This window comes from Marinifilum sp. JC120, assembly GCA_004923195.1.
Classification (GTDB): Bacteria; Desulfobacterota; Desulfovibrionia; order Desulfovibrionales; family Desulfovibrionaceae; genus Maridesulfovibrio.
In genome coordinates this window covers 1-56,631 of sequence record RDSB01000023.1, presented here as the reverse complement: position 1 = coordinate 56,631, position 56,631 = coordinate 1, and the positions used below count along the sequence as shown (strand labels likewise).

Annotated in this window: 45 protein-coding genes, 1 tRNA gene, 1 rRNA gene and 1 pseudogene; 27 read left to right on the top strand and 21 right to left on the bottom strand. The window is 45.5% G+C overall.

Annotated elements, in window-relative coordinates; all coding sequences use genetic code 11:
• Positions 1-21: 21 nt before the first annotated feature.
• Both rrf and D0S45_18135 read left to right on the top strand, forming a co-directional pair.
• Positions 22-136, top strand: a 5S ribosomal RNA gene (rrf, locus tag D0S45_18140).
• A gap of 202 nt (positions 137-338) precedes the next feature.
• A complete protein-coding gene (locus D0S45_18135) occupies positions 339-917 on the top strand; it encodes a pentapeptide repeat-containing protein (protein ID TIH12477.1) in 579 nt (192 codons plus the stop codon).
• 2 nt (positions 918-919) lie between these two features.
• On the opposite strand, the gene D0S45_18130 is transcribed toward D0S45_18135, so the two are convergent.
• Entirely contained in the window at positions 920-1,504 is a 585-nt protein-coding gene (locus D0S45_18130) for a hypothetical protein (GenBank protein TIH12476.1), read from the bottom strand.
• 133 nt (positions 1,505-1,637) lie between these two features.
• On the opposite strand from D0S45_18130, the gene D0S45_18125 reads away from it, so the two are divergent.
• Positions 1,638-2,603 carry an AEC family transporter gene (locus tag D0S45_18125; GenBank protein ID TIH12475.1) on the top strand — a complete coding sequence of 322 codons (966 nt, stop codon included), beginning with the start codon at positions 1,638-1,640 and terminating at the stop codon, positions 2,601-2,603.
• Positions 2,604-2,657: 54 nt separating this feature from the next.
• On the opposite strand, the gene D0S45_18120 is transcribed toward D0S45_18125, so the two are convergent.
• Positions 2,658-3,725 carry an HD domain-containing protein gene (locus D0S45_18120; GenBank protein ID TIH12474.1) on the bottom strand — a complete coding sequence of 356 codons (1,068 nt, stop codon included), beginning with the start codon at positions 3,723-3,725 and terminating at the stop codon, positions 2,658-2,660.
• A gap of 206 nt (positions 3,726-3,931) precedes the next feature.
• On the opposite strand from D0S45_18120, the gene D0S45_18115 reads away from it, so the two are divergent.
• Positions 3,932-4,111: a hypothetical protein gene (locus tag D0S45_18115; protein TIH12473.1), complete on the top strand. Its 180-nt coding sequence runs from the start codon at positions 3,932-3,934 to the stop codon at positions 4,109-4,111.
• 11 nt (positions 4,112-4,122) lie between these two features.
• Here the strand turns inward: D0S45_18115 and D0S45_18110 are convergent, their stop codons facing one another.
• Both D0S45_18110 and D0S45_18105 read right to left on the bottom strand, forming a co-directional pair.
• Entirely contained in the window at positions 4,123-5,871 is a 1,749-nt protein-coding gene (locus tag D0S45_18110) for a CBS domain-containing protein (GenBank protein ID TIH12472.1), read from the bottom strand.
• A gap of 21 nt (positions 5,872-5,892) precedes the next feature.
• Positions 5,893-7,140 carry a nucleoside:proton symporter gene (locus D0S45_18105; protein ID TIH12471.1) on the bottom strand — a complete coding sequence of 416 codons (1,248 nt, stop codon included), beginning with the start codon at positions 7,138-7,140 and terminating at the stop codon, positions 5,893-5,895.
• Between the two features lie 222 nt (positions 7,141-7,362).
• On the opposite strand from D0S45_18105, the gene D0S45_18100 reads away from it, so the two are divergent.
• Together D0S45_18100 and D0S45_18095 are read left to right on the top strand one after the other, a co-directional pair.
• Entirely contained in the window at positions 7,363-7,821 is a 459-nt protein-coding gene (locus tag D0S45_18100) for a chemotaxis protein CheX (protein TIH12470.1), read from the top strand.
• Between the two features lie 35 nt (positions 7,822-7,856).
• Entirely contained in the window at positions 7,857-9,446 is a 1,590-nt protein-coding gene (locus D0S45_18095; protein ID TIH12469.1) for a response regulator, read from the top strand.
• Between the two features lie 52 nt (positions 9,447-9,498).
• Here the strand turns inward: D0S45_18095 and D0S45_18090 are convergent, their stop codons facing one another.
• A complete protein-coding gene (locus D0S45_18090; protein ID TIH12468.1) occupies positions 9,499-10,320 on the bottom strand; it encodes an alpha/beta fold hydrolase in 822 nt (273 codons plus the stop codon).
• 104 nt (positions 10,321-10,424) lie between these two features.
• Between D0S45_18090 and D0S45_18085 the strand changes: the two genes are divergently transcribed.
• Both D0S45_18085 and D0S45_18080 read left to right on the top strand, forming a co-directional pair.
• Positions 10,425-11,462, top strand: a complete 1,038-nt coding sequence (locus D0S45_18085; GenBank protein ID TIH12467.1) for a hypothetical protein — start codon at positions 10,425-10,427, stop codon at positions 11,460-11,462.
• Between the two features lie 132 nt (positions 11,463-11,594).
• Positions 11,595-13,754 carry a PAS domain-containing sensor histidine kinase gene (locus D0S45_18080; GenBank protein TIH12466.1) on the top strand — a complete coding sequence of 720 codons (2,160 nt, stop codon included), beginning with the start codon at positions 11,595-11,597 and terminating at the stop codon, positions 13,752-13,754.
• A gap of 51 nt (positions 13,755-13,805) precedes the next feature.
• Here the strand turns inward: D0S45_18080 and D0S45_18075 are convergent, their stop codons facing one another.
• The 4 genes from D0S45_18075 to D0S45_18060 form a co-directional block, all read right to left on the bottom strand.
• Positions 13,806-14,225 carry a hypothetical protein gene (locus D0S45_18075; protein TIH12465.1) on the bottom strand — a complete coding sequence of 140 codons (420 nt, stop codon included), beginning with the start codon at positions 14,223-14,225 and terminating at the stop codon, positions 13,806-13,808.
• A gap of 147 nt (positions 14,226-14,372) precedes the next feature.
• Positions 14,373-14,867 carry a hypothetical protein gene (locus D0S45_18070; GenBank protein ID TIH12464.1) on the bottom strand — a complete coding sequence of 165 codons (495 nt, stop codon included), beginning with the start codon at positions 14,865-14,867 and terminating at the stop codon, positions 14,373-14,375.
• The gene (locus D0S45_18065; GenBank protein TIH12463.1) at positions 14,867-18,997 is read right to left on the bottom strand and encodes a response regulator; all 4,131 of its coding nucleotides are present in this window, start codon (positions 18,995-18,997) and stop codon (positions 14,867-14,869) included. The genes D0S45_18070 and D0S45_18065 overlap by 1 nt, the downstream gene beginning before the upstream one ends.
• A gap of 54 nt (positions 18,998-19,051) precedes the next feature.
• Positions 19,052-20,251 carry an ornithine--oxo-acid transaminase gene (locus D0S45_18060; protein ID TIH12462.1) on the bottom strand — a complete coding sequence of 400 codons (1,200 nt, stop codon included), beginning with the start codon at positions 20,249-20,251 and terminating at the stop codon, positions 19,052-19,054.
• A 185-nt stretch (positions 20,252-20,436) separates the two neighbouring features.
• On the opposite strand from D0S45_18060, the gene D0S45_18055 reads away from it, so the two are divergent.
• Both D0S45_18055 and D0S45_18050 read left to right on the top strand, forming a co-directional pair.
• Entirely contained in the window at positions 20,437-21,630 is a 1,194-nt protein-coding gene (locus tag D0S45_18055; protein TIH12461.1) for a response regulator, read from the top strand.
• A 23-nt stretch (positions 21,631-21,653) separates the two neighbouring features.
• Positions 21,654-22,949, top strand: coding sequence for an HD-GYP domain-containing protein (locus D0S45_18050; GenBank protein ID TIH12460.1), 1,296 nt, complete (start codon positions 21,654-21,656; stop codon positions 22,947-22,949).
• A 37-nt stretch (positions 22,950-22,986) separates the two neighbouring features.
• Here D0S45_18050 and D0S45_18045 read toward each other — a convergent pair whose 3' ends face one another.
• The 4 genes from D0S45_18045 to D0S45_18030 form a co-directional block, all read right to left on the bottom strand.
• Complete coding sequence (locus D0S45_18045) at positions 22,987-23,586, bottom strand: TIGR00730 family Rossman fold protein (GenBank protein ID TIH12459.1); 600 nt, start codon at positions 23,584-23,586, stop codon at positions 22,987-22,989.
• Complete coding sequence (locus D0S45_18040) at positions 23,586-24,440, bottom strand: hypothetical protein (protein TIH12458.1); 855 nt, start codon at positions 24,438-24,440, stop codon at positions 23,586-23,588. Before D0S45_18040 ends, D0S45_18045 begins: the two co-directional genes overlap by 1 nt.
• On the bottom strand, positions 24,437-26,635 hold the full coding sequence (locus tag D0S45_18035) for a HAMP domain-containing protein (GenBank protein ID TIH12457.1): 2,199 nt from the start codon (positions 26,633-26,635) through the stop codon (positions 24,437-24,439). The genes D0S45_18040 and D0S45_18035 overlap by 4 nt, the downstream gene beginning before the upstream one ends.
• 72 nt (positions 26,636-26,707) lie before the next feature.
• Complete coding sequence (locus D0S45_18030) at positions 26,708-27,391, bottom strand: DUF554 domain-containing protein (GenBank protein ID TIH12456.1); 684 nt, start codon at positions 27,389-27,391, stop codon at positions 26,708-26,710.
• A 197-nt stretch (positions 27,392-27,588) separates the two neighbouring features.
• Between D0S45_18030 and D0S45_18025 the strand changes: the two genes are divergently transcribed.
• The 9 genes and pseudogenes from D0S45_18025 (at position 27,589) to D0S45_17985 (ending at position 36,832) form a co-directional block, all read left to right on the top strand.
• A tRNA-Leu gene (locus D0S45_18025) sits at positions 27,589-27,675 on the top strand.
• 247 nt (positions 27,676-27,922) lie between these two features.
• A complete protein-coding gene (locus tag D0S45_18020; protein ID TIH12455.1) occupies positions 27,923-28,897 on the top strand; it encodes a hypothetical protein in 975 nt (324 codons plus the stop codon).
• 364 nt (positions 28,898-29,261) lie between these two features.
• Complete coding sequence (locus tag D0S45_18015; protein TIH12454.1) at positions 29,262-29,471, top strand: DNA-binding protein; 210 nt, start codon at positions 29,262-29,264, stop codon at positions 29,469-29,471.
• Positions 29,468-31,102: a DUF3987 domain-containing protein gene (locus D0S45_18010; protein ID TIH12453.1), complete on the top strand. Its 1,635-nt coding sequence runs from the start codon at positions 29,468-29,470 to the stop codon at positions 31,100-31,102. The genes D0S45_18015 and D0S45_18010 overlap by 4 nt, the downstream gene beginning before the upstream one ends.
• Positions 31,099-31,395: a plasmid mobilization relaxosome protein MobC gene (gene mobC / locus D0S45_18005; protein TIH12452.1), complete on the top strand. Its 297-nt coding sequence runs from the start codon at positions 31,099-31,101 to the stop codon at positions 31,393-31,395. The genes D0S45_18010 and mobC overlap by 4 nt, the downstream gene beginning before the upstream one ends.
• Positions 31,386-32,840: a hypothetical protein gene (locus tag D0S45_18000; protein ID TIH12451.1), complete on the top strand. Its 1,455-nt coding sequence runs from the start codon at positions 31,386-31,388 to the stop codon at positions 32,838-32,840. The genes mobC and D0S45_18000 overlap by 10 nt, the downstream gene beginning before the upstream one ends.
• 138 nt (positions 32,841-32,978) lie before the next feature.
• Positions 32,979-33,971, top strand: coding sequence for an AAA family ATPase (locus D0S45_17995; GenBank protein TIH12450.1), 993 nt, complete (start codon positions 32,979-32,981; stop codon positions 33,969-33,971).
• 113 nt (positions 33,972-34,084) lie between these two features.
• Positions 34,085-36,667 carry a hypothetical protein gene (locus D0S45_17990; GenBank protein TIH12449.1) on the top strand — a complete coding sequence of 861 codons (2,583 nt, stop codon included), beginning with the start codon at positions 34,085-34,087 and terminating at the stop codon, positions 36,665-36,667.
• Between the two features lie 24 nt (positions 36,668-36,691).
• A pseudogene (locus D0S45_17985) lies at positions 36,692-36,832 on the top strand (cell filamentation protein Fic).
• Here D0S45_17985 and D0S45_17980 read toward each other — a convergent pair.
• A complete protein-coding gene (locus D0S45_17980; protein ID TIH12448.1) occupies positions 36,829-37,524 on the bottom strand; it encodes a hypothetical protein in 696 nt (231 codons plus the stop codon). The pseudogene D0S45_17985 and the gene D0S45_17980 sit on opposite strands and share 4 nt — an antisense overlap.
• Positions 37,525-37,643: 119 nt before the next feature.
• Positions 37,644-38,801 carry a site-specific integrase gene (locus D0S45_17975; protein TIH12447.1) on the bottom strand — a complete coding sequence of 386 codons (1,158 nt, stop codon included), beginning with the start codon at positions 38,799-38,801 and terminating at the stop codon, positions 37,644-37,646.
• A 510-nt stretch (positions 38,802-39,311) separates the two neighbouring features.
• Here D0S45_17975 and D0S45_17970 point away from each other — a divergent pair.
• The 5 genes from D0S45_17970 to D0S45_17950 all read left to right on the top strand — a co-directional run bounded on the left by D0S45_17970 (position 39,312) and on the right by D0S45_17950 (position 46,045).
• The gene (locus D0S45_17970; protein TIH12446.1) at positions 39,312-41,918 is read left to right on the top strand and encodes a chromosome segregation protein SMC; all 2,607 of its coding nucleotides are present in this window, start codon (positions 39,312-39,314) and stop codon (positions 41,916-41,918) included.
• Between the two features lie 184 nt (positions 41,919-42,102).
• On the top strand, positions 42,103-42,735 hold the full coding sequence (locus tag D0S45_17965; protein ID TIH12445.1) for a hypothetical protein: 633 nt from the start codon (positions 42,103-42,105) through the stop codon (positions 42,733-42,735).
• A 102-nt stretch (positions 42,736-42,837) separates the two neighbouring features.
• Positions 42,838-43,077: a hypothetical protein gene (locus tag D0S45_17960; protein TIH12444.1), complete on the top strand. Its 240-nt coding sequence runs from the start codon at positions 42,838-42,840 to the stop codon at positions 43,075-43,077.
• A 5-nt stretch (positions 43,078-43,082) separates the two neighbouring features.
• Positions 43,083-45,125, top strand: a complete 2,043-nt coding sequence (locus D0S45_17955; GenBank protein ID TIH12443.1) for a DUF3987 domain-containing protein — start codon at positions 43,083-43,085, stop codon at positions 45,123-45,125.
• 512 nt (positions 45,126-45,637) lie between these two features.
• Positions 45,638-46,045, top strand: a complete 408-nt coding sequence (locus D0S45_17950) for a hypothetical protein (GenBank protein ID TIH12442.1) — start codon at positions 45,638-45,640, stop codon at positions 46,043-46,045.
• Between the two features lie 562 nt (positions 46,046-46,607).
• Here the strand turns inward: D0S45_17950 and D0S45_17945 are convergent.
• Both D0S45_17945 and D0S45_17940 read right to left on the bottom strand, forming a co-directional pair.
• Positions 46,608-47,912 (bottom strand): response regulator, encoded by a 1,305-nt coding sequence (locus D0S45_17945; protein ID TIH12441.1) that lies wholly within the window; start codon positions 47,910-47,912, stop codon positions 46,608-46,610.
• Entirely contained in the window at positions 47,788-51,141 is a 3,354-nt protein-coding gene (locus D0S45_17940; GenBank protein ID TIH12440.1) for a hybrid sensor histidine kinase/response regulator, read from the bottom strand. The genes D0S45_17945 and D0S45_17940 overlap by 125 nt, the downstream gene beginning before the upstream one ends.
• A gap of 201 nt (positions 51,142-51,342) precedes the next feature.
• On the opposite strand from D0S45_17940, the gene D0S45_17935 reads away from it, so the two are divergent.
• Positions 51,343-52,368, top strand: coding sequence for a response regulator (locus D0S45_17935; protein TIH12439.1), 1,026 nt, complete (start codon positions 51,343-51,345; stop codon positions 52,366-52,368).
• 49 nt (positions 52,369-52,417) lie between these two features.
• Positions 52,418-53,554, top strand: coding sequence for a response regulator (locus tag D0S45_17930; protein ID TIH12438.1), 1,137 nt, complete (start codon positions 52,418-52,420; stop codon positions 53,552-53,554).
• Here the strand turns inward: D0S45_17930 and D0S45_17925 are convergent, their stop codons facing one another.
• Positions 53,555-53,806: a hypothetical protein gene (locus D0S45_17925; GenBank protein ID TIH12437.1), complete on the bottom strand. Its 252-nt coding sequence runs from the start codon at positions 53,804-53,806 to the stop codon at positions 53,555-53,557. It lies immediately after the preceding gene.
• Between the two features lie 124 nt (positions 53,807-53,930).
• Between D0S45_17925 and D0S45_17920 the strand changes: the two genes are divergently transcribed.
• Positions 53,931-54,203 carry a hypothetical protein gene (locus tag D0S45_17920; protein TIH12436.1) on the top strand — a complete coding sequence of 91 codons (273 nt, stop codon included), beginning with the start codon at positions 53,931-53,933 and terminating at the stop codon, positions 54,201-54,203.
• Between the two features lie 197 nt (positions 54,204-54,400).
• Here D0S45_17920 and higA read toward each other — a convergent pair whose 3' ends face one another.
• The 3 genes from higA to D0S45_17905 are packed head-to-tail and all read right to left on the bottom strand — an operon-like array spanning position 54,401 to position 56,227.
• Positions 54,401-54,700 carry an addiction module antidote protein, HigA family gene (higA, locus tag D0S45_17915; GenBank protein TIH12435.1) on the bottom strand — a complete coding sequence of 100 codons (300 nt, stop codon included), beginning with the start codon at positions 54,698-54,700 and terminating at the stop codon, positions 54,401-54,403.
• Positions 54,700-54,978, bottom strand: coding sequence for a Killer protein (locus D0S45_17910; protein ID TIH12434.1), 279 nt, complete (start codon positions 54,976-54,978; stop codon positions 54,700-54,702). The genes higA and D0S45_17910 overlap by 1 nt, the downstream gene beginning before the upstream one ends.
• A gap of 58 nt (positions 54,979-55,036) precedes the next feature.
• Positions 55,037-56,227, bottom strand: coding sequence for a site-specific integrase (locus tag D0S45_17905; protein ID TIH12433.1), 1,191 nt, complete (start codon positions 56,225-56,227; stop codon positions 55,037-55,039).
• Positions 56,228-56,631: the final 404 nt, after the last annotated feature.

Sequence of the window (56,631 nt, the reverse complement as noted above, 5' to 3'; positions counted from 1 at the left end):
CATCGAGAGCAAGCAAAATTTGCTTGCGACCACTGAGGAGAGGTCACACCCGATTCCATTCCGAACTCGGAAGTTAAGCTCTCCATCGCCGATGATACTGCTGGGTAGCCAGTGGGAAAGTAGGTCGTCGCAAGCTTTTATTTCAAAAAGCCCCCTTAAGAAATTAAGGGGGCTTTCTTGCGTTTATATGCATATTTTATATCCCCGCACTTCTTGCCAAGTGCGGGGAGTTTTGCGATTTTTTTTTTGGGGGATGCGTTTAGTTAAAGAACATATTGCAGTCCAATGATTTCAGGAGTACTAATTCTAAAATTGCGTCGCTCTTTAGGGGGAATATAATGCAAATAGCTGATTTCGAATCATACGAGAATGTCCAGTTTGAAAGTATGGACCTTGAGAATCAGGTCATACAGGAAACTACTTTTTACAGGTGCACATTTAAGGCTTCTTCTTTTCAGTATGTTGAATTTATCGATTGTGAATTTCAAGAATGTCGATTTGTGGGTTGCAATTTGGCACTTGCTGTCTTTGCAAATAGCAAAATCATAGACTGTAAATTCAGGGATTCCAAATTGCTTGGTATTAATTGGGGCAATCTAGGTCCGGTTATTGTTGCCAAATTTTCAAATTGTCTGATGGACAGATGTGCCTTCAGCAGTCAAAATCTGCTCAAGGCTAAATTCAATTCCTGCTCATTGCGGGAAGCATCATTTTCGGATTGTAAACTGGCCCGTGTTAAATTCGATGACTGCGATTTTTCTGGTTGTCAGTTCCATCAGACTGATCTGAGTTCTGCTGATTTTACTACCTCACAGAATTATTTCATGAATGCAGAGACCAATAAATTGAAAAAGACCAAGTTTTCTTTGCCTGAAGCGGTTTCATTGCTGGCAAATCTTGAGATTGAGTTGAAGTAGACCTACTCCCCGACGGCTTGTTCCCATCTCCTGCGCAGCATTTCGCATATTTCTTCCTGTGTATTTGCCGTCATCAGTTCCATATCGAGGGGAATGCGATTATCAAGATTCGATAATTGTTTTACGAATTTATCAATCTTTCGGGCTGAAAATTTAAAAACCTTGCTTTCAAAGAAAATTTTATCTGTATCGTGCAGCTCCAAATACATGACCGGATCAAGTCTGGGCTTCATGAACGGAGAATAGTCTTCCTCTGCTTTCAATTTTACTTCCTGTTCTTCAATGCCAATATCTTTAATGTTGTTCCACGGGATGTATTTGGTGATTGAACCACAGAGCCTAATACCATCGTCACTTGTTTCCAGAAAATTCTTTTGTCCATTGAGGGTTACTATTTTCCAGACAAAAGCCGCGATGCCTGCTGTAGCCAGAATACGGACCAGATAGATTTCGCCATCACTTTGCGTTGTGAAAGAGCCGAAAAAGCTGAATAGTAAAAATCCAATTGTACCGACCAGCCCGAAAAAACATAGTGCAATACCTACTGGACGCATGTCGTTTCTTAGAATAATTTCTTCTGGCAACATAGTCTCCGATTGGTCTTAATAATTACATCCTGTTATTATATAAATACTTTTTACTCAAAATGTCTATACGAATTCCAAATTTAGCCAACAGATCTTCCATACTTTGCCAAATCTTTAAATATTGAAATAAATTATGCTTACACTTGTTCTTTCTGCACTCATTCCCTTGTTCCTGATGGTTTTTGCCGGAGCAGTTTCGTACCGGCGGGAGATTTTGCCTGAGAATTCGGCCACTGTGCTGAATGGTTTTGTTTATTACTTCACCTTGCCCGCTTTACTTTTCGGATCACTGGCAACAACTCCGTTTGAGGAAATTGCGCAGGTTCGTTTTATCGGTGGTTATCTCGGCGCTATGATTGGGACATACTGGCTGATGTTTTTGTTCTCAAAATTTATTTTCAAAGGTCATTTTACTGAGGACGGAATCCGGGCCAGTTCTGGAAGTTTCCCAAATTCTGCTTATCTTGGCTTGCCGATTATGATGTATCTGTATGATGGCAGCAGGCAGGCTTTAATTGCCACTACGCTGGCCATTATTCTCCCCATTTTTATTGTGATTATGGTGGTGGCTACTTTTGAGTTGCACAGGGCGGATAAGTCAAAGTCAACACTGGGTGTCATCGGGCAGATTGCTTTGTCTATGCTTAAGACTCCGCTCATATGTGCTTCTTTTGGCGGAGCTTTTTTTTCTTTTATGCACTTCGAACTTCCTGAATTTCTCGCCACAGGGCTGCATAATTTCGGTATGGCTTCGGTACCTTGTGCTTTGTTTGCTATTGGAATCTTGATTGCCCGTCAGAAGATGGATTTGAAGTGGGGTAATATAGGGCTGGTGAATTTTTTTAAACTGATCCTGCATCCGCTGATTGCTGCGGCTTGCCTGATTCTATTCGGTGTAAAGGGACAGGAACTTCTTATGGGAGTGCTGCTTGCTGGAATGCCAACTGCGGCTCTTTGTTGTGTTCTGGCAGAATCCTACGCAACTTGTGAGACCGAAACATCAGCCACAGTGCTGGTATCAATGATTCTGTACATTCCTACCATGTTTCTAACCCTTGTGGTGGCAGAATCATGCGGTCTCCCATTGATTCGAGGATAGGATATTTATCAACAAGAGAAAGGCCGGGGTGATTTGATCATTCCGGCTTTGTTTTTATTGAGCTGCTTTTTGTAGGGCTATGGTTCTGAGTTGTTGCATTTTTGCTTTATCCTGAAGCAAGGCTTTCATATCCGGGTTGTTTGAGATGATGAATGAAATTAAGGAACTGGTCAGCTTTGTATCGTATTTGGTCTTGCTTTCCGTAAGGATAATGGCAGCTAAAATAGCGTTGAGTCCGGGTCTTTGATAACGGTCTGCAATCATACCGCAGAAGGCATCAGAGATGGCACAGACTCTTGCTTCAAGAGTAATGGCATCACCACGTCGTCCTCTAGGGTAGCCGCTGCCGTCCAGACGCTCATGGTGATCGAAGACACAGGCCTTGATTATCTCATCCCGAATTTCAAGGCGGTTGAGCATTTTTTCTGCAATATCTACATGCTCCTGCATGCGCATTCTCTCTTTATAGAGCAGTTTGGTTGGTTTGGTTAGTACTGCCGGTGGAATCTGGGTCATGCCCAGATCATGCAGGACCAGCCCCATAGCGAGAGGCTTCAGGTCCATTTTTTCTCCGGGCTTGTAGAGTACTTTCAAGTAGATGGATGTGCCGACAAAAAGGGTGTTCACCGCATGACAACTGATATCTTTTTCCCGCTTCAGGGTGTTGAAAAAATGGGTCCACCTGCTGGGGTCTACCCAGACATACTCGCAGAAAATAGCAAGAACAGTGCTAAGCTCGGTCAACGTTTCCCCGATGGGATTTGAATAAAAAGAGCGTACTTTTTCCAGCACGCCATTGTAAAAAATTTCCGCAGCCGCAGCTTCATCAAGAAAATGTTCTGTGAGCAGTGCGCCGAGATTCTGGCTAATATGTCCGGCAAGTGAAGCGTAATCTTCTTTGGAAATGAATAAATTGCCTTCAGTGCAGTAGCTGTTGACTTGGTCCTGCTTCTTGTCTGAAAGTCTTGTGTCTTTAGCAAACAGGGGTACAACTCTTTGGAATTCATCATCATGTATGCATAGAGATACAGGCAGTTTGTTTCCGAATGTGTTTAAAATATTGAAGCTAATTTGCAGGAACTCTTCAGCTCCGGCATTCTGGATTTCTGTATCTTGACTCATAACACTGATTCCTTTCAGTAAAAAACACTTTCCATGTGAAATAAAATAAATGAATAATCAGGTTATTACAGTGACGTTAAAAAGTAAATACTGCCTGTAATTTATTGTTAATGTTTTGTTTTTTTTTGTATGCTTGCGGAGTTTCGTTCTGATATCATGCTTGATGAAATTTCAGGTCAGGCTGATAGAAATATTATGAGGAAATTATGGCTGATAAATTACCAGACAAATTCATGAGTGTTTCAAAAAAGTTACTGGAAGAGGAACCGGAATTGAAACGCAAGTTGGAAAAGGTCATGGGGCATGTAGCAGACACAATAGTGAAGGCTAAGTATGTGGCAAAAGATGAAGATCCGTCCGCAGCAAAAAACGAGTCAAAAGAGTAGGCTCGTGTTGTTTAGAATAGATTGTCACTTTTGCCGTAAGATTTCATTTCGCCCCTGTAGGCGGAAAGGATGTCTTCCTTACTGATAAATCCGCTGAAGCTGCCGTCTTTCATTACTGGAAGGGTGCGTTTACCGCTACGGTTCATTATTTCTAGAATTTCTGCTGCTCCCATACCCTGTTCCACAATGGGAGCATTTCTGTCGATGGCTACTTCGCCGATATTGCTTTGCTGCTGATCAGGGTCAAGGATTGACGATCTAGCTGAAACAACATCCACCATGCCCATGAATTCCTGGGTTTGGCTGTTAATGATGGGAATGTGAGTCTGGCTGGTATTGCTCAGTACTTTTAGGAATTCACTGACACTCATTTGCGGACAGGCATGGGTAAGCTCTTTGTGGACCAGCTGCCCGGTATCAATATCAGCTAGAATCTTTTCATCTGTTTTGGGCCGCAGCAACTGTCCTTTTTCCACCAGATCCTTGAAATAGAAAGATGACGGTTCAAAGGCATGGGTGAGCATGGAAGAAATAAAAGTGACGGCCATGATGTGCATCACCGCTTGATAACCGTGAGTGATTTCCAGCACGAGGAAAACGCTGGTGAGCGGGGCCTGCATTACACCGCTGACGACTCCGGCCATGCCTAGCAGGGCGTATGAACCTTCCCCGGTAAGGAGGTGTTGGGGCACGATCTGGGAAATTATCCGGTAGTAACATGCGCCGAAAAGTGAGCCGATTACAAGGCAAGGCGCGAATATGCCTCCCAAGCCTCCGCTGCCTAGGGTCAGCGATGTGGTGGCTATTCTGATCATTCCCATGAGGGCGACAATGGCTATTCCGTCCGGTAGGGTTCCGTGGATAGCCATTTTAATGGAAGTGTACCCTTCGCCAAGGGCCAACGGAAAGAATATACCGATGATCCCCACCATCAGCCCACCGCATGCAGCTTTGATCCACGGCTTATTGGTGAATGAGGAGCAGATGGAACCCACTTGGCGGATAGAGCGTACAAAGGCAACGGAAATAAGTGCGGCCAGCACAGCAAGCAGAATGGATGATCCGAGATCGGTTACTCCCATGGGCGGGAACTGGTCGCTGAACGGGATGACATTTCCTTCGAGCAGGCGTGAGGTCTGGGTGGCGACCACTGAGGATATCGCTATGGGGATGAGATGATAAGGAGTCCATTCCCCAAGGATTATTTCCACAGCAAAGATCATTCCGGTAACCGGGGCATTGAAAATAGCTGAGATGGATCCGGCTGCACCGCAGCCGATGAGGGTCATGCGTGATTGGCCGCTCATTTTGAACAGTCGGGAAAGGTTGGAGCCCATGGCCGACCCACTAACCACTACCGGGGCTTCCGGTCCAGCTGAACCTCCGCTGGCAATAGTCAGCAGACTGGTTAGCAGTGAACTTATGATTGAAATGGGGCGCAGAATTCCCTGCTTAAGTCCAACTTTGGCGATGACTTCACCAACTCCGTGTCCCCCTGATTCCTTGAAGATGTTTTTGCTTAGGATGACGGCTGCAGCAGCTCCCACTGCGGGCAGCAGGAACATCCACCAGTGCTGGGAGTTGGTTTTGCGCAGCATGCTCAGGAAATCAAGGGCCTTATTCAACCCTACGGCGGCAAGAGCCGAGCCGACTCCTATGGCAATCGCCGCGAGAATAAGTGCGGCATTGCGTGATGGTGCCCGCTTATGCAGAAATTGTTTTAATTCCGCCGGGCTGATGCCGTTACCTGATTTGAACATGTTCGCCTGATTCCTTTAAGTTTAATAAAGTAGACCTACCACGGCCCCGGTCATGCAGGTTGCAAGTGTTCCTCCGATGACCGACTTTGTGCCAAGGGCCACAATTTCATCTTTGCGGGAAGGGGCGATGGAGACAAGTCCGCCAATGAGGATACCAAGGCTGCCGAGGTTGGCAAATCCGCACATGGCGTATGTCATGATGATAGTCGAACGCGGTGAGAGTGCTCCGTCTGGAAGGCCGGCCAATTGCAGATAGGCTAGAAATTCATTGAGGATTGTTTTGGTCCCCATGAGCGAGGAGGCAGTGTAAGCTTCACTGGCGGGAATGCCCATCAGCCAGACTACTGGCCACATGATGATACCTAATATGCGTTGCAGGGTCAGCGGCTCTCCATACATATCGGGCAGGAAAGCCAGAATCTGGTTGGTCAGGGCTACCAGTGCTACCAGAACCAGCAGCATTGCTACTACATTGATAAGCAGGGTTACACCGTCCGATGTTCCTTTGACTACGGCGTCCATGGAACTTGAAGCACTGCTTTTAATGTTTAAGCCGTCTGCGTCTTGATGTTTTGCTGATTCCGGTATCATAATCCGTGAAATAAGAATCGCCGCCGGGGCACTGATTATGGAAGCGGTTAGGATGTGCCCGACGGCACCGGGAAGGACCGGATTCAGTATGGAAGCGTAAAGTACGAGGACAGTGCCGGAGATTGTAGCCATGCCGCTGATCATCAGAGTCATCAATTCACTGCGGCTCATATTTTTTACATAAGGCGAAATGATGATCGGTGCCTCAACCATGCCTACAAAAATATTTGAAGCAACACCCAGACCCAGTGATCCGCCGATATCCATGGTTCTTTGCAGGGCCATTGAGAACCCCTTTACCACCACCGGAATGACCCGCCAGTAGAAGAGCAGGGCGGAAAGTGCGCTGACCACAAGGATCAGCGGCAGTGCCCGGAAGGCAAGTGTCCAGCTTGCTCCGGGAGATGTTTCTGCAAAGGGCAGCGGGCCTCCGCCTAAGTATCCGAATATAAAACTTGTTCCGGCTTGTGTGGCTTGCTGCAATGCGTCTACTGCGTGGTTCAAATACATTATCAAATCACTGAAAAACGGAACTTTCAACATCAGCGCGGCAACGGCAAACTGAAGTGCCATCCCGGTCAGGATGTTTTTCAGGCTGAGTCCTTTTTTGTTTTCACTGAACAGCCAGGCAATGAATATCAACCCGAATAGTCCGACCAAACTTTGAATCATTCTCATTATCCTTCTTAAGCAGAGTATTTGAAATATTCATATGAATTACATGATACTACCCAAGGCTGCAACAATGGCCAATTTTGTCGGCGGTTTTTAATCATGTTCCTTGAACCTTTCTCTTTTTGAAGTTAGTATCTTTCAAATTATGTTTTAAGTGGGAAAAGACCATGAACTGAAGGTGTCTCCTGCTCTTGGAAAAAAACTTCTGATGTAGGGAATGTTTATATGAATGTTGAACTTGCTAAGCCGTTTATCAAGGCCGCTGTGGATGTGCTGTCAATGATGGCCATGATCACCCCGACGCCTGGAAAGCCTTATGTAAAGAAAACCAAGACTGCTGTTGGTGATGTAACCGGACTGGTTGGCATTACCGGGGATATGAATGGAACCATCTCGATTAGTTTTTCAAAAAATTGTGCGGTCACTATTGTAAAAAATATGCTCGGTGACGATGTTCAGGATATCTTGCAGGATGTCCAGGATGCTGTTGGTGAAATAACCAATATGGTATCCGGACAGGCCAGAGCAGGACTTGCCGAACAGGGGTTGAGTTTCTCCGGAGCCACTCCTTCTGTTATTATGGGAGATAACCATACAATAACCCACATTGCCAGCACTCCCATTATGGCTATCCCCTTCACTACTGATGCCGGGGATTTCACCATTGAATTCTGTTTCGAATAGAAACAAGTCCCATTGAAAAAGAGAGAGATTGCAATATGTCTATGTTAACCGGTTTCAGAGAAAAATCTTTCTTGGATAAGATCAGCATTCTCAATGAAGTCGCTATTGCCAAGGACTCTGCGGAAATGGAAGGGTTGCTAGACCTTTTCCAAAACCCGCTGGAGGATACTTCTGTTGATTACATGGTTGTGACTGCCTTGAACGGTGTTCTTTCCGTTGATGAACAAAAAGCGGTTGAACTTTTGAGTAAGGAGGAGGGTAAACTCCGCACTTTGTGTATCAGGGTTTGCGGTGAGTTTCAGTTCAAAAGTGCCGTGCCTGTCCTGCTGGATATGGCCGGTGGTGATCCTGATCCTGATTTTCTGTTTGAAGTCTTGACCTCGCTTTCCAAAATAGGCGGGCCTGATTCCCTTGAACTTTTCCGCTCCAATATCAATAACGATGATGACCTGATCGTGGTCATGGCTATTGAAATGTTAGGAGAGCTAAAAGACGAACAGTCCATTCCGGCTCTCAAGGTATTTGTGGAGCGCAACAATGAGGACGATAGTTACGAAGTCTGTGACCTGACTACATGGAAGGCTGTAGAGTGTCTTGCTGCTATCGGTTCTGATGAGGCTCTGGATTTTATTGTAGCTAACCTGCACCACAGGAATCCTACTGTGCGCCGGGTGGTTACTGATTCCCTGACCGTACTTGGTGCTAAAGGTGTTCCTTACCTGACCAAGATTATCAGCCCGGACTCTGATAAGGACGATATGATCCTTGCCGCCAACGTGCTCGGTTTTATCGGGGACAAGGGAGCCCTTGATGTACTCATGGATGCCATTGAGAAGCAGTACTCCACTGACTCAAGTGTGAAATACGCCATCTATGAAGCCATTGGCAGAATTGGAACCATGAAGGGTGTGATCAGCCTTATTGATGGCTTGGATGATGATGACGAGCTTATCTCTGTGGCAGTTATGACCGGGCTTGACGGGTTGGTTAATCCTGGTGTCACCAAGAAGCTGGTGGAGATCGTAGGTCAGGGCGGCAGCAAGGCCGGAAAGATTCTGCGGGCCATTGTCACAGCTAAAGCCGTAAATATTTTTCAGGGGCTCTACTCTGAAGGTAAAATTGGACGTTTTTTGATGAATGCCGTAGCGGCTTCCAAGGACTCCGAAGTACATGAAGCCTTTCGGGACAAGCTGGTCGAGATCGGCGGCGAAGAAGCCGAGGCTGACATTGCCAGATTACCTGAAGCTGCAAAAGCCGGAGGCAAGAGGGCATTGGCCGTGGACGATTCCAAGTCCATGCTTGCTCTTTACCGCAGTATCCTGACCAATGCCGGGTATGAACCCACCGTGGCTGAAAACGGTCAAGAAGCGTATAATCATATTCAGTTGAATGAAGAGTTCGAGGTTATCATTACCGATATGAACATGCCGGTCATGGATGGGATGGAGTTTGTTGCCAAGCTTCGCCAGACTGACGGTTATGCAGATATCCCGGTCATTATGGTTACCACTGAATCTGAATATTCCCAGCAGGAGCTGGCGCGGAAAACCGGAGTGAACGATTTTATCACCAAGCCGTTTACCGCCGATCAGCTCAAAGCAAAGATTGCTGAATACGTTTCCTAAAATACAGAATAATTGAATTTAGAAGAGAGGGCCTTAAGGGTCCTCTCTTTTTTTATTTGGATTTAATTTTATGGATTGCTTCAACCACCATGCTTCCCACCTGTCTGCTGTAAAGCATGGCTACGTGTCCCATTGCCCGGGGATGTTTTATGGTCCATTCGTCTGATGTCGGCTCCAGATTTTCCCACGGTAGGACCAGTTCGTCGGTAGGGGAAATAAGGGCTGTTTTGGGGATGTTTCTCGGGTATCCGATTTTGTTCTCCCCTTTGAACAGGCTGCTTTGCGGGTGCAGGCTGCGTCCCAGATGACCGACGGCAATGTTGGCAAGGATGCTGCCCCGATACGGGGTTCCGAGGGTAACTATGCCCGCGCACTTTTTTTCAATCTCCAATTCCTGTGCAGCTCCGCAGGAGAGCAGGCCGCCGAGACTGTGTCCGGTCAGGATTACTTTTTTACCGGATTCCCGGTGCAAATTTGAAATTATATCCCGTAGTTCCAGCACCAGTTCAGGATAAGATGTAGTAAAGCTGTTGTATTGCCATGAATGCAGGTTGCTGAATCCGGCAAGATTCAGACGGTAGCGCATGATCAGCCATGCGGCCTTGTTGTGGTACAGCCCGTGGACCATGAGGATAGGGGTGTTGTCCCCATTTTTTTTGATCAGGGGCATATCGCACAGGAAGGTGAGTGGACGGGTGAAGATGGCTATGAGCAGGCTGATCCCTGCTGAAATGGTAGCCCTAGTAATGTCCTTGCAGTTTTGCTTGATTCCTCTCCTGCACATTGTCTCCCTGTTGCAGATCGCGGCAACCAGAAACAGGGGCAGGGGCAGTATGATCAGCAGTACGGCGGCAAAGAGAATTATTTTTAGCATGGTAATGTGGGGTTTCGGTTAACTTATTCTGTTTTCAATTGACGCAATTTGTTTCCGCCTGCAACATAATTATCAATATTTACTGTTACAAATGGAGAGTTGAGGTGAAGAATACTGTTTTAAGTCTGGATATCGGCAGCGGGACACAGGATGTTCTTTACTATATTAAAGGTGTGGAGATTGAAAACTGTTTCAAGTTTGTCCTGCCTTCTCCGGCACGGGTAGTAGGGGCGCGCATTAAGGAACTGACCGAACAGGGGCGCGATATTTATCTTTCCGGCAGGAATATGGGTGGCGGTTTTGGAAGATCGGTTTATCCCCACATGGAGGCTGGTTACAAAGTCTACGCTCATCCACGTGCGGCCCTTGCCCTTGGTGATGATCTTTCCCGGCTGGAAAAGAACGGGATTATCCTTTCGGAAGAGATTCCTGAAGGGTGTGAGGAAGTTGCCCTTGCTGATTTTGATGTCCAGTGGTGGAAGAATTTTTTTATAGCCGCAGGTCTGGATTACCCGGATTATGTGATCGCATCGGTTCAGGATCACGGTTATCACCCCGGAAAAAGTAACCGTATCGGGCGGTTCAACCTCTGGAAACACTTGTTGCTGGAGAACGGTGGACGACCGGAAAGTCTGGTCTTTGAAACCGTGCCTGATGAATTTACCCGTATGGCTGAATTACAGGATAGTATCGGTGGAGGTGCGGTCAGTGATACCGGGGCTGCTGCGGTGCTTGGTGCCCTTTTTGTGGATGAGATTATGGAACATAGCCACAGGCAGGGAATTTGCCTGATTAATGTGGGCAACAGCCATACTGTTTCCTTCTTGCTTTACAAAGGAGCAGTTTACGGGGTTTATGAACATCATACTGGTAATATGACGCCGGAAAAACTCTGGGAAGATTCACAGCGTTTCCGGCAGGGTAAAATCAGTTTTCAGGACGTGTTCGATGATTGGGGACACGGCTGCTTGACCCTCGAATTACCCGAAGAAGCACAGGGCTTTGCCCCCACCTATGTGCTTGGTCCCCGGCGTGCCCTTTTGAACGGTTATGACGTGGAGTTCCCATCTCCCGGTGGGGACATGATGCTTGCCGGATGCTTCGGTTTGATTAAGGGGCTAACCTTGAAAGGGATATTGTAGTTAATAAAGTTACTTCTGGTCTTGCTCTGAGGGATTAATAACGATAATGATGTATGTGATCTATTTATCGCTTAAGCTGATATAAAATCTCATAACTGGATAAACGGAAACCTCAGATACAGATTTAAAACTATGCTGCGTACAATACTGTTTGCTATATTATTGTTCCTGCCTGGATGTTCGGACATCCTTGCCGAAGGCTGGCTGTCCGGTACACTTACCGAGCTTGGGGCTGGCAATCTTGATAGGATTCTTATCATTGGTGCGGGCATTATTATTACTGTTCTGCTTGTTTTCATCGGTTTTCTTTATCTCAATATTGATAGGAGAAAAAAGGTCGAGATTGAGTTGCAGCGTGAGCGTGATCTTATGGGCAGTATCATGGAAACAAGCCCCATGGGAATTCTGGTCATTGATAATGACGGCAAGATTATTTTTGCTAATGATCAGGCCGCGCGGGTGCATGGTGTGGCTCGTGAGGAAATCATCGGCAGGCAGCATAATGATCCTGTCTGGAAGATCTCCGCTCACGACGGTTCCCCCTTTCCTGATGAAAGATTGGCCTTCAACCGGGTCATGAAAATCCGCAATGCGGTGCTTGATATACGCCATGCCATTCATTGGATGGATGGCCGCAAGGTGCTTCTGTCCATTAACGCTTCCCCGATCATTTCCGATGACGGCAGTATTAAAAAAGTTGTCGCCAGTGTGGAAGACATTACCACCAGAAAAAAGGTGGAAGAGGCTCTCAAGGAAAGTGCCTACCGTTTCCGGTCACTGGTTAAGACTGCTGAAAGTGTGATCATACTCCTTTCCCCGGACAAAAAGATTCTTGAGTTCAACCGCATGGCTGAGCATCTTTTTGGTCGCACCCGTCATGAGGTGCTGGGGCGGGATTATTACGAACTGTTCGTGCCCGAACGGCTCTGGGCAGACCACAACCGTCAGTTTGCAACGGTTCTTTCCGGCAATCCCCTGCGTTTGCTGGAAAATTACGTGACCGCCAGAGGTGGCGAGGAGCGCATGATCCAGTGGTCCCTTTCCCGGTTGCTGGATGCCAAGGGCGGTGCGCTGGGCGTGCTTGCTGTGGGACAGGATATTACTGAGCGCAAGCGCAGTGAAGTTGAACTTTGCGAAGCACGAGATGCAGCTGAGGAAGCCAGCAGGGCCAAGAGTGAATTTCTCGCCAATATGAGTCATGAAATCCGTACGCCCATCAGTGCCATTATCGGTATGAGTGAGATGACCCTGAATACCGATTTAACCGAGGAACAGCAGGGCTATCTGGTTACGGTTAAAAAAGCAGCCGGATCATTGCTGCATATTATCAACGATATCCTTGATATTTCCAAAATTGAAGCTCGCAAGATGGAACTGCGTCCTGAAGATTTTAATCTCTTTGAAATGCTTGAGAAGCAGCTTTCCGTGCTTAAAGTGCAGGCAGAGGAAAAAGGCATCGAATTGCGGGCCCATGTGAGTGACGATGTTTCCCGTTGTTATCATGGTGATGAATACCGGTTGGGGCAGATCATTATTAATTTGGTCGGGAATGCCATCAAGTTTACTGAAAAAGGGTATGTTGAAATTTCAGTGGACCATGCGGGAAGCTTTGAAGAAGGGGCCGTTCTTGAGTTCAGGGTCAAGGATACCGGAATCGGTATTTCCGATGATAAGGCTGAAAAACTTTTTGAGAGTTTTGTGCAACTCAACGCCGGTTATTCAAAACGCCATCCCGGCAGCGGTTTGGGATTGGCGATTTCACGCCAACTGGTGGAAATGATGGGCGGCCATATTACTTTTACCAGCAAGAAAGGCTGGGGCTCGGAGTTTAAGTTTACAATTAAACTTAAGTCCAGTGTGGGCGAATGCGTTGAAACAGAGACTTCCCTTCTTAATGAAAATAGAGATGAAAAAGATTTAGTTGCTCGCATCCTGCTGGCAGAAGATAACGCCACCAACCAGCTGTATATAGCTCACTTTCTTACCGAGCAGGGATTTGAAGTCGAAACGGCCGAGAATGGTATTGAGGCTCTGGAACTGCTTGAAAAGAGCGGTCCTTTTGATGCTATACTCATGGATGTGCAGATGCCTGAAATGGACGGGCTGGAAGCCACAAAGAAAATCAGGGAACAAGGTAGCGATATTCCTATCATTGCCCTGACAGCTTATGCCATGGAAGGGGACCGCGAGAAGTTCCTCAGTAACGGTATGGATGCTTATTCTTCAAAACCGGTCAACATCGATGAGCTTGTCCAGATCATCGGTAAGCTGGTTCCCCACACAAAGCATTAGAATAAAAGAATGCTGCCAAATCCACAGGATTTAACAGCATTCCGCATTTTCTTATTGTTCAGTAGTTTTCTCTTCAATATTTCCCACAAGATCCTTGTGCAGGATTCCTGCAATCTGTTCCTTGAAGTCCATGAGTTCTTTGTTGTTGATTCCGGCAATGATGTCCTCAGCGGATTCGATCTCATCAAAACCTTTATTCATGGAGCAGATAAGGTGGATTCCAATTTTTCTGCCTTCAAGGTCCACTGTTCCGAGAATGTTTGATTGTTTGATTTTTTTTCTTACCGCCTGCGGGAGCTGGGGGATGGCGAGGAGCATGTCGCGGGGATAGAACAGGTAGCCGAAAGAGAAATTCTCGGCGGTGAAAGCGTCATTCTGGAATCCGCTGTTGAGGTCCAGATCGCTGCCTTTGGCTGATTCCAGCATCTGCATGATATCGGAGGCGATAGTTGCCGCGTAACCTTTGTCCATGTTGTTTCTCCCTGAAATATTATGTAGCTTTTAGGCTGTTCGTTCGTAATGAGAATCCCCCTGCATCAATTGCAGGGCAAAAGAGAATCAAGCATTTGCAGCATGCTGATGTCAAGCTGATACGGAGGGTTCTGCATATGAATACGGTTATTTTAATTTACCCCACGGCTTAAAAACCGAAACCCAGACCAGAAAGATCAGACAGCCGAATACTGCAAAGGCTGAGATCTCATTAAGCATTTGGCTGCGCAGATATTCCGGGGTTTGCAGGGCTATTATTTTTGTGTTGCCGGAAAGTGCGCTCATGTGTTCCAGCCAGGGCATGTAGCAGGTGAATCCGAATATGATGAAGCCGAGGTTGACTACCCATTTTGTGATGATCCATTTGAATTTGAAAAATCCCCACGAACTTTTCCATGCGAAGATAAACCCGGTGAACAGGCAACCCAGTGCCCCGGCAGTAACCACGTACTGGTCCACTATTTTAAGGCAGATATCACGCCCGTAGAGGGCTTCCCCTGATAAAGGTACAAAAAGGCAGTGCAGCAGAACCAGCGATAGTGCCCCGCCGCCCCAGAGGCAGGCACTGATCATATGCAGCGCGCGAACCCATTTGGTTTGTTTGGGAGTTAGTTTTTTCATTATCTGGTTTTGTTGTAAATATTTAAAATTGTTTGTAGCAGGGTGTCCCTTTTAATGGGCTTGGATAAAAATTCATCCGCTCCGGCTGAGATACATTTCTCTCTGTAATCCGCGGATACGTGGGCCGTAAGTGCTATTATTCCGGTTGCGGGAAGATTGTTTTCCTTTTCATATTCTCTGAATTTAACGAGAAATTCAGGGCCGTCCATGATCGGCATTTCCATATCCAGCAGGATAATATCAAAATTATCGTTCAAAGCCAGCCTCAATCCCTGTGCTCCGTCAGCTGCCATGGCCAGAGTGGTGTTTGTTCCTTTGAGGAAATGTCTGATCAGATCCCGGTTGGGGATGTTGTCTTCAGTCAGCAGAATTTTTATGGGCGGCAGTTCCTGACAGTTGGTTCCTTTGGTTTGGTCTTCCAGTTTGCAGGATATTTCAAGCTGATCCATAATGTTGCGTAGGAGTAATCTACGCGAAGCTGGTAGTGGTTGTCCGCGTCCGGCAATACCTTGATTAAGGAGGTTCCTGTCAAAGCAGGCTCCCTGCTGGAGCATCAGCACCGGAGGAAGTTTCACTCCTTCCTTCTGAAGTATCTGAAGCAGCTCCAAACCGTGGGCATTCTTCAAATTAAGGTCGTAGATGAGCAATTTGTATTTGTCTTCCTGCGGGGATGAAAGCAGCATTTTCAGACTTTCCACAGTGGAACATGGTGTTGTGGTGCCTTTGAAATAGTTCAGGGTTTCGCAAATTGAACTCAGGGTTTCGGGATTGCGTGCTGCAACCAGTATTTCGGAATATCCAAGATCCGGTTGCGCCGGGGTATGCTTTTCCTGAGCACGGGGCAGGGGCAGGGTGACCATGAAGGTGCTGCCTTTGCCGGGAGTGCTGCTGGCTGAAATGGTACCGCCCATAAGTTCAGTCAGTTTGCGGCTGATAGAAAGTCCGAGTCCGGAGCCTCCGTATCTGCGGGTGGTTGAAGAATCCGCCTGTGAAAATGGTTCGAAAATGGATTCCAGTTTTTCCGGTGCTATCCCGATGCCGGTATCGGAGATAGTGAACGTGATATTGTCCTGAGAATTTCTTTCCGTTGTGCGCGAAACTATCAAGGCCACCTCGCCGCTGTTGGTGAACTTGACAGCATTGGCAAGAATGTTGAGCAGTATCTGGCGTATGCGGGTGGAGTCGCCGAGGACAACTTCCGGCACATCCGGTTTGTAACGCATGACCAATTCTACATGGCGTGCGGATGCGGCTGTGGCCTGAAGACTCATGAGCGATTCGGTTTCTTGCAGCAGGTCCACGGGAATGGATTCCAGTTTTACATGATTAGCTTCGATTTTGGAAAAATCGAGAATATCATTGATAATGGTCAGCAGTATCTCGCCGGAGGATTCAAAAATATTAACATACTCGCCTTGTTCGTCTGACAGTTCGGTGTTCTTGAGCAGGTCGGCAACCCCCAGAATGGAGTTCAAGGGTGTGCGGATTTCATGGCTCATACTAGCGAGGAAGGCACTCTTAGCCTCGTTGGCTTCTTCGGTTTTCAGGATGGCCTGCTCAAGTCGTTTTTCAGTTTTTTTATGTTCTTCAATCTCCTGATTAAGGTCTGCTGTCCTGTTTTCAACTTCATTTTCCAACATCTTCTTTTGTTTTTCCACTCTCCGGGTGCGCTGGCGCACAATAAGGAAGAAGAGCACAATCGCCATGAAGCCCAATCCGGATTTGAACCATAATGTTTTCCAGAATGGTGGAATAATGGTTAGTTTCAGGCTGGCACCTTGTTTATTCCAGATGCCGTCGCTGTTGGAACCCCGGACTCTGAAGGTGTAGCTGCCATGGTCGAAGTTGGTGAATGTGGCAGTGGCGTCAGGGGATGCATCTATCCATTCGTCGTTAAAGCCTTCAAGTTGGTATTGGTATTTGTTCAGTTTCGGGTTCTGGTAGTCCAGAGCCGCGAACTGAAAGCTGAACATGGCATTTTTCCATGACAGGGTTACTTTTTTTGATTCAGTAATGTTCGTTTCCAGATCGGCAGGAGCCCCCATGATTGTCAGTCCGGTAATAACCACCGGAGGGGGGGTGAGATTAATTTTTATGTTGCGGGGATCGAACATGTTCAATCCTTTCAAACCGCCGAAATACATTTTTCCGCTCTGGCCTTTGTTGTAGGAATTGATCCAGAACTCAATACCTTGCAGCCCGTCTGAAGGGCCGAAGTTCCAAACCTGCCCGCTGACCGGATCAAGCCGGGAGATTCCTTTGAAGGTTGAAACCCAGACGTATCCTTTGTTGTCTAGACAGAGTCCCTGAATGCCGTCATTGGCAAGGCCGTTCTTAACTGTGTAGCGGGTGAAGATACCACTTACCGGATCGAATCTATTTAAGCCGGAATCTGTTCCCAGCCAGAGCGAGCCATCCGCAGCCTCGGCAACTGGAGTTACCCGGTTGTTAGAAAGGGATTGTGGGTTTCCCAGTTCATGGCGGTAGTGCTTGAAGGTTCCTTTGTCCCGGTCCATAAGGTTTAAGCCGGCATTGGTGCAGACCCAGAAATTGTTGTTGCTGTCTTCGAAAATGTTGCGGACTCTTCTATGTCCGAGGCTGCTCGGATCGGAATCCGAGTGGTTATAGCGCTTGAAATCTCCGGTTTTGCGATCAAGTCGGTTGAGCCCTTTTTTGCTGGTCCCGATCCAGATATAGTCCATGCTGCCTTCGTATATCCACCAGATATTGTTCTGGCTCAGGGAATTGGGATTCTTTTTGTCCCATTTATATCTTTTGATAATTCCTTTCGTCTTATCAATTACAAAGGCGCCATTTTTGCGCGTCCCGACCCAGACCAGCCCGGAACTGTCCTGAAAAATGCAGTTGATCCTGTTGCCGGAAAGTTTCCATGGTTCAGGAGATTTGGTGCTGTAGGTTTTGATTTCGCCGGTTCGGGAATCGTAGGTGTTGAGACCGTTTTTATAGGTCCCGACCCAAAGCAGACCTTCCCTGTCCTCAAGTACTGCGCTGACTTCAAGGCCCGAAAGGGTGTTTTTCTTCCACGGCTGCCTTTTCAGGATGCCGAAAGCCTGCATTTTCGGGGGAAGCTTGCTCAGGCCGTCAGTGTAAGTGCCGACCCAGATGACCCCGGAGTTATCTTCCAGTATTTTAGTGACTTTGTTGCTGCTCAGGCTTTGGTGATCGAGCTGATTGTTCCTGAAGAAATCAAAGTTCATTTTTTCAGGGAGCGCAGTTGCGGTCGCAGGGTCTCTCTTAGCGAGCCCTTCAATCGTGCCGAGCCAGAGGTTGCCCGAATTGTCTTCATAAATGTCGTTTATTTCAAGTGAGCGGAACAGGGTCTTGAATTTTTCCGTGCTCAGATCAAGGATGGAAATGCCTTTCTTGGTCCCTACCCATAGTTCATTCCTCTTTTGCTGGTAAAAGCAGAGTACCGTGTCGTCGCAGAGGGAGTTTGAATTTTTCGGGTTGTTCAGAAAGTTTTTAAATGTTCTTTGCTCATCATTAAACAAGTTCAGTCCGGCTGCGGTTCCTACCCAGATTCGGCCTTGCTGGTCTTCTGAAATGGATCTGATTTCATCATGGCTGATGCTGCCCGGAAGATCGGAGCGTTGGAAGCGGGTAAATGTTTTTGTATTGCGGTTAAAGAGATTGAGGCCTTTGTGAGTACCGATCCATAAACGGTCTTTTGAATCCTCGAATATTGCGCTTACATCTTTATCGGAAAGTGAATTGGAATCTCCGGGGATGGGCTGATGGTTTTCAAAGCTGTCGGTCAAGCGGTTATAGCGATTTAGCCCGCCTCCCTTGGTCCCTATCCATAAAATTCCGGATTTGTCTTCATATAGTGAACGGATATTGCCGTCAGAAAGGGTGCCTTTTTCTGGGCCCCCTTTGTATATTTTGATTTTTCTACCATCATAGCGGTTCAGTCCATCATATGTTCCGAACCAGAGAAAGCCACGTGAATCCTGTTGCATGCACAGAATGGAGGATTGCGATAATCCCTCACTTAGAGAAAGCCGGTCAAACCTTAATTCTTCCTGAAAAGCAAATGTGGGTATTATAGAGACAAAGAAGAATATCAGTAACCCTGTGATTATTGTCGCAAATCTGATGCTCTGTGACATGCGTAAATACCTGTGCAGTTTTAATTGTCTGAAATTGTAGTTGTTTGTTGCCGATTAGGTAGAGAGAACAGGTTTAATACGTTCGAGTGCCCAGTCCACTTGATCTGCGGTAATCACCAGCGGAGGTGCGAATCTGATGATATTGTCGTGGGTTTCCTTGCAAAGCAGTCCACTTGCTTTAAGTTTTTCGCAATACTGTCGCGCGCCGCCTGCATCGAGCTTGAATTCTACAGCTAGCAGCAAACCGCGGCCACGGACTTCTCTTATTTTGCTGTTGCTGATTGAGTTCAGCCCAGAAAGAAATCTTTGTCCCATTTCATCGGCATTACGGATCAGGTTTTCTTCTTTGAGTACCTTCATGGCTTCCCTTGCCACAGCGCAGGCCAGTGGGTTGCCGCCGAAGGTTGAACCGTGTTCTCCGGGTTTGAGCACGCCTAGGACCTCGCTATTGGAAAGTACAGCCGAGACCGGATAAAAGCCGCCGGAAAGGGCTTTGCCGATGAGGGTTATGTCCGCTTCAATTCCTTCATGCTCTTCGGCCAACAGTCTGCCTGTGCGTCCCAGTCCGGTCTGGATTTCATCGAGAATCAGGGTTACATTGTTGGCTGTACATATTTTGCGCACTTTTTTTAGGTAACCGTCCGGGGGAATAATGACTCCGGCTTCGCCCTGAATGGGTTCCAGCAGAAAACCTACGGTATCCGGGGTAATGGCATTTTCAAGGGCCTTGTGGTCGCCGAAAGGGATGACCTTGAAGCCGGGGGTAAAGGGACCGAAGCCGCGCCGGGAGACCGGATCGGTGGAAAAACCTACAATGGAGATGGTCCGACCATGGAAATTGTCAGCGCAGACGATGATTTCAGCACGGTCATCTGGAACCCCCTTGACCATGTACCCCCATTTGCGCACTGCTTTGATTGCCGTTTCAACGGCTTCAGCGCCGCTGTTCATGGGCAGAATTTTGTGGGAGTTGGTCAGGGAACAGAGTTCTTCGTAAAAAAGTCCTAACTGGTCGTTGCGGAAAGCCCTTGAAGTCAGAGTCAGTTTATCGAGTTGGTCCTGCATGGCTTTTTTAATGCGCGGGTGGCAGTGACCCTGATTCACAGCGGAGTATGCGGAAAGGCAGTCCATGTATTTGTTTCCTTCCACATCCCAGACCCAGACCCCCTCGCCTCTTTCTATTACAACATCAAGCGGTTTGTAGTTTTGCGCGCCAAATTTGTCTTCAAGTTCAATGTAGTCGGACTGTTTCATTGTTACTCTCCACTTTAAGCTTTATTTCTATCTATATAAGATGGTTTTGTTTTTGTCAGCCTCCTTTTTCAAATATAATCGATTACCTGTATGCCTTTCATCGATAAGATTTAGCGGTTTTGAAAGAAAATAATAGGAAGTTATTTGTTCGAGCTTTATTTTATATAGAGAGTAGTATTATACTAATGATAGACAAGGTGTCTTTTTTGGGAAAAAGGGGAGTTCGTATGTATAGGATTCTTTTGGTCGATGACGATGAATCGTGGCATATGATTTTTAATAAAATGTCAACTGAAAGACTTCATGTTTCGTGTTGTTCTGGTGGGTCTGAGGCGCTTGCTCTTTTGAAGAAAAGCGGCCCTTTTCATGTTATTGTGTCCGATTATGAAATGCCGGAAATGAACGGAGTGGAGTTTTTAGCCAAAGTCAAAGAGGTTTCTCCATCTACAGTAAGAGTTTTTATGAGCGGAAAAGCTGACCTTTCTGTGGCTATTGAGGCTGTAAATGATTGTGATATTTTTAGAATTTTGACCAAACCTTGTACGCTCAAAACATTGAAGAAGACCTTGCGGGATGCTTTAGAGTTTCATCGGTTGTCAAATGTTGAGTCACATATGACCAGCAAAATGACTCGAGGTATTATCCGGATGGTCAGTGATATTGCGGCTATGCATAACCCCGGTTTGAACAGCCGAACTGCCAGGATTTTGCCGCTGGTAAAGTCTTTGAGCAGAAAATTAGGGGATCCTGATTCATGGAGTACTGAGGTTGCAGCCGTGTTATCCTCCATCGGGTTCATTTTTTTGCCTGACCCTTTGCTGGAGAAGATTGAGACTGGAGACGTCTTCGGAAGTGTTGATTATGGTCTTTTTATCCAGCATACGGAATATTCTTCCAAGCTGTTATCCAGACTCCCGCATTTTGAGGACGTTTGTACAAAACTCTCTTTGCAGGAGGCCCACTATATGGCGGAAGGCAGTGATGGAGGTTTTTCCATAGACGAAATACCTCTCGGAGCAAGGATTTTAAAGGTTGTTTCCGATTACGACAGACTCAAGTCTGGAGGACGAGGGGCGGGCGAAGCTCTTGCCATGATGAAATTACGGACGGATAGATATGATCCGAAAGTCGTCAAAGCTCTTGGTCACATTTTGGGTTCCGAGGCACAATACCATATCCGCGAGGTGTATCCTTTGGGCCTTACCGAAGGAATGGAGTTGGCCGAAGATGTTTATGGAGTAGTTAAAGGCAAAAAAATGAAGTTCTTGTCAAAAGAGCAGGTGCTTGATTCTAGAATAATAGACTACATCCATAGAAATGCAGAAAATATAGTAGATATAACAAAAAAAATAACCATAAAAGAAAGAAATATATTCTAACAGTTGTCGTATGGTGAGTTGATATGACCAAGCTCAAAGACGGTGAATATCTGGTCGATGTAGACCTGTTGAGGCCCGGAGTTTATATAAAGCTCGTGGGTGTGCCGTGGTACCGACATCCATTTTTGACCAGCAGTTTTAGGATTAAGGATTTCGAGCAAATTGAAACTTTGCAATCTTTGGAGATTGCCAAGGTTATTTGTGTCCCGGACAAAGGCTTGGTTGCGCCATTGAAAGCTAAAAAGAAGAAGTCAAGTCCGCCTCCCGCCAAGCTTCACTCTACTCCTGTTCCTGACGCTTTGTTCAAAGAGAAGAAAGAGCGGATGGAAAAGCTTAAGGAGAAGAAAAAGTCAGTTGCCCGTGCAGAGCAGAAGTATTCCTTGTCGGTACAGCAGGTTGAAAAACTCATGCGTTCCATTTCTAGAGGGAACATGCAGTTTTTTGAAGAAGCAGAGACATTTTCGAAAAATTTAAGTCGTTACTTTTTAAGTGATTATGAAGCTCTTATGCATGTTTTGAATTTGCAAATGGATAAGAGCGACACAGTGTACTATCACTCCATGAACGTTACGGTATTATCCTTGATCTTGGGAAGATCGATAGAGTTGGACGAAGATGAGATGCATATTCTCGCACTGGGAGGTCTTTTTCACGATATAGGCAAGTCAAAGATTGAAAAGAAGATTTTGCATAAAAAGGGAAAGCTTACAAAGTTAGAAGCGGAGCTCTTGCGCAAGCATCCTTTTTACGGTGTGGATATTCTTTCAGGGTGTGACAATTACCCTCCAGAGGCAATGGAGATTGTGTATGAGCACCATGAACGCTGTTGTGGAGGAGGATATCCCAAAGGATTGGAAAGAGAGGGAATAGGAAAACTGGCTAAGATTCTGGCTATTGCTGACTTTTATGATAGCCTCATAAACAAACATGATCCGACTTTGTCTCTGACCCCATATCAGGCATTGTCGTATATGTTTTCCAAGAGGGCCAGTTATTTTGAACCTGATTACCTGTCTGCATTTATACAATGTATGGGTATTTACCCCCCGGGAACAGTCGTTGTTATCAATGAAGAAATGATTGGGATGGTTATTTCTGTAAATCTTTCCAAACCATTGCTTCCCAGTGTTGTCATATATGATCCACAAATTCCAAAGAAAGAGGCTCTTATTCTTGGTCTGGAAGATGAGCCTGAATATTCAATTACCAATTCTATTAATCCTGCTAAGCTTGCGCCTGAAGTTTTCGATTATCTGTCGCCGCGCAGCAGGATGATTTATTTTGTGGATCCTGAATTTTTAGAGCCAAAGAAGGAATGAAAATCCCCCTGTTACCGCGGTAACAGGGGGATGCTTTTTATTGGCTTTTGCGCTGGGTGACGTCCACTTTTTCCACCCACTTTGATCCGCTGGGCGGCTCGTAAGTGGCAAAAGATTCGATAAGTAGGTCCGGGGTGTCGGCGGTAAGAAGTTTTTCCCGATGCATATCTTTAAGGAAACCTTCTTTTACTACGTCGCTTAGAAAGGAGAGCAGCTTGTCGTAGTAGCCGTCCACATTGAGCAAGCCGCAGGGCTTGGAATGGAAACCTAACTGGGCCCAAGTGAAAATTTCAAAAATTTCATCCATGGTCCCGATTCCTCCGGGCATGGCAATGAAACCGTCGGAAAGTTCGGCCATGAGTGCTTTGCGTTCGTGCATGGAGTCGGACACGTGCAGCTCGGTAAGATCAGTGTGAGCTATTTCTATTTTGTAGAGGCTTTCCGGGATAACCCCGATTACTTTGCCTCCGGCTTCCAGCGCACTTTCAGCGAGGATACCCATCAGCCCGGTGCGTGATCCTCCGTAAACCGTGGTCAGGCCGCGTTTGGCCAGCTCTCGGCCCATGTTGCGGGCCGCCTGTGCGTATTTGGGGTCGTTGCCGGGATTGGCTCCGAGAAAGATGCATATACTTTTCATCAGGATTCCTTTTCGTTTCGATAAAATGAATTATAAGCTAGGGTTAGAATGACCGCGAATCCGGCCGAGGCAGCCCCGAGGGCAGCATTGTAGAAGGGTGGGGCCGCAAGCGCAAGTCTGATCAGCAGGGTAACCAGCGCGAAACCGGAATTTCTGAACACTGCGTGGAAAGCCGGGAGAAATCGTTGAGAAATAAGCACCAGCAGAATGTCACTGAAGATCAGGATGGTGTAAAATGTGCTGAAGAAATCAAAGGTAGGCAGTCCTTTGGCTGAGCAATAGAATAAGTATCCTCCCAGCCCCATGAACATACCCAGTAAGAGCAGGGCTACCAGTTTTTTGCTGGCAACGTAACTGAACTTGAATGACGGTTTTAAGGACGGTCCTGATTTCTGGATACGGTAATATATTCCCAGCAGAACAAAGACCACAAAGGCCCCGGCGCCGTCTGAAAGTATCTGATAGATGGGAGTCATGTTCCCGGTGAAGGTGATCGGTTCCGGGAAATTAACCAGCTCTTTAAAAGAATTGCGCATGAGAATCAGACAGAGGATTTCTAGCTGCTTGCCTACGGATTTGGAAAAGGAACAGGGCAGCACGAATATAAAGCTGATTACCTCCAGAACAAGGACCAAAGTGAACGCAATCCCCACGGCAGCGTAATGGCTGGTGGGGGTTTTGGCGGCAATTGCTTCTGGGAGCAGTCCTTGCCTGCCAAGCTCAATGCCCAGCAGAGCTGCCAGAAAACAAGCTATCAGTATTCCGGCCACTGCCCGTTCTGTCTTTTCGTTTTTCCAGAACGCGTGCAGAGGGTCAAAAGCGTAAGTTGCTAGTTCGTATATTGAATATCTCATAAAAATTTAACCACGATTACTGTGCAGTCATCTTCCAGTGATAGGCCGTTTCGATGTTTTGTTACTTCTTCAAGTATCGTTTCAGTCATTTCTTGAGCGGGTTTATGGCAGTTATCTCTGATTACCTGCTTTAACTTGTCCTTGCCGAACTGCTTGCCTGCGGGGCTGTGTGCCTCCCAGATACCGTCCGTATAGAGTACGAGGATTTGACCCTGCTTCATTTGAGTCAGATATTCGCGGAACAGGTAGTCTTCATCTACTCCAAGGGCCAGCCCTTCTCCCAGAAGTTGTTCAAATGTGTCATTGTCCGGAGAGTAGATCAGTCCGGGATCGTGTCCGGCTCTAATCCAGTTTACAGTTCTTTCCTCTGCATTGCAGATGGCTACGAACATGGTCATGAAGTGTCCGGTCTGGGCGCAGTCCTTGGTTATAAGCCTGTTGACAGCTGTTGTGGAGTCTACCAACGATTTGCCGCGTCCTGAAAGAGCGCGCATGTAGGCGCGGGCACTGGTCATGAGCAGGGCCGCGCTCACGCCGTGTCCGGATACATCGCCTATGGCGGTGGCAAAAGTTCGCGGTCCGCAGGTCGCGCAGCTTACAAAGTCGTAATAATCGCCGCCGGTCTGTTCGGAAAAGGTGCAGCGAGCCCCGATTTCAACGCCTTCTATATCAGGCGGGGATTGCGGGAAGAGCGATTGCTGAGCTTCATCGGCCAGACTTAAGGCCTGCCGAATCTTCGAATGTTCACGCAGTTGCGGGACCATGTTGTTGAAATTTTGTGCAAGATCGCCCAGCTCATCTTTGGAGTGGAAATCAGCTCGGGCATCCCAATCCCCTTCACCAACCTTTATCATTGCTTTGGAAAGTTTGCGGATGGGCGTAGATAAGCTCTGGGAAACAAAATAGGCCACAATAGCGATGGATAATATCACAGCAAATGCGATCAGCGATGTTCCTTCGTATTGGTTGGCCATGCTTTCTCGTACGTATTGTTCAGCTTCATCCGCCTCGGCAGTAAATTCATGGACCGGGGTGATAATCAGGATGGATATAGCCTTATTTATGGGGCTGTATGTCCACAGGGAGGGGACTCCTTTATAATTCATTTGTAGAACGCCTGAATATTTTTCCGTGATGTCCTTGATCAGGGTTTTGAATTCAGGGTTGTCTTCGGTCAGCCATTCTTTTTCTGGAGGAGCCTGCCAGAAGCGCCCGTGTGCCGGGCGGACTAGTTTATCTGCCTGATCTTCGCCTATTTTACCGATTACCAGCAATGAGTTTTGGTGCCCTTCATCCCGGTGAAGAGTAGTTACCATCATTACTTTTGCTATTTGTGCATCGGTAGTGATAAGGGCCTTGCTCAGGCTTTTCCCGATTGGAATCACCTGAGAAGCTACTCCGATGAATTGACCGTCATTGCCATATAGGGGGGCTGTTAACCTGTTACATAGGGTTTTGGTTGTTGCATCTAGTGACGGCAGAGTCCAGTTTGCTTTGCCTAGTTTGCGGGTCTCCTTGTACCATTCATGGGTTCTGGGATCATATTTGCGGGGGAATGAATTGTGTCCCGGATAGCTGGCAACCAGCCCGTTCTCAAGAATAATTTCCTGCCATAGAACGAGGTTCTGTAAAGCTGTAGCACAAGATTCAAAGTCGGCCAGTAGCGGAGCAATTTTTTTGATATCTGGCTCCGCTTGTTCACGGGTCAAGTTTCCGGCCAGCCAGAAAGATATCTGGTTTAGCGTGATTGGCAGGTCTATCAGGTCGCCGCGCTGGACGGCGGCCATAGTAGTGTGGTCGCCTCTGCGGTTTGTCCCTTTGCCCATCAGGGCGCGTTTTTTATAGGCCGGGTTATTGATTAACTCCGGTTCGTTGAAGCTTTTGTTATGGGTAGTGATAAAAGATTTTTCTACCGGTGGGGTAGTATAGTTATCGTTCAACCGTAGTTCCGCTTCTCCTTGGATGCTCTTCAGGGTGGTCTGATAGAGCCGTTCCTCAATATCAATCATAATCGCGGCACCCTTGGCCTGATCGGCAAGGTTCTGGGTGGCCCGTTCAAGCAAGGTTACACGGGTCTGGGTCTGCAAGTCTGAGCCCAGTCTCTTCAGTGAGTTCAGCCCATGGGTTTTGAGCACGAACAAGGGAGTCAGAGAAAAGGTCAGCAGGATGATGAGCATTTTCCAGCGGATTTTCATGAGAGTATTAAAACCTATTCAAAATTAATATTCAATGATGAAAACGTTTAAAACATCTTCTTTTTGATGAAATTAATTTAAAAATACAGTTAGCGCGATGACAACTCCAAGTGAGGGGAGCAGGTTGGCGAGGTTTATCCGTTTAATTTCAAGCAGAGTCAGGCTGATGCCGATGATGAGCAGTCCTCCGCAGGCGGTAAGTTGGTCGATGATCAGCGGAGAGAACCACTCCTGAAAGGAGCTGGCAAAAATAGTTAATGCTCCCTGATAAATAATGACCGGAATGAAAGAAAAGAGCACCCCTATGCCATAGGTAGAGGCAAGGGCAATGGAAGCAAAGCCGTCCAGCATTGCTTTGGTGTAGAGGATGGTGGTATCCCCTTTGATCCCTTCTTCTAATGAACCAATGATAGCCATGGCCCCGATGCAGAAGATCAGGGATGCGGTGATCATGCCGTCAATGAATCTGGTGTCTTTGGAGCCGACTTTCTTTTTCAGCCATCCGGCTCCGCGTTCAAACATGGTATCCAGCCGCAGCAGCTCTCCGATGATTCCGCCGATGAGCAGGCTAAACATTAGCACGAGTATGTCCTGTACTTTCAAGGACATCTGAATGCCGATCAGGATCACGCCGAGGCCCAGTGCCTGGAAAATAATTTCTCGGATACGTTCAGGAAATCTGCTGTGCAGGAGAATACCGATAATGGAACCGCCGATAATAGCAGCACCGTTGACGAGCGAGCCGGTTGGAATCATGGGAGTCTCTTGTTTAGAATTAGTGAAAGGAAGTTAGAAATAGCACTGAGTTACTCGGTTTACAATAGAGTATAGTATGAACCTGACAGGAGTTAGCACCGCGGCGAATAAGAAAATTAATAGCTCAAGTTATTCATATCTTGCTAAATGCCCTTGACAGTCGTAACCTCATCTAATATTAACAATCCCTCACGCATGCCGGGATGGCGGAATTGGTAGACGCAGCGGACTCAAAATCCGCCGGTAGCAATGCCTTGCGAGTTCGAGTCTCGCTCCCGGTACCACTTGAAATCAAAGGGTTTTTCGCAAAAAGCGAAAGGCCCTTTTTTCATGCCTAAAACAGCTCTCCCCATACTCTTCCCCATAAAATGAAAAAAAGTGAAAAAAGTTTGATTAAGTTCAAATTTTTTTCACTTGGTGTTCCCCATGTCTATTTAAGGGCTTAGTTAACTTAATGATTTTGCGATTTGTAAATAAAGTATAGCTCAGTTAAGGGAGAATAAACCGCATAGGATAATAGGGAGATAGAGTATGAGTAAATTGTCAAATGATAAGGCTGCCGATGTCCAAATTGCAGAAGTGAATGCTTCTGAAAATGGGAAAGGGCAATCTGCTGAAGCTAAACCCAAGAGTGTTGAAAAAAAGGTTAAACGTGAAGTTCTCATTTGGCCACTTTTTCAAGATAAGAGCTTTGAAGATAGGTTGTTAGAGGGGCTTGTTTTGTTTTTTAGCATGCTGGGCCCTGTAATTCTGATCAAGTACACTCCCAGTTCCCCTAATGCTTCGGTCTTTGGCTATGCATTTGTTTGTGCCGGTGTACTTTGGGGAACAATTTGTCTGTTAAACAGAGCGATCTCCCATCTTTTAGAAGGGATGAATAATATCTATAAGGATGGAGTTGCAAGAAGGATTTCTGCTTCTGAACTGAGATCTCGTTGGAATCGAACATCCAGTGCTGATTTTATGAATGCTATTCTTGAAACCCGTCTAAACGTATATTTTTTGTTTGAAAACAACTCTGCCAAGATTTTGAAAATTGGCTTTTTCCATTCTTCTTTTTTCCGCCAGAAAGAAAGGTCCAACCGTCTTTTTGATGAACGCTGTTTTTTTGATCTTGATGAAGTTGAACAGATCGAACAGAAATATCCACGATTCGCACCAGAAGACGAGCGGATCACTATAATGCGAAATTCTAAAATGAAGAAACTTGAAGAAGAGCTTGAAAAGTACCGGACAGTGGAAGCCCGTCTTGGCAAGGCTGAAAAGAAGTTAAAAAGCGCAAGAAAGGAAGGCTACTTCTTTGCAAATATGATTTTTGAAATGGTCGCTGACCCGACAGCGAAAAAGCAGTTCTCGCACAAAGAGTATAAAGCGATTGCAGATAGCGTAATAAGTAAAGACTACATCCAAAATTTGGATCTGAGTCGTCCTGCTGATACCGTTGTCGGAGAATTTCGGGATAACCTTCCTGCTGAGTTCAGGCACGAAGGCAATAAAGTAAAATAAAAAACACGGGACAAAATGGACAATATGGACAAAATTCGATTTCTGTCCATTTTGTCCATATTGTCCCGCCTAATCCAATTCTTTGTTTCTCTTCCCTAACGAGGCTTTTTCGGGCCTTAATCTTATCTAGTAACAAGCTCTGTCCATAAAATTCAGACTTTTTACAACTCTTGCTCCCTTCTGATTCTATTTATATTTAATGTGTTGATAATGTTAATTTTTTGGTCGCAAGTCCTGTCGTGTTCCGACAGAACTTGGAGGGGCTAGCGCAGAATTTTTACCCTTCCAGATGGTTTAACAGCTCGGTTAAACGTGATTGCCTTACATCGAATAACAAACACCTCCAACCAACAAGGAGAAATCGATGCAAGGACTGTTAAGCACAAAAGAAGCTGCTGAAAGATTGGGACTCAGCCCCGGTACTTTAGAAGTATGGCGTTGCCTTGGAAAAGGTCCGCGCTATATCAAAATTGGTCGGCGTGTCGGATATGATGCAAGTGATTTGGATATCTATGTTGAATCCTGCAAAGTGATCCCGCTCGAAGAACAGGCCAACTTGCCGAGGTCTAGATGAGCGAATCCGGCACAGACATCCTATCTCTGTTTGGGAATAAGGCCCCTGTCCCGTTGGGGCCCAAGTTTCCGCCTTCACTATCTTCAATTTCATTGCCGTCTGTATTGGCTGATTACAGCTATGAACTTAGTGAATCGTTGCAAGTTCCGTATGAGATGGTTCTTTGTAATCTATTTGGAGTCCTATCAACCGCAGCGCAGCGGAGGTTTCAGATACAGGTTAAAGAGGGCTATCACGAGTCCTTGAATTTGTATCTCCTCTCACCACTTCCCCCCGGTGAACGAAAAAGTGCAGTCACGCAAGCTGCTCGCAGACCACTAACCAAGTGGGAGAACGATCAAGAAAAGGTAATTGGTCCACTTGCTCAGGAAGTCCGTTCAAAGCGGCTGACACTGGAGCGGGCAATTGACCACCGTCGCAACATGGCCGCCAAGGCAAAGAACTCTGAAAGTAGGAACTCTCTCCTGCAAGAGATCCGGGAACTTGAGGACGAACTGCCGGAACTTCTTTCTATTCCAAGATTACTTGCCGATGACATCACCCCTGAGTGTCTGGCTATGCTCATGGAGCAGCAGGGCGAGTGCATGTCTATCATTGAGGCTGAAGGCGGCCTTTTTGATACATTTGCCGGTCGCTACAGCCGGATGCCTAATCTTGACCTGATTTTGAAAGCATTCAGCGGTGAACCGTGTCGCGTGGATCGTAAACATGGGCAGTATATCGGGCTGAAGCATCCATTGTTGACTATCTGCGTTACAACTCAGCCTGATGTTTTGCGAGGCATGGCTGGTAATCCAGAATTTAGAGGACGCGGTTTTCTGGCCCGTTTTCTTTATTTCTTTGGGCAGAGTCGGCTTGGGTTTCGAATAGCGGAGCCGCCGCAGGTTTCATTGCAAGTGGAACGAGCTTTTCTTGAACGGGTTGAACTTCTTTTATCCTTCAAAGTGAATCCTGATATGGCAGTTCAAAGCCAATCTTTGCTGCTTAGTGGCGAAGCATATGAGTCGTGGAAGAGTTTTTTCTTGCTCATTGAGGCTGAGTTGCGACCGGGGCACAGTCTGGAAAATATGACAGATTGGGCGGGCAAGGTTCCGGGGCAGGTTGCCCGCCTTGCTGGTTTGCTTCATTTGGCCTCGTCACATCAAATAGAATCCAAAATTGAACAGTCTGTTATGCTGGCGGCTACCGAGCTGGGTAAGAAGCTTGTTTCTCATGCCCTGTATGCTTTTCATGATATGGGCTGTGATGCTCTTACCTCTTGTGCTCAGGCTGCGTTGAAGTGGATTGGAGATCGGAAGATTAAACAATTCACCAGCCGGGAATGTCAGCGTGCTATTCGTGGACGGTTCCCGAAAAAGAAGCAGATTGAGCAGGGTATAACCATGCTTGAAGAGTATGGATATATTGTCGCGGTCCCTGTTCAATATGCCGGATCGGGCCGTCCACCGAGTCCCAGCTATAAAGTTCATCCGGCTGTGCATGTGCAAGAGGGGACTCCAAAAGGAGTCTATAGCCAGCCTACCCAACGTGACACTGTTTGCTGCGCAACCACTGCCGCCGTTGGGGCTGGCGAGGGAGGCAAGCCTCCCTTCGATCCCTCCGTTTACGCCAGAGAAATGGAGGCAGTATGAGCACGGCACGCACTAAATGGATTAATCTCAGAGTTACCCCCGAAGAGAAAAAGAGCATCACTTCTGAAGCAAAAGTTAAAGGAATGAGCACTGGCGATTTGGTTCGCCAAAAATTGGGAAAGCAGCGTGTTCGTAAAACCAAACGTGAAAGGGAGAAGCTGCTTCACATCGCTCGTATTGGAAATAATCTTAACCAGATTGCCCGCTGGGCAAATACCTATAAAAGCAATGCCGACTCTATTTTGATTCTTGCCGAACTTTCAGCGGTCGAAAAGGAGTTGAAATGTATATGAAGGTCTTCCCACACGGAAAGGGGAGCGGAGTCATGGCCGTAGATTACGTTATCGATCCAAAACGAAAAGGCCGTGATGAGTCCCCGCCCGAAGTTTTGCGTGGAGATCCGGAGACAGTACAAAAGGTGATCGGTTCAACTGACCGGGTATGGAAATTTACTTCCGGCGTGCTCTCGTGGGCTCCAGAAGATGAAGTTTCACCACGGACAGAAAAAGAGGTCATAGATGACTTTGAAAAGGTGGCCTTTGCAGGCATGGAGCCGGATCAGTATTCTATCCTTTGGGTTCGGCATAGTCATGCCGGACATCATGAGTTGCACTTCATCATACCTAGAACGGAACTCCGGCAGGATAAAGCCATGAATCCATGCCCGCCCAATTGGCAGAAACAATATGACGTCTGGCGTGACCTCTGGAATGAACGCATGGAGTGGGCAAAGCCTGATGACTTGAAGCGGTCCCGGCTCAATCAGCCGGGAAAAGATATGCATTCTCCGAGTGGCAAGAAGCTGAATGATTTTCGAAAGACCGTCACTGACTACTTGGGGCAGGGCATCACTGATGGATTACTCAAAGATCGAAATGATTTGGTGCAAGCCCTTAAAGAAGTTGGTTTTGCCATACCGAGGCAGGGCAAGAATTACATCACTTTGGAGTTACCAAAAGACAAGAAGCGTGTCCGATTGAAAGGAGGAATATATGAATCATCTTGGAGAGCTGACCGAGAAATTAAAAGAGAAGATGGACTCACAGTCTCAGGAGGTCGAGCAAGTCACCAAGAGCGCATTGAAAGACTTGAGCGCGAACTTGCTGAAGTATGCCGAAAGCGAGCTGAATACCATCACCAGCGATATGGAAGGCCATCTTCAGAAGCTCAGGAAAAGGCAATCCAAGATCTCAGCACATCACTGGAAGCAAAGCATTTTGGCAAATCTCATATCCACTTTGCTGTTGGTCATAATGTCGGCCTGCATAACAGGATTCTACGGTTGGAGAATCAAAGGGAAACACGAGGAATTAGCGGTAATCAGCACGCAAATAGCAAGACAGAAAAAGAATGTAAGCAAATTTACAGAATGGGGAATCAACGCATATCAGGCCAAAGATCAGGAATATCTGGTTTTTCCGAAAGGGACAAAGCTGAAAATAGCACAGACAAACAACGGCCAGCCAGCCGTTTTACTCCAGAGGTAGATCATGAACGAGTTAAGTCGGAGCTTATCGGAAACGATGGCACGGATGGAGAAAGCGCAGGAACAAAGGTGGAAGCAGCAAGATCAGAGAATAGCCGAACAAGGGCAAAGGATAGTCGAGCTGGAAAAGGAAGTTCAGGGTTGCCGGGACTTGCAGAGCGAATTGGAAGGTGTTTTGAGGGAATTGGGGAGGTTGTGCGGGCGGTGAGGAAGCGTGTTATGGTTAGAAAACATAAAGGATTAGCGCGTTAAATCTGTGGTACTGAGATTAAATTTCAAAAATATAAGTTAACATTTTTTTCACAGAATATCATATGGTTGGAAAGCTATGTTAACGTTGCCATTAATGACATATCAGAGTACAACCGCTTTTATAAAAATGAGATAATCATGGCACGTAGCGATTTATTAATAGATTTAGTTAGAGCAGCTCTCAAAGCTGATAGGACTCGGATAAAAAAAGTTACCGAGGCTATTATTGCTGAGGAGCGTGCTAAGCAGCATAATATTCTTGCTGACCGTTTGACTGCTTCCTTGCAGAATGCTCCAGTGCGTCCTCCTGCGAATGAATTGTCGCGTCGACCCGTTCGTAATGGTAATGGAAGCCGGAACGGCAAAGATTTTATTGTAGAGCATACCCCACGACGTTCTCTTGATAGTCTTTTTTTACCTCAACCCTGCATGGATCTTTGTCGAGAGATCATTGAGGAGCAACACAGGGCTTCTGTTTTGCGCTCGCATGGATTAGAACCCCGTCATAAATTTCTTTTGGCTGGCCCCCCAGGTAATGGAAAAACGTCCCTAGCCGAAGCCCTTGCCTATGAGTTAAACGTTCCTTTTTTTGTTGTTCGTTATGAAACAGTTATTGGTTCATTTTTAGGCGAAACATCGTCTCGTTTGAAAAGCATATTTGACTACGCAAGGACAACCCCTTGCGTTCTTTTCTTTGATGAATTTGATACTCTTGGAAAAGAACGCGGCGATACGCATGAAACAGGTGAAATCAAACGAGTTGTAAGCTCTTTGTTGCTGCAAATTGATGATCTTCCTAGCTATACTGTTGTCATATCTGCAACAAACCATTCTGAGTTATTGGATAAAGCTGTTTGGAGACGTTTTGAAGCACGGTTAGAGCTGCCTCGACCAACTCGTAAAAATTTAGAAGCATATTTTTCAATATTTTTAAATCAATTTGAAGAAAATTCTGGTTACCAACCTTCAACGTTGGCTAAACATCTTTGTGGAACAAGTTATGCCGAAGCTGAAGATTTTTGTTTAGATATTCGTCGTAGATACATTCTTTCTATGGGGGAAAAGGTTTTGAAAGAGATTATAGGTTCTCGTCTTCAACAATGGAAAACACGCTATACTCCAAGTAGTTAAGACAAGGCACAACATTTTGTTGTGCCTTTTTTTGTAAATATTGAAATAGCATTTAGGATAATTGTTACTGGCGAAGCATAGTTGTTTCGCTTACTTTATAAGGAGCGTCCGTTATGACAGAAAAACCTCTACTTTGGATGACAAGAGAAGAAAACATACAGCGTCCCAAAAGAAAGCCAATTTTTCGTCCGGTAAATCGTCCCGAGCATCAACGCCAGCTTAATAAATTTTCCCCTAAATTTAGCAGGCTTGGGTCTGTGTTAAGTAAGCCTAACGCTAGGTTAGAGTTAAAGGATGACCCAACTGGTATAGCACCTGATAGAGCATTAGTTTTTGAGGTAGTGGGTTTATTGTCCGATTTTGCCAAAACGGCAAAGTCGGCTGGATTAGAATTCTTAGGATCATTTGAGGAAGAATATGATCCTGATGAAGATTTCTATTACACTTCGCAGAAAACTGGCGCGAAAGAAGATAAGTCTGTTTCTGGTGTTGTGTACCTTGCAATGCCTGACTTAAAAGCGATGGAGCAACTTTATTCTTTATGGCGTAGGTATCAAGAAGGTAAATCATTCGAAACAGGGCAAGGTCAGTGGAAAACGCTTTTTGCTAATTTAAAAGATGTTCGTCCATGGGGACCACAAGATAGGGTCACAGATAATTTTATCACAGATGTTGAGTTCTGGATGGATTCAAGTCGTGAGAAAAATTTTTTATTTGAAATGGATTTATGGTTTTCTAATTCTACAGCAAAGCAACAAGCAGCACTTGTAGAAGTTCGTACTGTATTAGAAAATTTAGGGGGGCGCATTGTCCATTCTTCAAGAATACCTGAAGTCCAATATTACGGTGTCCTTGCGGAATTATCCAATGAGGATATTTCTTTTCTAAAAAATGTCGAAACTAATCCTTTTGCAAAACTTGATGCAATAATGCATTTAAGTCCTAGGGCCATGGCCTTATGTCCTTCTTCTCAATCCATAGGAACCGTTGATATTCCAAAGGGGGAGAGTCTTACTGATCCTGTAGCAGCATTAATAGATGGTTATCCATATGCCAGACATAATTGCCTCTCAGGACGAATTAGCGTGGATGATTTTTTGAATATTGAAGCAAGGTGCCCAGCGAATAATCGTCATCATGGGACGGCAATGGCTTCATTAATTTTACACGGGGATTTGCATAATGATGATGAGCCTTCACTTGACACCAATTTAGTTGTTATACCAGTTTTGCAAACCGTTAAAAATGATAGGGGGGAACTTGAAGAGACAACGCCTGATGATCAGCTTGCAATAGATGTTATCTATAATGCAGTAAAACGTTTAAAGGAAGGCGTAGATGGGCATGAAGCAACAGCACCAGATGTTGTTGTGATAAATCATTCTCTGGGAGATCCTAAAGCTCCTTATGCAAATAGGATTAGCCCATGGGCAAAAGTGCTTGATTATCTCGCGTTTAAATATAAAGTCCTGTTTGTTGTAAGTGCTGGCAATCATTCTCATAAGTTAGACTTTCCTTCTCAACAAAGCATTAGAGCATTTGAAGATTTACCTGAAGACGAACTACAGGATTGCTATTTTAAATCGATTGCTTTGGATATGAGAAATAGAACATTACTGCCTCCTGCTGAAGCTATAAATGCTATGACTGTTGGTGCTTGGCATGCCGATGCTTGTGAAGCCGGTCATCCTCGGACGCTTGTCGATGTTCTTCCTCAGCAAAATGGGCCAAGCCCTATTTCTGCTGTCGGGCTAGGTCATAAAAGAGCTATAAAACCAGATTTGTTTTATGATGGGGGGCGTATTTTAGGCAGAATAATGCCTAATGGGGACTGTTGTGCGATAGTTCCATTGGTACAGCCAACTAATTATAGTGGACAACAAGTTGCCGCCCCATCTGTGGCCGGGGATTCAAATGCTACGACGAATCTTTGCGGGACCAGTAATGCAACTGCACTAATAACTAGAAAAGCAATTCAGCTAAATGAGATGCTTGATGAGCTTGAGGATAGATTTCCTGAGTCATTTGTTCCGCAGTCTCATAGAGCTGTAATGTTAAAAGCTTTGCTTGCTCATGGTTGCCGGTGGCCGAAGGACCTAGATAAACTCGATAAACTCATTGAGCCGATAGGAAGATATCAACATTCACCGAGACGTACTAATATTGCTAGGCTATTAGGGATGGGACGTCCTGATATTTCTCGTGTTCTTTCTTGTACTGCTCAGCGTGCAACTCTAATTTTTTGGGATAATATTGTTGTTGACCGTTGCCACAAGGTTCGCATTCCTTTGCCTCCATCCCTTTCCGCAAAAAAGGAGATCAGAACGCTTACTACAACCTTAGCATGGCTTTCGCCTATTAATTCGAGGCACCAGCAATATCGACAGGCTGTTTTAGATCTAAATATAGAAGCAGGTGAATGTGGAGTTGAAAGGAAGAAGCAACTTCAGGCCCCGAATACAACTATAGAACGGGGGACACTTATTCATAATATATACGAAGGAACTAAGGCGGTTGCTTTGAATGATGATATTGAAGCCAGTATCATTTGTAGGCAACAAGCAGGACATCTTGATGTAGAAGTTCCATATGCCCTTGTTGTCAGTTTCGAGGTCGGGGTTGATTCAGAGATTGATGTATATGAAGAGGCGTGTGCCTATCTTGGCATTTCTATTCAGCAGCCTATTGCGCCTTAGACGGTTTTCTTTGCGCCTTGGGCTCTCAAAGAGCGCAAGTCATTTAGGGAACTTTACCTCAAGCCCGCACTGGAAGAAGGGCTTGAGGAAATGACCATTCCCGACAAGCCCAATAGTCGAAATCAGAAGTATCGGTTGACTGAGATGGGGCAGAGGGTTCTTTAGAAATTTCGGTATTCAGAGCTATCAAGAATAGCTTGCCGTAATTTGTCTGCTATGTTCCTTCGGTTTAGATAGGCGTACGACTTATCTTTAGTTATCAATTCGTAGTCAAGCGAACCGCATTGCATGTTAATTCGTCCATATCCCGGAGCGCGTGGGATAGCGTTATTTTTTCCCGGTGCGCAGTGCTTGGCTAGGTTCATGCGAAAGAGTTCAACTAATCTGTATACTTTTTCTATTTTACTCCAAACGCCATTAATATTAGCCCTATATGATTCATCTTCCTCATATTTTTTAAGCTGCCGACTTCTGATCGCTGTCGTGAGGTTTTCATCTTCACTTTTTTCCCAGTGGGCAAGCTTGGAGCTTATTCCGCCGTTTTTATATAATTTGTCGAATTCATATCGTCTTTCTCGCCACAGTCTCAGTACTTCATATAACCCAAAGATCCATAATTGAGACATCGCCGAAACAGTTAAAGCATATTCCGTGGGAGTTCTTTCAATCTTAATGTATTCCTGTAGTAAGCCAATTTCTTCTTGAGTGAGAGTCGTGTCAACGATGCCTATATTCATTGCTTGCATGCCAAGGTATAGATCGTCATTAAATAGAGGGAGCCATTGTAGCTGAGAAGTGATAACTGTAAAGTTTATACTGTCGAGTTGTTGGTAGTCGGCGTATATTTCATCAAGCATTGCACGTTCCATGTTAAATGTTTTTAGTTGTTTTGCGAATAACATTAATACTGGGGTCGTTATCAGGGTGTCAAAGTTTAATTAAAAATAGTTGGTGCGGAGAGTTGTTAGGCATTTTCTTACTTCTCATTTTGATGATTCTGGATTGTCGTCATATTTTTTGTCATTTCCCTATAAGAACTATTTGCAACTTCACTCGCCTTCATCATGGCATCATCACGTAAATGGGCGTACCGTTGTACCATAGACGGCGTCTTATGAGTGAGCAGTTTTTGCAAGGTGTACAGATCCACTTGTCCCGAACTGGCGAGAGTAGAGGCGAAAACGTGCCGCAGTCCGTGCATGGGGCGGAAATCTTTGGGCAGACCGGCATTATCGCAGATTCTGCGGAAGGGGATGCGCATTTCTTTTGTGGGACCGGTTTTTCTGCCGGGAAAAATGTATTCACTTTTTCTGGGCTGGCTTTCTAAAACAGATCTTGCTGAGTTATTCAAAGGTATGCGCTGGTCTGTTCCATTTTTAGGGTCTCCCAGTGTGATGAAGCCACGATTAAAATCAATGTCGTTCCATCTCAGCTTAAATATTTCGCCTTTTCTCATGCCTGTATATAGGGCCATAAGCATCATGTCCGCAGCGGGTTTATTTGATGAGGCTTCAATGGCCTCCATGAGAGATGAAAGTTGTCTGGGCGTGAGGTCTTCCGTTTTGATGTTGTTTATTTTTGGCATCTCGAAGTAAAGCTTTGCCTGATTGATTGGCTGACACATCCCTCGCTTGGCTCCGAAATTTAAAATGCGTTTGAGCAGGACAAGCCCCTGCTTGACTGTTCCGGGGGCAAGCCCTTTATTCTGCAATTTGCGGCGTAGACGGTCGATGTCGGTAGTGACTACTTCTTCAGGAATCTTTTTCCCGAAATCCTTGAGCAGGTAGCTCCGCCAGCGGTTGCGGTCATCATTGATGCTTTTGTTTTCCTGTTTGGCGTCATAAAATGCTTCCCAGATCCGGCCAACGGTCATTCTGTTGCGCTCCGCCCGAACTTTCTTTCTGCGCTCGTTATTGGAGTCAATCTTCCCTTCAATGCGCAGGACACGCAAACGGTTAGCCTTGGCGGGTGTCATCTGGTCCTGATGCTGGCGCCCGGCTTTTTCTTCAATGGACTTTCCATCTTTATAGTAGCGTATGTAATAGATCTTTTCCTTTACCCCGGTGACTTTATTTTTACTATCTAGGTAGAACACGCCCTTATATGCGGTCTTGTGTCTTTTTACTGCGGCCATCTGCTTTCCTTTTTGAGCTGATTTGTGGGGAATTATAGGGAGCAATATCTGTTCACCACGTACTTAGATACGCAGGGTGGGGAAGCTGTATTCCCCATACTATTCCCCATAAAGGAGGCCAGAATACAGTAAATTATGGGGAAATCAAACAAGCTCAATTAAAGAAGTAAGTCCTTTTAAATAAAGACTTTATGGCTGGGTTAAATCCGGTTAAACAGTTGAATTCAGTACTCAAAATCCGCCGGTAGCAATGCCTTGCGAGTTCGAGTCTCGCTCCCGGTACCAGATAATACAAGGACTTACAGCTTTATGGTTGTAAGTCCTTTTTTTGTGTCTGGTGTTTTGTACAACTCCTGTACAACTTTTTTGAGGGGTGGAGGGGTAAAAAACGTTATTTATTTGCTTAAGGGAAATAGGGATAGCTCACCTTGACAAGCGAGCTTGATTGGGAGTTACATATTTATGTGCTGAATAAATGTGTCGCTTAGTGAGCTAACGAAGGAATTTTATATGATCCGTGCTGAATATCAACGATTCATGCAAACCCTTACCGATAATTCTGTTTCTGAGGATGTTCGCAAAATAGCTAACCTCGTACTGTCAAATTTAGAGACTTTGATTCCTCTCTCGACGGCTCGTGGGCAGCGCGTAAAAAAAATTGTTGAGCTGGCACAGTTGAATTGGGACGGACTTAGCAGCCAAATTCATATAAGCCCTGTTCAATCTAAAACACAGAACAGCTCCACATGTGCGTTAAAGAAAATTTCTGTAGGTCCATTTCGTGGATTTGCCCAAACTGAGGAATTTGATCTTTCGGATAAAATTGTCCTCATGTATGGGCCAAACGGAACAGGAAAATCTAGCTTCTGCGAAGCACTTGAATATGGACTTTTAGGGAATGTAGCTGAAGCTGATAACAAGAGATTCCGTGATCAAAATAAATATTTGAAAAATGCTTATACCAATAATTTTGAAGCTCCAGAAATTATTGGGGACAACGATGCTATAATTGTTGCCAATGAGCCTTTGTACCGTTTTTGTTTCGTTGAAAAGAACCGCATAGATAATTTTTCACGCATCGCAGCTCAGGTCCCAGCGAAACAAGGAGAATTGATTTCTACGTTGTTTGGGATGGATGCTTTCAATTCGTTTGTCCGCAATTTTAGCGCAGAGATGAGTAATAATCATATTGATGTCGAAGGATTAAAATCAAAAGAATTGAGCACGAAGCAGCAGTCTTTAGCGGGGGCGATAGCACAAAAGAAAGAAGCCGAAGAAGCGTTGAAAAGGCTTGTAGGAGAAGAACAAAATTTAGCCAATCAATTTCGGGAAGGCCTAACTTTTAGCCAGATGGGAATAGAGATAAATGGTGAGGGGGAAAATCTTGGAGCAATAAATCTCCTAGAGAATGAGTTGGCCCAACCAGTTAATCCCCAAATGGGATTATCTTTATCAACGCTGCAAAGTTTAGGAAATTCGATTAGAGCTAATTTATCTGATTTGGCAGCAAAGCAGCAGATACTTCAAGCTGCAAGCGAACAGGTCTCTTTTAAAAATTTATATGAAGCTGTTCAACAAATCCAACAGAGTAACGCAGGTGTCTGCCCTGCGTGCAAGACACCACTTAATCATACTGTCGTTAACCCGTATACCCATGCAAGTAGCGAACTTGAGAATTTGCAGCATTTAGCACAAGAGCAAGACCTTGTAGAAAAGTTAAAGCATGAGATAAATGCTTCTTTGAACGGTGTTTCACATATCATAAGTACTTGTTGTACATTTTTTTCTGAAAATGTGATTTATACTTATCAGTTAGGTCCTAATTCTCAAGTGTCATTAGAATGGTGGAATTCATTAAATAAAATTCTTAGTGATGGTTATAGTCCATGGCAGCACTTAGAATCACAAGTTAAAAAAATTGAAACAGCTGACAAAGCAATAGGCCAAGTTCTTCAAGATCGATCTGACAAGCAATTGCAATTAAAAAGACTACGCAGTTTTAATCATCAGATAGTTAGGATTAACACGGAGCGTGATGTTGCTAGTAAAGCCATTGCGGAATCAAAAAAAACAATAGAAAATTTTAATGCTGAAAATGCACAGCTAATATTGGATGTAAAAAATGAACATGCTGCTGTTCAAAGAAATATTTCTATTGTAAGTAGTTACGCTGATCTTGTGGCTAGATTGAATGCGTATAAAAATACATTGCCAATTCAATTGGTTGCCAAATTGGGAGAGACAGTAGTTTCTTTGTACAATGCGTTTAACCGCAATGATGCAGCAAATGAACGATTGGCAGAAGTGTATTTGCCGCTGGCCCAAAACCAACGCCTAGAAATTTCATTTGAGAATGATCCATTAAAACGCTTTGATGCCTTACATGTGTTAAGTGAAGGACATATAAGGTGCCTTGGACTTGCTATTTTAATGGCTAAAAATTTAAAAGAAAATTGTCCTCTTCTAATTTTTGATGATCCGGTGAATGCCATTGATGATGACCACAAGGAGGCAATTAGAAGAACTCTTTTTGAAGATGATTTTTTTAGTGAAAAACAAATTATTTTAGCATGTCATGGCGATGAATTTTTTAAAGATATTCAGAATCTACTGCCACGAAAAATTGTTTCTCAGGCAAAGCTATTTTCTTTTTTACCTAGACTTGGAGAACAGCATATTCGAGTTGATTTTCACTGTAGGCCGCGTAATTACGTCGTTGCTGCGATTGATAGCCTCGATCGGGGAGAAATACGCAATGCTTTAGCTAAATCAAGGCAGGCCCTTGAATCGCTTACCAAGTATAAGATCTGGAAATATGTGAATGATTATGGCGATGGAAATCTATCTATAAAAATGCGATCCGCAGCATCTCCAATCGAACTGCGTAATCTCGCTGAACAGCTTAGATCTAAAATTGCTAAGGGCAATTTCGGGGATAGCAATAAATTAAACGTACTCACGCCTCTCGATACTTTATTAGATATGAATGGTAATTCTCGTGAATGGAGGTATTTGAATAAGGGGACGCATGATGAAGCAGATCGAGCTGAATTTGATCGTAGCACTGTAATTAAAATTGTTAGTATGATTGAAGCTCTTGATTCTGCTCTCCAATAAGGACACCGAATGGATAAAATCTATGACACTTGAATACCACTGGCACAAAAGGCCAACCCACCTAACCATATACGCAGAAGACATGCTCAAACACGTGAGGTCATTCTCGCGTGAAAATAGGCATTTGAAATTATCCCTATCCCTGCTCGAAGACAGAGCACACGGAAGCCTTTTTCTGTTCCCTATGAAGATAGTTGAGCAGATGCTTAAAGCTTCTCCAATCGTTGCTTATACAAATCTTGCTGATATCGATTTAAGCCATGTTTCTGTCCCATCCCCGGGCATACTTAAAGAAGATGGAAATTATTTACCGATCCAACAGCTTCTCAAAATCATAGCCATATCAAACGACCTTCTGGATGACCTCAACGAAGACAAAAGGATTTCAAGATCATCCCTGCATGAATTGTCAGTTACTGTTGACGATTTTTACAACTGGGCGGTTGAAACTTTTCCCCGTTCTAAGGAAGAAAATGATGATACGGCTCCGGCGAAAACGGTTGAGCAAAATATTGAATGGTTCGCTATGCTTTGCGACTCTCTTGGAGTTAACCGCAAAATGTCTGCCCGTAGCCTTTGGAATATTATTAAAGATAAATCCTCTTCCGAAAAACCGGTATGTTTTGATGATTTTCAAGTTGTCCTTCATGATGAAAAGCTTTTCTATTCTAGTGGCCCCCTGACTCCCAGACTTTGGCGTGAGTATTTGGATCATGAAGAGGCTGTAAGAATCGTGTACAAATCATTTGAAAATTACCTATCCAGATACAAGAAAAATCTCCCAAATAATCCCAACGGTGTGAATAGCGTTGATTAACGGCATTTAACGCAGGGTAACAAACTCTCCCAGTTTTCCGCACAGCCATCCCGCCAGTGCTAACCTTCACTCATCTTAACAAATGTTTGGAGGTTAACACTTATGCCAATCAAAGAATCAAATGAGTCTTCCGGTGCTGATCTGACGATCCTGCACAAAACACTTCCCCCGATCATTGCCCGTAAGGATGTAAAGCTTTACCTCGGCGGGCTGATTTCAAGCGGATACCTTGCCAATCTGGATTCTCAAGGGCGAGGTCCGAAAAGCATCAAAAGCGGCAGACGAGTCGCGTATCTTCGTGAAGATCTGATTTCATGGCTTGAAAACTGGTTGCAGGGGTAGGCTTAATGGTCTCCCTTTCATCCGTATCAACTATGACGCTTGCCGATGCTGCTTTATTCTATGCAAAGCAGGGACTCCCCGTCTTTCCATGCTCAGGAAAACGGCCTTGCGTTTCCGGTGGATTTAAAAGCGCGACTACCGACCTGAATCAAATCACCCAATGGTGGCAGCAATTTCCACAGGCAAATATAGGCAGCCCGACCGGAGCGAACAGTTTTGTTCTGGATATTGATCCTCCGCACGGGGAAGAGTCGCTTGCTTTGCTTGAAAGCCAGAACTCTCCATTACCCGAAACACTGACCCAGCGAACTGGGAGCGGCGGACGGCATCTATTCTTCATACAGCCTGCTGATGTTGAGATACGTAACTCTGCCAGCAAGATCGGCAAGGGTCTCGATATCCGTGGAACTGGCGGTTATATTATCCTGCCGCCATCGGTTCATGCTTCGGGTGATTCTTACCAATGGATAACCGAATGTTCCCCCGCTGAAGCTCCTGCTTGGCTGGTCGAGCTTATTCTTAATGGCTTAGCGTCCGACTCACAGACAAACCAACCTGCATATGTCCAATCCCTACTGAAGGCTGAGAAAGGAACCCGTAACGATTCTTTAAACAAGGTCGCTTTTCAAGTCGGGAAGGATCTTGCGTCTGGTAAGGCGGATGGCGGGAACGTTGAAGCTATTGCTAAAGCTGCTTTGCAAACAGGTCTGGGACCAAAGGAAGTTCAACAGACTCTTCAGAGCGGAGTACAGGCCGGAAAGAAGGTTGTTGAAGAAAGCAATCCGTATTCAGGGCTAACCACCTCGGCGTGGCCGATCCCGGACAAAGCGGTTTTTTACGGTTTTGCCGGGGAATTTGCAGAATTTGCGGTGGAGAAGTCTGAAGCCGATCCAATTGCTGTTCTCGCGACTTTTTTATGTCGTTTTGGTGTTGAAGTCGGGCAGTCTCCGCACATGTTTGCCGGAGAGAAGCAGTATAGCCGGATAAATGCCGTGCTTGTCGGCCAGAGTTCGAAAGCGCGTAAAGGCACTTCATCCATTCCTATCCGGGAATTGTTCGCTTTCAATGAAAAGGAATGGATTTCGGCGCAGACATCCCAAGGACCGCTTTCCAGTGGCGAAGGGCTGATACATGCCATACGTGATCCGGAACTGAAATATCACGTGGATAAAAGCACCGGAGTTGGTGAGCAGATTACTATGGACCCCGGAGTTGAAGACAAACGTCTTTTTATCCTTGATCAGGAATTTGCAGGGGCTCTGGCTTGTACAAAGCGGGAAGGCAATACTCTTTCAACCATTGTCCGTACCCTGTTTGATGGCGGAATCATCGAGCCGCTGACCAAAACAAGCAGGTTGGTGGCAACAAATCCCCACGTTGCCATTACTACCCACATTACTTTGCAAGAGCTGCACGCCCGACTTGATCGGGTTGAGATCTTCAACGGCTTTGCAAACCGTTTCCTATGGCTCTGCGTCCGTAGAACAAAATTGATCCCCTTCCCGGAACCTTTGGATAGTCAGCAGGTGAGAGCGTTTCAAAAGAAGCTTCACTTATTGCTGGAGTCATCGAAAGCATGTTCTCAGATGGATTTTGATCCTGAAGCCAAAAAGGAATGGGGAAACATCTATCCGCTGTTGGCGAAAGAGCGTGCTGATTTGCTTGGTTCAGTGCTTAACCGCTCTGAAGCTTATGTCCGGCGCATTGCGTTGATTTACGCCTTGCTTGATGGAAGTGACTGCGTTCGGCTCCCTCATTTGAAAGCGGCTCTTGCTCTCTGGGATTATTGCGAACAGTCAGCGCGATTCATTTTTGCCGGATTGGAGAGTGATTCGACTTGTCAGAAGATTATGGAAGCTTTGGAGGAGTCCGGTGGAAAGCTGGATACTTCCGGTCTGTATAAATTTTTCGGAAACCACATCTCAAAACGAAAGATGACCGTGGCCCTGAATAACCTCCTTGCCAGCAAAAATATTCGAATCGAAGAAGTGAAGCCGCAAGGAGGAGGGCGACCACGAAAAATATTTTATTTATGCGAAAAAAGCTAATTTTGCGAATTTATTCAAAGTGCGTTGCGAGTAAGTTCGCAAAATTCGCACACTTCATATTGAATTAGTAAATTCGCAAAGTTCGCGAAATTCGCGCTGAAAAAGAAAAAATGACTCAAACAACGCGGCCTATCAAAAATATAAGGAGGTGATGGGTAATGGCAATTTCGTCGCTGTTTCAAATCTATCTGAGCTGAAGCTTACACACCTAGATTATAGGAGATTTTTGGATACGATCAGTTATGATAGGAGATTTTTGATTATTATCGGTTATTATTGAAGATTCTCCTTAAATCTCACCAGAATAACCTAAAATAAAGCATAATCTCCCAGAGTCCGAAGGCAGGACAGGTAAGGTGGGCCCACTTTTTCAAAGCGGTTGACCTTACGCCCTGCACAGCCTCGGGGCTGAGATGGACTTATTCACCTTCGGTTCAACGAAAATTGCTGGTGAAATTCAGAATTCCTGAATTTTGCGATTGTATTAACTGTAAACAATGTAGAGTGAAAATATGAATAGAAAAGTGGGTAAAAACAATGAGTTATCTGTCTTTAGCAAATTGATAATCGAAAACGGTAGGCCAATGGTTTCCTCTTTAGTCGTGGCTGAGTTGTTTCAACTGGAGCATAAGAGCGTCCTGCAAGCTATCCGCTGCCTTGAAGTTCCTGATGAATTTAACGAGCGCAATTTTGCGTCCGCATCAATTGAGGTTGAAAAGCCGAATGGAGAAAAAATAAAGGAGTCGTCCTGCAACATGACCCGTGACGGTTTTACTATGCTCGCCATGGAAACTATCGGTAAGAAATCCATCGAGTGTACGATCATTTTATTTGAAGCTTTCAACGACATGGATGAGCGGCTGAAGAGGGAGCTAGCAAAAATGCAATTATACGTACGAAAAGGCTATCCAGTTCAGTGACAAAAGTAAGGCTAAACTTAAGCTATCAGCATCAGGAGCCAACAAGCATCAGCCGCAAATAGCAATTCAGAAGAAGAAAGAATGCAAATTTACGAAATGGGGCATCAACGCTCCCCCAAAGGGATAAAGTTGAAAATAGCCAAAACAAATAGGGGCCCGCCAGCCGTTTAAGAGAAGAGCAAGAAGAAAGCTGAAAGATCCGGACCGCAAAATAGCCAAACAAGGGCAGAGGATTTCCGAGCTGGAACAGGAGGTTCAAGGTTGCCGTGATTTGCTGAGCGGGTTGGAAGGTGTTTTGAGCGAGTTGGAGGCGTTATCCGATCGTTTGCAACTTTAGTGGTGAAGCGTAACCAAAAAAGGAAGTTAAAGCGCATTAAAATTAACAGGTAGCATTGTTGGAGGGGGGTGTCTGTATTAGTTCCGAATTGATCTACGCCTAATAAGTTATTTGCTTTCAGATGTTTTATATACTGTGACTATGCATGGTGGGTTGTACTAAGGGCCTTGGTAACTTTCTAAGCGCGCACGGTCTGGGGGACAATTTATGTCCCGCGTGACTTGCTCAGTCCTCCTCGTCAACTGTGCACAACCTGCATGGAACGGTGAAGTTGACAGTAGTACCGACACCTTCTTGACTTTCCAACCAGATGTGTCCTCCCATAAGCTCGACGAGATGTTTTGAGATAGAAAGACCAAGTCCTGCGCCGCTGTAGACCTTGGTCATAAAGTTTTCTCCGATGGAAAAAGGCTCGAAGATGTAGGTCAGTTTTTCCTCGGAGATACCGATACCGCTGTCCTTGACGCTGAAACAGAAAATGACCGTAGCTGGCTCACTGAGCATTGCCTCATTTTCTCCCCAAAATTTGACTGCTACATCTATGAAGCCGCTATTCGTGAAACGAAGTGCATTATTTAACAGGTTCATAAATACTTGGCGAATACGACCAATATCAGCATACAGAAAATCTGGAATAGTTGCTTCAAACGAGCTTGTAAAAGTAAGTCCCTTTTGATTTGCCTGATCCCGATAGAGATAAAGAACCTGATCAATGCTTTCCCTTATTTTGAATTGACTGGGACAAAGAAGGATTCTTTCGGCTTCCACGCGGGATAATTCCAGTAGATCGTTGACCATGGTCAACATCCGGGAAGAAGATTTCAACGTATCCTCCAGGAACTCCTTCTGATCTTTACTGAAGGGACTTCCCAAGAGGAGTTGGGCCATTCCCATGATCGCGTTGAGTGGTGTCCTAAGTTCATGGCTCATATTAGCAAGAAAGCTACTTTTGGCTCGATTAGCTGACTCTGCTTCATCTTTAGCTTTTTCAAGTTCTATGGTCCGTTCACTGATCAAATTTTGTAATAATCTTGTCTGGTTGTATAATGAGAGATGAGTCTTTACCCTTGCCATAACAATTGAGGGGGTGAAAGGTTTGGTGATGTAGTCCACAGCTCCCAGGTTCAAGCCTTTTTCTTCATTTTCAATCTCATCCATGGCCGTTACAAATATTATTGGAATCTGACGAGTTCGCTCATCGGCCTTCATCATTGTGCATACCTGATATCCATCTATTCCCGGCATCATGATATCCAGCAATACAAGATCGGGGGGGGCATCGGATAAAGCCATCCGCAGGGCGTCTTCCCCATTGATAGCTGCGTAGACACGATATTTAGGACTCAATAGCTCACTCAGAATATCCAAATTGGCTGGAGTGTCATCGACAACTAAAATTCGGGCCTTATCCATTTTCTCCCTCCTTCTGCTCACATTCAGATATAAATTGCTCAACCTTTGTACGCCCGCGAGTGAAATCGAATTTACCAAGCATAAAACCGAGTTCTTTTGCAAACTTTGGAGCAGCATGAGTTAATTCAGATTCGATGGATCGATAAACATCTCTGGCTTCGACATCGTGTTTCTCCAGAAGGTCCGACATTTCCCTTATTTGCGGCAGGATCTTCAGAGCTTCCTGAAACAGAATGTTTTTGCTTTCAGCGTTACCATCACTGACACATTCATCCTTTTCAGTGTCAGGAAATGCTTTGATAATTGCTTCAGCTATACGTTTTCTTTCCGGCTCCATATTTTTTAGTAAAGTTAACGCGGTGTCAGAGCCGTTCTTCAAAGCAGTCTCAATTTCATGAAAAGCCAGGTACATCGTTTCGGCCCCGATATTTCCCGAAACTCCTTTCATAGTGTGAGCTAAAGGGCGCGCTTCTTCATATTTTTTTTCGGAAATCATAGAGAAAAGATTTGAGTGCACCTCATTGCAATCATGCGCAAAGTTAACGAGGAGCTTTTCATAAAGCGCAAGATTACCTCTGACTCTTGCTATGGCCAATTTTGCATTGATCCCTGGTAAATTTGTAAAAATAGCAGGAATATTCTCTCCTTTAACCATAGGAGATGGTTGTACATATTTAGTTTTAGGCTCATCCGGTAGCCATTTGGTAAGTACTTCCATGAGTAGGTCGGGATCAATGGGCTTCGTGACGTGGTCGTTCATGCCCGCCAGAAGGCTTTTCTCTCTGTCTCCGACCAGGGCGTGTGCCGTCATGGCTATAATAGGGAGGGATTGCAGATTTTCATCAGACCGAATGCTTTTCACTGCTTGGAAACCATTCATGATCGGCATCTGGATATCCATCAACACGGCATCGTATGTGTTGGTTCTGACCATCTCCGCCGCCTCCTGTCCGTCATTGGCTATTGAGACAGTCACGTCAGCTCCTTCAAGTATTTCCCGTGCTACCTGTTGATTAATCTTGTTGTCCTCGGCCAGCAGGATGTGTGATCCGGCCACATTTGCCGGGATTCCATTTCGAATATTTTCCTGAAGAGTTTCTCTTACCCGGTAGTCATCATGAGCAAAAGCACCCATGATGGTGTCAAACAGGAGTGAGCGGTTGAACGGCTTGAGCATGAATCCATCAAGATCAATCTGTTCCGCCCGATGACGGATTTCATTATGCCCGTACGCAGTAAGCATGATAATTTTGGGAATATTTTCAAGAAGACCGCCCCCCTTAATTTTTTGGACCAGTTCAATGCCATCGATATCCGGCATTCTCCAATCAGTGACCACCAGTTTGAAGGGTTTGGATTTGTCGTGTTCATGCAATAGGCTCAGTGCCTGTTTTCCATTTTCCGCAGTCACCACATCAAATGTAAATGACTGTAAAACTTTATCAAGAACTGTCCGTAACATCTTGCTGTCGTCCACAACAAGAACGCGCATCCCTCTGACATCTTCGGGGTAGATATAATGCTCTTGGATATGTCTGCTCTGTAGTCCGAATGGGATGACAAAAAAGAACTCACTCCCTTTGCCCATTTCACTTTTTAGCTCCATGGTTCCCCCCATCAACTCTACCAAACGCTTACTGATAGTCAGTCCAAGTCCGGTACCTCCAAACCGCCTGGAGATAGAGTCATCGGCCTGAGAAAACGGTTGAAAGAGCTTGGATGACTGTTCCGGGCTAATGCCGATACCGGAGTCCTTAATTGAGAATCGGATCTTTGCGATGCTACCGGATTCTTCGACAAGCTCAGCCGAAATAATAATTTCACCAGACTCGGTGAATTTTATGGCATTCCCTGCCAGGTTCAAGAGCACCTGCCCAAGACGAAGCCGATCCCCAACAAGCAGATTAGGTACTGTACTTCTGACCATTAACAGAAGTTCAAGACCTTTTTGCTCAGCTTGGAGGCCGAGTATGTTGAGTATGTCGTTAAACACGTCATCCAGAAGGAAATCGACCTTTTCCATTTCCAGCCTGTCTGCCTCTATTTTTGAAAAATCAAGTATGTCATTAATTATTCCAAGCAACGATTTCGCGGACATATCGACCTTTGTTAGATAGTCATGCTGCTTGGGAGACAATGCGGTTTTTAGAGCCAAATGAGTCAAACCGATTATTGCATTCATCGGGGTGCGGATTTCATGGCTCATCCGGGCCAGAAAATCACTTTTAGCCCGGTTGGCATCTTCTGCTGCCAGCTTGGCTATTTCTAACTTTTTTTGTCCGAGAACCCGCGCCGTTACAAATCTGGCCCTGGTCAGCGCTCCAAAAAGTATGAGCAGGATAATGCCGCAATATACAATAGCGTAGCGAGAAGACACACGTGAATGCATAGCGTTGATGGTCGACTCCGGAGTCAGACAAACTATTTTCCACCTGCGGACATTACCGTTTAACTCTCTCTTCCCCACTTCAGGAGAGACGACAATTGTTGAGTATGTATAGAGACCGTCAGTAGAGGAGAACTGTCCGTCAGGAGATGAGGAAATTTGTTTCCAGGCTTCTGGATTTACGGTTCTGAAATTAATTTCTTTCCGGTCAGGGTACATGAAGGCCCATTCTTGAGTCCTGTCTGGAGAAAGAAGCCAATACCCGTCACTGTTCAAGAGCATTGATAACATCGAATGATTGTTGGGCCCCTCAATATTATCGAGAATGCCATCGATAATTTGTTGTCCGAGATAATTAAGTACGACTAGGCCTATCCTCCGTTCGGCTTTGTCATATACAGGCATGGATATCCTGATCATTGGTTTGAGAGGCTGCTCAATTTTTTTGTTTTCAATATTGAGATCAAATGGTGAGACGTATACTTCGCCGGGTTTTAAATTCAAAGACTCTTTGAAGTAGTAGCGATTTCCCTTGTCTTGAAGTTTGTCGAGAGGAACTGCCGCAGGTTGTCCGTTGTTATTATTGACCCGAATCAATTCCATTCCGGTATTGCAAAGAATCCTGACCTGATCATAGACCTTGCGGACTTGGCATAAGGATATGAACTCCGACTCCACGTCAGTGCGTGCTAGGGGGGCATTATTGCGTAAGAACCGCTGTACCTCAATGTGATTGGTTGCCAGTTGAATATCGTTGAACAGGCTTTTTAAGTCTAGGCTGACCTTCTGCGCCAGCAATTTGTTGTGCATTTTTGCATTGATTGAAATCACTTTTTTTAGTGAATCAGCTTCCTGACGATACATGAAATAGCAACCGATTCCTGCCAGAAGAGCAAGGATGATTGTCGTTGTCAAAAAGCTTCGAATTGCAATATTTGGCCACTTATTCATGTTTTGCATATCCACAAACCTCAAATGTATTGAACCTGCCGAAGAGATGTCTTATGTTAGTTATCATAAAATAGGGTTTAGGTATACTCTCGCAGCTAGATCGTCGGCCAGTTACATTCTAAGGTATCCAAAAAGTAAGCCTTTCCTTTGCTGTTCTTTATTTTTTTAAAAAGTAGCCGTTTTTTCACTGTGATAAGTCGGGAGGTAAAAGTGGCGGAGCAACCAGTACAAACTGTTCTGGTGGTAGATGATATTGCTACCAATATTGAGATCCTTCTAGAAATACTTAAAGATGAGTACAAGGTGAAGGTTGCTCTCAATGGAGATGATGCCTTGGAAGTCATAGAATCAGCGGATCCGCCGGATATCGTTCTGCTTGATATTATGATGCCCGGGATGGACGGTTTTGAAGTCTGTCGCAGGATGAAGTCCAGTATGAAAAGTCGCTGCATTCCTGTCATCTTTGTCACTACAAGGGATGCAGAAGATGATGAGACTCTCGGTTTTGAGCTGGGGGCTGTTGATTACATCACCAAGCCAATTAATCCTGCCATTGTGAAAGCGCGGGTCAGGACGCATTTAGCCTTGCACAATCAGAACATTGCTTTGGAGCATCAGGTGGCTGAGCGGACTAAGGATTTGTATTCAACCCGGCTGGAAATTGTCCGTCGTCTTGGAATAGCAGCAGAATATAGAGACAATGAAACCGGTCTTCATATTATCCGCATGAGCAAATACTGCCGCACAATAGGTAAAGGGGCAGGGCTCAGTGACCGCGAAGCGGACATCTTGCTGAATGCGGCCCCTATGCATGATGTCGGCAAGATCGGTATCCCTGATAATATTCTTTCCAAACCGGGAAAGCTAAACCCTGAAGAATGGGAGATAATGAAGACTCATACGTTGATTGGAGGGAGTATCATCGGTGACCATGACAACGAGCTCATGACTACAGCCAAAAGTGTCGCTTTGACCCATCATGAAAAATGGGATGGGACAGGTTATCCAAGGAATTTATATCGTAAGAATATCCCTCTTGAAGGGCGCATTGCAGCCATTGCTGACGTATTCGACGCCTTGACATCCGAACGGCCATACAAAGTCCCCTGGCCAGTGGAAAGGGCCTTCGATCTCCTTTTAAAAGAGCGAGGCAAACACTTTGATCCCGAACTCATTGAAATTTTCTTCAAGAACATAGAGGAAATTATGTCCATCAAGGAGCGGCATACTAAGTAGAATATGGGCGGCTGTAAGTTCCCGGTTCAAGAACAAGGTGGGTAAGCAAATGACCAAGAAGCGAGTACTTATTGTAGATGATTCTCCGGAAAATATTCAGGTTCTCGTCGAGGCACTCAATAATAAATACACTATCCTTGCAACCCAAACCGGGGCAAGTGCTCTCAAACTGGCCCGGACCTCACCCCAGCCGGACATCATCCTGCTGGACATTATGATGCCGGAAATGGACGGATACGAAGTTTGCCGCAGACTTAAAGAATCAGCTACAACAAAAAAAATCCCGGTAATCTTTGTCACTTCCCTGACCGAGGTGCAGGATGAGGCTATGGGACTAGAACTTGGAGCGGTGGATTATCTGACCAAACCTGTAAATCCGGCCATAGTTCAGGCCCGGGTGTCCACCCACCTGAATCTTCGTCAGGCTCAGCAAGACACTGAAAAAGTCCTGAGCAAGACACTCCAGGGGGCTGTAGCAATGCTCACGGACATTATAGGCTGGCTCAACCCTGTTGCCGCCAGTCGCAGTGAGCGGTGTTCCCGTCTGGTCGGAAAGATAGCCAGAGAGCTCGGGGTCAGCCCGGTATGGCCTGTTGAACTGGCGGCGCGCCTGTCCCAGTTAGGAAGTATTGGCATTACTAGCAAAAGCCTGAAATCATTATACGCAGGCAACACTAAGCATGTGTCCAGCGAGGAGGTCGAATTTTTCAAAAATCACCCTGCGCTGGGAGCAGATCTGGTACAGGAAATTCCGCTTCTGGGACGTGTGGCCGAGCTGGTGGCAGGCCAGTGCATCCTCTTTGACGGCGACGTTTCTAAACCGCCCAGTCCACAGCAGATTTTGCGGTGTACCCTTGATTATGACCAGCACATTTTACAGGGAGCTTTACCGGAAGCAGCCCTGTTGCTGATGGAAACAGCAGAACCGGCTTATGACCACCGTATCCTTGAAACTCTGGGGCAGGTAACTTCCTCCATTGCCACCGGAACTACTGCCGGGTTGTTCGGTCCACTTGAAATCCGCCTGGACATGATTCTGGATCAGGATGTGATCTCGATAACAGGGATGTGTGTGGCCTCCAAAGGAACCATAGTCAATGAGACCGCACTTCGGGTTATTCACCGTTTCGGGGCAAATGGTATGATTGAAGGAAAAATTCGGGCTATGATTGTTGAGCCGGAATAGTCAGTTAATTTTCAAAAATTTTAACAGCCTTCCTAGGTCCATCCGGGGCAAGATGGGCGTAGCGTTGAATCGTTTTAAAGCTATTGTGCCCCATGAGTTCCTTAACGGTGTATAACTCAGTTCCTTGTTGGACGTGTCATGATGCAAAAGTATGGCGAAGGCTATGAAAGCAGACTCTTTGTCTTGGATCGTCCACTTCTTTGTTGAATATTTCAGCTGCAATTCTGCCGAATGTCTTTGATACTCTTGCAAGTCTAGCTCCAGCAATGGTGCTGAATAACCGTTCTGCGCTTGCGTGAGGTTCAGCGGATTTACGTGTAAACCTCACATACAATCGTCAGAGCAGAGCTACGGCAAGCCCCACTTCCGGTGATTTTTGGATCACCACTTCTGTAGGTGGAGCAATAGGCGCAGTGATACCTTTGCTTCCGGCACCACCTACTCTGTTTTCTTCGCTCTTGCAGACGGCAGTAAACATGATGACGATAGCGTTGATGGAAAGATCACTGACCAGGTCGTACTCGGCACCAGCGCCGCCTCTGGATCAGGCTCTGGTTATGTATTTAACCTGACCCAGACCTTCGGCATGGAATGGATGATGTTAATGTTTGCGCTTGTAGCAGATTTAAGAAATAATCATCCGGTGTGATTAGGAGAAGAACCTAACTATAAAGGCCCCTCTTTCAGGTGAAGGAGGGGCCTTTATAGTTAGGCCGACTGAGACCAAATAAAAAGACGATTCCTTGTCATTGCCGAGCTATGGTATATCGAATGCGCATCCATTGCTAATAGGGAGAAGATGATTGATTTTATCGGGCCACTCGGCGGCAATTCTAAGAAGGGCAGTTAAACCACCGAACACCCTCGCCCCACAGGAGTAACCCCAGACAAATCAACCTGACTGCGTACCTTGCCAAGGTCATAATTGGCCTGCATAGCCAGCCAGCTTTCGGGGGTACGTCCAAGAACCTTTGAGAGGCGCAGGGCCATTTCTGGGGATACCGCGCTCTTGGCGTTCAGGACACGGGCGAGAGTGGAGGGAGCCACGCCGAGCATCATTGCCAGCTTGCGACAGCTGAGATTGTATTCTTCCATGTATACGGAGCTGATAAGCTCACCGGGATGTGGGGGATTATACATAGTCATTAGTGGTAATCCTCGTAGTTTAAAATGTATGCATTCCCGTCGCGGAACTCAAAAGTCAGCCGCCAATTGCCGTTAACGGTTATGGACCAGAGGTCCGCACGGCTTCCTTTGAGTTTATGCAGCCTGAATCCGGGAAGGTTAATGTCTTCCGCTTCCTGAGCCGTATCAATGACTGAAAGCTGGATTCTGAGTCGCTTGGAATGCTTGGCCTGTATCCCGGCTGTTGAACCGGATCGATAAAATTTTTCCAGACCTTTGTGCTTAAATGTTTTGATCATTGTTCTTCATTAGTATGTTGCGCACTGCGCAACGTTTTGTCAAGAAGTGTCGAGGACACTAGTTCTCTAAAACAGCCACCGCAGCTTTTAAATTATCTGGTGCAAGATGGGCATACCGTTCAGTCATAGCTAGAGTGGAATGGCCCATGAGCTTTGCCACGGTGTAAAGTGGAGTCCCTCGTTGAACCAACCAGCTTGCGAAGGTATGGCGCAGGGTATGGAAAACAACTTTCTGCCTGCGGTCGTCGATGCCGACATTTAAGCCCAGCTCGTCAACTGCTTCATTGAAAAGTCTAGAGACCTCATTGAGTTTCTTACCGCGTTGTGCACTGAAGACCGGCCTTTGGTCAGGATCGACTTGCTTGCGCAGTTCTCGGAGTTCTTTCTTTACTTGCTTGGTCATAAACGCGTGACGTGAGAATCCATTCTTGGCGTCACGTATCAGGATCATATCTTCCGCAAAATTTAGATCCTTCCATTCAAGGTCGATGATCTCGCCAGCTCTAAGTCCGCAATACAGGGAAACCAAAGATACACTATGCAGCAGCGGATTTCTTTCCAGCAGCACATCAAGGAGCTGGTCTGCTTCATCTTCTGACAGGAAACGTGTCCGACGATTGTCCATTTTGGGCATCTTGATTTTCTTGACCGGATTATCGCCTTTAAAAATATCCAGATTCTTGGCGACATTATATACTTGGCGCACGGTCGCAAGAGCATACTGTATGGATCGAGGGCTGCGTCCCTTTTCAGACATATTGGTTTTGATCTTTTCAAGGTCAGTTGCTGACACGCTGGCAAAAGGGCAGTCGCCAATTGCCGGTGAAATCCAGATACGATGTAGGCTTTCTTCCCGTTTCCATGATTTAGCTGCTTTGTTGGCTTCCGCTTGCGGTCGATAGAATTGAGCCCAGATTTCATCAAAGGTGATACCCTTGTCTTTCTCGGCTCTCGCGCGTGCTTCCTGCTCTTCGAGTGCAGCGGCAGCCATTTCCTTTTTCTGCTTAAGCGTCTGGGGAAAATTGCCCTGAGTCTGGTTGACCTTAAGCTCACTGAGAACGTTTGCAGCATCTTGGGCTTTAACGCCCTGACTGGCCCAGCCTATGGACTCAGTTTTGGTCTTCCCTTTATACTTGTAGGTGATGGTAAAATATTTGTCCGGCTGAATGCCGTGCTTGCGGGTTTCGTGTTCCCGGTAACGCACTCCGGGGTACTTCGTTTTGTTCCACTTGGGTTTCGTTGCCATCATTACCTCCAAATTCTGTACAACTCCTGTACAACTTTTTTTGAGTATGGACAATGATCCTAAGTGATAATTTGTGAAGCTTAATTGACTAAAAATTTAATTAAAATAAATAGTAAGTGAATTTAAATGAAATTGTGTGATTTGTTGTGAAACACCAAAAAACGGACTCAAAATCCGCCGGGTTCACGCCCTTGCGAGTTCGAGTCTCGCTCCCGGTACCAGATAATACAAGGACTTACAGCTTTTGTGCTGTAAGTCCTTTTCTTATGCGGCACAATGTCAAGCACCCCGTCAAATCTATCTTCAAGTCTTTTTAGGCCGTAGTCGTCCCTCACCTAATGGTGTAACTATTGATATTCCTTTTCTTATTCGTGCTCTGAGGCACCAAGTACCGATTCGGTATCAAG

Coding starts and splice junctions, on each gene's coding strand:
- D0S45_18050 (TIH12460.1), top strand. CDS start 21,654: ATGACCAAGCTCAAAGACGGTGAATATCTGGTCGATGTAGACCTGTTG.
- D0S45_18055 (TIH12461.1), top strand. CDS start 20,437: ATGATAGACAAGGTGTCTTTTTTGGGAAAAAGGGGAGTTCGTATGTAT.
- D0S45_17975 (TIH12447.1), bottom strand. CDS start 38,801: ATGGCCGCAGTAAAAAGACACAAGACCGCATATAAGGGCGTGTTCTAC.
- D0S45_17955 (TIH12443.1), top strand. CDS start 43,083: ATGGTCTCCCTTTCATCCGTATCAACTATGACGCTTGCCGATGCTGCT.
- D0S45_17940 (TIH12440.1), bottom strand. CDS start 51,141: ATGCAAAACATGAATAAGTGGCCAAATATTGCAATTCGAAGCTTTTTG.
- D0S45_18090 (TIH12468.1), bottom strand. CDS start 10,320: ATGCTAAAAATAATTCTCTTTGCCGCCGTACTGCTGATCATACTGCCC.
- D0S45_18020 (TIH12455.1), top strand. CDS start 27,923: ATGAGTAAATTGTCAAATGATAAGGCTGCCGATGTCCAAATTGCAGAA.
- D0S45_18015 (TIH12454.1), top strand. CDS start 29,262: ATGCAAGGACTGTTAAGCACAAAAGAAGCTGCTGAAAGATTGGGACTC.
- D0S45_18105 (TIH12471.1), bottom strand. CDS start 7,140: ATGAGAATGATTCAAAGTTTGGTCGGACTATTCGGGTTGATATTCATT.
- D0S45_18095 (TIH12469.1), top strand. CDS start 7,857: ATGTCTATGTTAACCGGTTTCAGAGAAAAATCTTTCTTGGATAAGATC.
- D0S45_17950 (TIH12442.1), top strand. CDS start 45,638: ATGAATAGAAAAGTGGGTAAAAACAATGAGTTATCTGTCTTTAGCAAA.
- D0S45_17990 (TIH12449.1), top strand. CDS start 34,085: ATGACAGAAAAACCTCTACTTTGGATGACAAGAGAAGAAAACATACAG.
- D0S45_18060 (TIH12462.1), bottom strand. CDS start 20,251: ATGAAACAGTCCGACTACATTGAACTTGAAGACAAATTTGGCGCGCAA.
- D0S45_17905 (TIH12433.1), bottom strand. CDS start 56,227: ATGATGGCAACGAAACCCAAGTGGAACAAAACGAAGTACCCCGGAGTG.
- D0S45_18115 (TIH12473.1), top strand. CDS start 3,932: ATGGCTGATAAATTACCAGACAAATTCATGAGTGTTTCAAAAAAGTTA.
- D0S45_17965 (TIH12445.1), top strand. CDS start 42,103: ATGAAGATAGTTGAGCAGATGCTTAAAGCTTCTCCAATCGTTGCTTAT.
- D0S45_18045 (TIH12459.1), bottom strand. CDS start 23,586: ATGAAAAGTATATGCATCTTTCTCGGAGCCAATCCCGGCAACGACCCC.
- D0S45_18010 (TIH12453.1), top strand. CDS start 29,468: ATGAGCGAATCCGGCACAGACATCCTATCTCTGTTTGGGAATAAGGCC.
- higA (TIH12435.1), bottom strand. CDS start 54,700: ATGACTATGTATAATCCCCCACATCCCGGTGAGCTTATCAGCTCCGTA.
- D0S45_18035 (TIH12457.1), bottom strand. CDS start 26,635: ATGAAAATCCGCTGGAAAATGCTCATCATCCTGCTGACCTTTTCTCTG.
- D0S45_17910 (TIH12434.1), bottom strand. CDS start 54,978: ATGATCAAAACATTTAAGCACAAAGGTCTGGAAAAATTTTATCGATCC.
- D0S45_18030 (TIH12456.1), bottom strand. CDS start 27,391: ATGATTCCAACCGGCTCGCTCGTCAACGGTGCTGCTATTATCGGCGGT.
- D0S45_18100 (TIH12470.1), top strand. CDS start 7,363: ATGAATGTTGAACTTGCTAAGCCGTTTATCAAGGCCGCTGTGGATGTG.
- D0S45_18120 (TIH12474.1), bottom strand. CDS start 3,725: ATGAGTCAAGATACAGAAATCCAGAATGCCGGAGCTGAAGAGTTCCTG.
- D0S45_18125 (TIH12475.1), top strand. CDS start 1,638: ATGCTTACACTTGTTCTTTCTGCACTCATTCCCTTGTTCCTGATGGTT.
- D0S45_17945 (TIH12441.1), bottom strand. CDS start 47,912: ATGCTGCTCCAAAGTTTGCAAAAGAACTCGGTTTTATGCTTGGTAAAT.
- D0S45_18075 (TIH12465.1), bottom strand. CDS start 14,225: ATGGACAAAGGTTACGCGGCAACTATCGCCTCCGATATCATGCAGATG.
- D0S45_18065 (TIH12463.1), bottom strand. CDS start 18,997: ATGTCACAGAGCATCAGATTTGCGACAATAATCACAGGGTTACTGATA.
- D0S45_18110 (TIH12472.1), bottom strand. CDS start 5,871: ATGTTCAAATCAGGTAACGGCATCAGCCCGGCGGAATTAAAACAATTT.
- D0S45_18070 (TIH12464.1), bottom strand. CDS start 14,867: ATGAAAAAACTAACTCCCAAACAAACCAAATGGGTTCGCGCGCTGCAT.
- D0S45_18130 (TIH12476.1), bottom strand. CDS start 1,504: ATGTTGCCAGAAGAAATTATTCTAAGAAACGACATGCGTCCAGTAGGT.
- D0S45_18135 (TIH12477.1), top strand. CDS start 339: ATGCAAATAGCTGATTTCGAATCATACGAGAATGTCCAGTTTGAAAGT.
- D0S45_17995 (TIH12450.1), top strand. CDS start 32,979: ATGGCACGTAGCGATTTATTAATAGATTTAGTTAGAGCAGCTCTCAAA.
- D0S45_17930 (TIH12438.1), top strand. CDS start 52,418: ATGACCAAGAAGCGAGTACTTATTGTAGATGATTCTCCGGAAAATATT.
- D0S45_18080 (TIH12466.1), top strand. CDS start 11,595: ATGCTGCGTACAATACTGTTTGCTATATTATTGTTCCTGCCTGGATGT.
- D0S45_17960 (TIH12444.1), top strand. CDS start 42,838: ATGCCAATCAAAGAATCAAATGAGTCTTCCGGTGCTGATCTGACGATC.
- D0S45_18000 (TIH12451.1), top strand. CDS start 31,386: ATGTATATGAAGGTCTTCCCACACGGAAAGGGGAGCGGAGTCATGGCC.
- D0S45_18040 (TIH12458.1), bottom strand. CDS start 24,440: ATGAGATATTCAATATACGAACTAGCAACTTACGCTTTTGACCCTCTG.
- D0S45_17980 (TIH12448.1), bottom strand. CDS start 37,524: ATGCTTGATGAAATATACGCCGACTACCAACAACTCGACAGTATAAAC.
- D0S45_17970 (TIH12446.1), top strand. CDS start 39,312: ATGATCCGTGCTGAATATCAACGATTCATGCAAACCCTTACCGATAAT.
- mobC (TIH12452.1), top strand. CDS start 31,099: ATGAGCACGGCACGCACTAAATGGATTAATCTCAGAGTTACCCCCGAA.